This is a genomic window from Pandoraea morbifera, assembly GCF_902459575.1.
Taxonomy (GTDB): domain Bacteria; phylum Pseudomonadota; class Gammaproteobacteria; order Burkholderiales; family Burkholderiaceae; genus Pandoraea; species Pandoraea morbifera.
This window is the reverse complement of record NZ_CABPSD010000022.1, coordinates 1-53,659: the sequence shown is the minus strand read 5'-3', so window position 1 is coordinate 53,659 and position 53,659 is coordinate 1. Positions and strand designations below refer to the sequence as shown.

At 64.0% G+C, this 53,659-nt stretch carries 58 protein-coding genes, 3 tRNA genes and 2 pseudogenes; 29 read left to right on the top strand and 34 right to left on the bottom strand.

Going from position 1 to position 53,659, the window contains the following annotated elements; all coding sequences use genetic code 11:
- Position 1: 1 nt before the first annotated feature.
- Positions 2-77, top strand: a tRNA-Gly gene (locus PMO31116_RS22675).
- 113 nt (positions 78-190) lie between these two features.
- Positions 191-264, top strand: a tRNA-Cys gene (locus PMO31116_RS22670).
- A 371-nt stretch (positions 265-635) separates the two neighbouring features.
- On the opposite strand, the gene PMO31116_RS22665 is transcribed toward PMO31116_RS22670, so the two are convergent.
- Positions 636-1,070 carry a winged helix-turn-helix transcriptional regulator gene (locus PMO31116_RS22665; protein ID WP_150568677.1) on the bottom strand — a complete coding sequence of 145 codons (435 nt, stop codon included), beginning with the start codon at positions 1,068-1,070 and terminating at the stop codon, positions 636-638.
- Positions 1,071-1,179: 109 nt separating this feature from the next.
- Between PMO31116_RS22665 and PMO31116_RS22660 the strand changes: the two genes are divergently transcribed.
- Genes PMO31116_RS22660 through PMO31116_RS22650 form a run of 3 tightly spaced genes read left to right on the top strand, consistent with a single transcriptional unit; the run spans position 1,180 to position 3,396 of the window.
- Positions 1,180-1,797 carry an FMN-dependent NADH-azoreductase gene (locus tag PMO31116_RS22660; protein ID WP_150568669.1) on the top strand — a complete coding sequence of 206 codons (618 nt, stop codon included), beginning with the start codon at positions 1,180-1,182 and terminating at the stop codon, positions 1,795-1,797.
- 4 nt (positions 1,798-1,801) lie between these two features.
- Positions 1,802-2,455 carry an NAD(P)-dependent oxidoreductase gene (locus tag PMO31116_RS22655; protein ID WP_150568668.1) on the top strand — a complete coding sequence of 218 codons (654 nt, stop codon included), beginning with the start codon at positions 1,802-1,804 and terminating at the stop codon, positions 2,453-2,455.
- A 29-nt stretch (positions 2,456-2,484) separates the two neighbouring features.
- Positions 2,485-3,396 carry an oxidoreductase gene (locus PMO31116_RS22650; protein ID WP_150568667.1) on the top strand — a complete coding sequence of 304 codons (912 nt, stop codon included), beginning with the start codon at positions 2,485-2,487 and terminating at the stop codon, positions 3,394-3,396.
- Between the two features lie 170 nt (positions 3,397-3,566).
- Here PMO31116_RS22650 and PMO31116_RS22645 read toward each other — a convergent pair whose 3' ends face one another.
- The 6 genes and pseudogenes from PMO31116_RS22645 to PMO31116_RS22620 form a co-directional block, all read right to left on the bottom strand.
- Positions 3,567-4,493, bottom strand: coding sequence for a LysR family transcriptional regulator (locus tag PMO31116_RS22645; protein ID WP_174971719.1), 927 nt, complete (start codon positions 4,491-4,493; stop codon positions 3,567-3,569).
- 41 nt (positions 4,494-4,534) lie between these two features.
- Positions 4,535-4,714: pseudogene (locus tag PMO31116_RS24185) on the bottom strand (SDR family oxidoreductase); the annotation flags it as partial.
- A gap of 18 nt (positions 4,715-4,732) precedes the next feature.
- The gene (locus PMO31116_RS22635) at positions 4,733-5,260 is read right to left on the bottom strand and encodes an ester cyclase (RefSeq protein WP_150568675.1); all 528 of its coding nucleotides are present in this window, start codon (positions 5,258-5,260) and stop codon (positions 4,733-4,735) included.
- Positions 5,261-5,723: 463 nt separating this feature from the next.
- Positions 5,724-6,110: a VOC family protein gene (locus PMO31116_RS22630; RefSeq protein ID WP_150568666.1), complete on the bottom strand. Its 387-nt coding sequence runs from the start codon at positions 6,108-6,110 to the stop codon at positions 5,724-5,726.
- Between the two features lie 138 nt (positions 6,111-6,248).
- The gene (locus tag PMO31116_RS22625; RefSeq protein WP_150568665.1) at positions 6,249-7,142 is read right to left on the bottom strand and encodes a DMT family transporter; all 894 of its coding nucleotides are present in this window, start codon (positions 7,140-7,142) and stop codon (positions 6,249-6,251) included.
- Positions 7,143-7,397: 255 nt separating this feature from the next.
- Positions 7,398-8,216 (bottom strand): helix-turn-helix domain-containing protein, encoded by an 819-nt coding sequence (locus PMO31116_RS22620; RefSeq protein WP_217424773.1) that lies wholly within the window; start codon positions 8,214-8,216, stop codon positions 7,398-7,400.
- A gap of 133 nt (positions 8,217-8,349) precedes the next feature.
- Here PMO31116_RS22620 and PMO31116_RS22615 point away from each other — a divergent pair, with 133 nt between their 5' ends.
- Positions 8,350-8,799, top strand: coding sequence for a hypothetical protein (locus PMO31116_RS22615; protein ID WP_150568663.1), 450 nt, complete (start codon positions 8,350-8,352; stop codon positions 8,797-8,799).
- Between the two features lie 95 nt (positions 8,800-8,894).
- Here PMO31116_RS22615 and PMO31116_RS22610 read toward each other — a convergent pair whose 3' ends face one another.
- Together PMO31116_RS22610 and PMO31116_RS22605 are read right to left on the bottom strand one after the other, a co-directional pair.
- Positions 8,895-9,791 (bottom strand): oxidoreductase, encoded by an 897-nt coding sequence (locus PMO31116_RS22610; RefSeq protein ID WP_150568662.1) that lies wholly within the window; start codon positions 9,789-9,791, stop codon positions 8,895-8,897.
- Positions 9,788-11,017: an MFS transporter gene (locus tag PMO31116_RS22605; protein WP_150568661.1), complete on the bottom strand. Its 1,230-nt coding sequence runs from the start codon at positions 11,015-11,017 to the stop codon at positions 9,788-9,790. Before PMO31116_RS22605 ends, PMO31116_RS22610 begins: the two co-directional genes overlap by 4 nt.
- Positions 11,018-11,165: 148 nt before the next feature.
- Between PMO31116_RS22605 and gcvA the strand changes: the two genes are divergently transcribed.
- Complete coding sequence (gene gcvA, locus PMO31116_RS22600; RefSeq protein ID WP_150568660.1) at positions 11,166-12,131, top strand: transcriptional regulator GcvA; 966 nt, start codon at positions 11,166-11,168, stop codon at positions 12,129-12,131.
- Positions 12,132-12,179: 48 nt separating this feature from the next.
- Here the strand turns inward: gcvA and PMO31116_RS22595 are convergent, their stop codons facing one another.
- A complete protein-coding gene (locus tag PMO31116_RS22595) occupies positions 12,180-13,022 on the bottom strand; it encodes an MBL fold metallo-hydrolase (protein ID WP_150568659.1) in 843 nt (280 codons plus the stop codon).
- A gap of 11 nt (positions 13,023-13,033) precedes the next feature.
- Complete coding sequence (locus PMO31116_RS22590) at positions 13,034-13,585, bottom strand: sugar ABC transporter (protein ID WP_150568658.1); 552 nt, start codon at positions 13,583-13,585, stop codon at positions 13,034-13,036.
- Positions 13,586-13,729: 144 nt separating this feature from the next.
- Here PMO31116_RS22590 and PMO31116_RS22585 point away from each other — a divergent pair, with 144 nt between their 5' ends.
- Positions 13,730-14,623 (top strand): LysR substrate-binding domain-containing protein, encoded by an 894-nt coding sequence (locus PMO31116_RS22585; protein WP_150568657.1) that lies wholly within the window; start codon positions 13,730-13,732, stop codon positions 14,621-14,623.
- A 202-nt stretch (positions 14,624-14,825) separates the two neighbouring features.
- Here the strand turns inward: PMO31116_RS22585 and PMO31116_RS22580 are convergent, their stop codons facing one another.
- The 3 genes from PMO31116_RS22580 to PMO31116_RS22570 form a co-directional block, all read right to left on the bottom strand.
- Complete coding sequence (locus PMO31116_RS22580) at positions 14,826-15,572, bottom strand: FadR/GntR family transcriptional regulator (RefSeq protein WP_150568674.1); 747 nt, start codon at positions 15,570-15,572, stop codon at positions 14,826-14,828.
- A gap of 235 nt (positions 15,573-15,807) precedes the next feature.
- Positions 15,808-16,980, bottom strand: coding sequence for a porin (locus PMO31116_RS22575; RefSeq protein WP_425494822.1), 1,173 nt, complete (start codon positions 16,978-16,980; stop codon positions 15,808-15,810).
- Between the two features lie 64 nt (positions 16,981-17,044).
- Entirely contained in the window at positions 17,045-18,319 is a 1,275-nt protein-coding gene (locus tag PMO31116_RS22570) for a glucarate dehydratase family protein (RefSeq protein ID WP_150568656.1), read from the bottom strand.
- A 381-nt stretch (positions 18,320-18,700) separates the two neighbouring features.
- Between PMO31116_RS22570 and PMO31116_RS22565 the strand changes: the two genes are divergently transcribed.
- The 7 genes from PMO31116_RS22565 to PMO31116_RS22535 all read left to right on the top strand — a co-directional run bounded on the left by PMO31116_RS22565 (position 18,701) and on the right by PMO31116_RS22535 (position 25,083).
- Complete coding sequence (locus PMO31116_RS22565) at positions 18,701-19,804, top strand: ABC transporter substrate-binding protein (RefSeq protein ID WP_246185444.1); 1,104 nt, start codon at positions 18,701-18,703, stop codon at positions 19,802-19,804.
- A 21-nt stretch (positions 19,805-19,825) separates the two neighbouring features.
- Positions 19,826-20,908: an ABC transporter ATP-binding protein gene (locus tag PMO31116_RS22560; RefSeq protein ID WP_150568654.1), complete on the top strand. Its 1,083-nt coding sequence runs from the start codon at positions 19,826-19,828 to the stop codon at positions 20,906-20,908.
- On the top strand, positions 20,905-21,798 hold the full coding sequence (locus PMO31116_RS22555; RefSeq protein WP_150568653.1) for an ABC transporter permease: 894 nt from the start codon (positions 20,905-20,907) through the stop codon (positions 21,796-21,798). The genes PMO31116_RS22560 and PMO31116_RS22555 overlap by 4 nt, the downstream gene beginning before the upstream one ends.
- 53 nt (positions 21,799-21,851) lie before the next feature.
- Positions 21,852-22,751, top strand: coding sequence for an ABC transporter permease (locus PMO31116_RS22550; RefSeq protein WP_343038640.1), 900 nt, complete (start codon positions 21,852-21,854; stop codon positions 22,749-22,751).
- Between the two features lie 158 nt (positions 22,752-22,909).
- The gene (locus PMO31116_RS22545) at positions 22,910-23,302 is read left to right on the top strand and encodes a COG4315 family predicted lipoprotein (RefSeq protein WP_150568651.1); all 393 of its coding nucleotides are present in this window, start codon (positions 22,910-22,912) and stop codon (positions 23,300-23,302) included.
- 198 nt (positions 23,303-23,500) lie between these two features.
- Positions 23,501-24,091, top strand: a complete 591-nt coding sequence (locus PMO31116_RS22540; protein WP_246185442.1) for an RNA polymerase sigma factor — start codon at positions 23,501-23,503, stop codon at positions 24,089-24,091.
- Positions 24,091-25,083 (top strand): anti-sigma factor family protein, encoded by a 993-nt coding sequence (locus PMO31116_RS22535; RefSeq protein WP_150568650.1) that lies wholly within the window; start codon positions 24,091-24,093, stop codon positions 25,081-25,083. The genes PMO31116_RS22540 and PMO31116_RS22535 overlap by 1 nt, the downstream gene beginning before the upstream one ends.
- Positions 25,084-25,288: 205 nt before the next feature.
- Here PMO31116_RS22535 and PMO31116_RS22530 read toward each other — a convergent pair whose 3' ends face one another.
- The 3 genes from PMO31116_RS22530 to PMO31116_RS22520 all read right to left on the bottom strand — a co-directional run bounded on the left by PMO31116_RS22530 (position 25,289) and on the right by PMO31116_RS22520 (position 28,630).
- The gene (locus PMO31116_RS22530) at positions 25,289-26,863 is read right to left on the bottom strand and encodes an aldehyde dehydrogenase (NADP(+)) (protein ID WP_150568649.1); all 1,575 of its coding nucleotides are present in this window, start codon (positions 26,861-26,863) and stop codon (positions 25,289-25,291) included.
- Between the two features lie 11 nt (positions 26,864-26,874).
- A complete protein-coding gene (gene kdgD, locus PMO31116_RS22525) occupies positions 26,875-27,786 on the bottom strand; it encodes a 5-dehydro-4-deoxyglucarate dehydratase (RefSeq protein ID WP_150568648.1) in 912 nt (303 codons plus the stop codon).
- A gap of 367 nt (positions 27,787-28,153) precedes the next feature.
- Positions 28,154-28,630 carry a nitrate reductase associated protein gene (locus tag PMO31116_RS22520; protein ID WP_150568647.1) on the bottom strand — a complete coding sequence of 159 codons (477 nt, stop codon included), beginning with the start codon at positions 28,628-28,630 and terminating at the stop codon, positions 28,154-28,156.
- Positions 28,631-28,975: 345 nt separating this feature from the next.
- On the opposite strand from PMO31116_RS22520, the gene PMO31116_RS22515 reads away from it, so the two are divergent.
- From PMO31116_RS22515 to PMO31116_RS22505, 3 genes are all read left to right on the top strand, one after another.
- Positions 28,976-29,245, top strand: a complete 270-nt coding sequence (locus tag PMO31116_RS22515; protein ID WP_150568646.1) for a hypothetical protein — start codon at positions 28,976-28,978, stop codon at positions 29,243-29,245.
- A complete protein-coding gene (locus tag PMO31116_RS22510; RefSeq protein ID WP_150568645.1) occupies positions 29,242-30,222 on the top strand; it encodes a hypothetical protein in 981 nt (326 codons plus the stop codon). Before PMO31116_RS22515 ends, PMO31116_RS22510 begins: the two co-directional genes overlap by 4 nt.
- Positions 30,223-30,323: 101 nt before the next feature.
- On the top strand, positions 30,324-31,217 hold the full coding sequence (locus PMO31116_RS22505) for a DMT family transporter (RefSeq protein WP_150568644.1): 894 nt from the start codon (positions 30,324-30,326) through the stop codon (positions 31,215-31,217).
- Between the two features lie 118 nt (positions 31,218-31,335).
- On the opposite strand, the gene PMO31116_RS22500 is transcribed toward PMO31116_RS22505, so the two are convergent.
- The 6 genes from PMO31116_RS22500 to PMO31116_RS22475 form a co-directional block, all read right to left on the bottom strand.
- Entirely contained in the window at positions 31,336-32,163 is an 828-nt protein-coding gene (locus PMO31116_RS22500; RefSeq protein ID WP_150568643.1) for a DUF4088 family protein, read from the bottom strand.
- A gap of 396 nt (positions 32,164-32,559) precedes the next feature.
- Positions 32,560-33,546, bottom strand: a complete 987-nt coding sequence (gene egtD, locus PMO31116_RS22495) for an L-histidine N(alpha)-methyltransferase (protein WP_150568642.1) — start codon at positions 33,544-33,546, stop codon at positions 32,560-32,562.
- The gene (gene egtB / locus PMO31116_RS22490; protein WP_150568641.1) at positions 33,546-34,862 is read right to left on the bottom strand and encodes an ergothioneine biosynthesis protein EgtB; all 1,317 of its coding nucleotides are present in this window, start codon (positions 34,860-34,862) and stop codon (positions 33,546-33,548) included. The genes egtD and egtB overlap by 1 nt, the downstream gene beginning before the upstream one ends.
- Positions 34,863-34,974: 112 nt before the next feature.
- Positions 34,975-35,499: a chromate transporter gene (locus PMO31116_RS22485; protein ID WP_150568640.1), complete on the bottom strand. Its 525-nt coding sequence runs from the start codon at positions 35,497-35,499 to the stop codon at positions 34,975-34,977.
- The gene (locus PMO31116_RS22480) at positions 35,496-36,125 is read right to left on the bottom strand and encodes a chromate transporter (protein ID WP_150568639.1); all 630 of its coding nucleotides are present in this window, start codon (positions 36,123-36,125) and stop codon (positions 35,496-35,498) included. The genes PMO31116_RS22485 and PMO31116_RS22480 overlap by 4 nt, the downstream gene beginning before the upstream one ends.
- Positions 36,122-36,325, bottom strand: coding sequence for a hypothetical protein (locus PMO31116_RS22475; protein ID WP_023594466.1), 204 nt, complete (start codon positions 36,323-36,325; stop codon positions 36,122-36,124). Before PMO31116_RS22475 ends, PMO31116_RS22480 begins: the two co-directional genes overlap by 4 nt.
- A gap of 92 nt (positions 36,326-36,417) precedes the next feature.
- Between PMO31116_RS22475 and PMO31116_RS22470 the strand changes: the two genes are divergently transcribed.
- From PMO31116_RS22470 to PMO31116_RS22460, 3 genes are all read left to right on the top strand, one after another.
- Positions 36,418-36,502, top strand: a tRNA-Leu gene (locus PMO31116_RS22470).
- A gap of 246 nt (positions 36,503-36,748) precedes the next feature.
- Complete coding sequence (locus PMO31116_RS22465) at positions 36,749-37,159, top strand: hypothetical protein (protein WP_147291580.1); 411 nt, start codon at positions 36,749-36,751, stop codon at positions 37,157-37,159.
- Between the two features lie 681 nt (positions 37,160-37,840).
- The gene (locus PMO31116_RS22460) at positions 37,841-38,236 is read left to right on the top strand and encodes a helix-hairpin-helix domain-containing protein (RefSeq protein ID WP_217424772.1); all 396 of its coding nucleotides are present in this window, start codon (positions 37,841-37,843) and stop codon (positions 38,234-38,236) included.
- A gap of 162 nt (positions 38,237-38,398) precedes the next feature.
- Here PMO31116_RS22460 and PMO31116_RS22455 read toward each other — a convergent pair whose 3' ends face one another.
- The gene (locus PMO31116_RS22455; protein WP_150568638.1) at positions 38,399-38,851 is read right to left on the bottom strand and encodes an Rrf2 family transcriptional regulator; all 453 of its coding nucleotides are present in this window, start codon (positions 38,849-38,851) and stop codon (positions 38,399-38,401) included.
- 101 nt (positions 38,852-38,952) lie between these two features.
- Here PMO31116_RS22455 and PMO31116_RS22450 point away from each other — a divergent pair, with 101 nt between their 5' ends.
- The 3 genes from PMO31116_RS22450 to PMO31116_RS22440 all read left to right on the top strand — a co-directional run bounded on the left by PMO31116_RS22450 (position 38,953) and on the right by PMO31116_RS22440 (position 40,954).
- Positions 38,953-39,858 (top strand): NAD(P)/FAD-dependent oxidoreductase, encoded by a 906-nt coding sequence (locus tag PMO31116_RS22450; RefSeq protein WP_150568671.1) that lies wholly within the window; start codon positions 38,953-38,955, stop codon positions 39,856-39,858.
- 166 nt (positions 39,859-40,024) lie between these two features.
- Positions 40,025-40,417: a nuclear transport factor 2 family protein gene (locus tag PMO31116_RS22445; RefSeq protein WP_150568637.1), complete on the top strand. Its 393-nt coding sequence runs from the start codon at positions 40,025-40,027 to the stop codon at positions 40,415-40,417.
- A 114-nt stretch (positions 40,418-40,531) separates the two neighbouring features.
- Positions 40,532-40,954, top strand: coding sequence for a hypothetical protein (locus PMO31116_RS22440; protein WP_246185441.1), 423 nt, complete (start codon positions 40,532-40,534; stop codon positions 40,952-40,954).
- A gap of 151 nt (positions 40,955-41,105) precedes the next feature.
- Here PMO31116_RS22440 and PMO31116_RS22435 read toward each other — a convergent pair whose 3' ends face one another.
- From PMO31116_RS22435 to PMO31116_RS22425, 3 genes are all read right to left on the bottom strand, one after another.
- The gene (locus PMO31116_RS22435; RefSeq protein WP_150568636.1) at positions 41,106-41,519 is read right to left on the bottom strand and encodes a putative quinol monooxygenase; all 414 of its coding nucleotides are present in this window, start codon (positions 41,517-41,519) and stop codon (positions 41,106-41,108) included.
- A gap of 62 nt (positions 41,520-41,581) precedes the next feature.
- Positions 41,582-41,977 carry a nuclear transport factor 2 family protein gene (locus tag PMO31116_RS22430; protein WP_150568635.1) on the bottom strand — a complete coding sequence of 132 codons (396 nt, stop codon included), beginning with the start codon at positions 41,975-41,977 and terminating at the stop codon, positions 41,582-41,584.
- A gap of 150 nt (positions 41,978-42,127) precedes the next feature.
- The gene (locus PMO31116_RS22425) at positions 42,128-43,045 is read right to left on the bottom strand and encodes a LysR family transcriptional regulator (protein ID WP_023872168.1); all 918 of its coding nucleotides are present in this window, start codon (positions 43,043-43,045) and stop codon (positions 42,128-42,130) included.
- Positions 43,046-43,204: 159 nt separating this feature from the next.
- On the opposite strand from PMO31116_RS22425, the gene PMO31116_RS22420 reads away from it, so the two are divergent.
- Together PMO31116_RS22420 and PMO31116_RS22415 are read left to right on the top strand one after the other, a co-directional pair.
- A complete protein-coding gene (locus PMO31116_RS22420; protein WP_150568634.1) occupies positions 43,205-43,969 on the top strand; it encodes an SDR family NAD(P)-dependent oxidoreductase in 765 nt (254 codons plus the stop codon).
- Positions 43,970-44,047: 78 nt separating this feature from the next.
- Complete coding sequence (locus PMO31116_RS22415; protein WP_150568633.1) at positions 44,048-44,764, top strand: pirin family protein; 717 nt, start codon at positions 44,048-44,050, stop codon at positions 44,762-44,764.
- A 123-nt stretch (positions 44,765-44,887) separates the two neighbouring features.
- Here the strand turns inward: PMO31116_RS22415 and PMO31116_RS22410 are convergent, their stop codons facing one another.
- The gene (locus PMO31116_RS22410; protein ID WP_150568632.1) at positions 44,888-45,823 is read right to left on the bottom strand and encodes a LysR family transcriptional regulator; all 936 of its coding nucleotides are present in this window, start codon (positions 45,821-45,823) and stop codon (positions 44,888-44,890) included.
- A 112-nt stretch (positions 45,824-45,935) separates the two neighbouring features.
- Here PMO31116_RS22410 and PMO31116_RS22405 point away from each other — a divergent pair, with 112 nt between their 5' ends.
- Genes PMO31116_RS22405 through PMO31116_RS22395 form a run of 3 tightly spaced genes read left to right on the top strand, consistent with a single transcriptional unit; the run spans position 45,936 to position 48,669 of the window.
- Complete coding sequence (locus tag PMO31116_RS22405; protein WP_150568631.1) at positions 45,936-46,697, top strand: glucose 1-dehydrogenase; 762 nt, start codon at positions 45,936-45,938, stop codon at positions 46,695-46,697.
- A 35-nt stretch (positions 46,698-46,732) separates the two neighbouring features.
- Entirely contained in the window at positions 46,733-47,629 is an 897-nt protein-coding gene (locus PMO31116_RS22400) for an SDR family oxidoreductase (RefSeq protein ID WP_150568630.1), read from the top strand.
- A 35-nt stretch (positions 47,630-47,664) separates the two neighbouring features.
- Positions 47,665-48,669, top strand: coding sequence for an aldo/keto reductase (locus PMO31116_RS22395; protein WP_150568629.1), 1,005 nt, complete (start codon positions 47,665-47,667; stop codon positions 48,667-48,669).
- 409 nt (positions 48,670-49,078) lie between these two features.
- On the opposite strand, the gene PMO31116_RS22390 is transcribed toward PMO31116_RS22395, so the two are convergent.
- The 6 genes and pseudogenes from PMO31116_RS22390 to PMO31116_RS22365 form a co-directional block, all read right to left on the bottom strand.
- Entirely contained in the window at positions 49,079-49,501 is a 423-nt protein-coding gene (locus tag PMO31116_RS22390; RefSeq protein ID WP_150568628.1) for a cupin domain-containing protein, read from the bottom strand.
- Between the two features lie 99 nt (positions 49,502-49,600).
- Positions 49,601-50,435: pseudogene (locus PMO31116_RS22385) on the bottom strand (AraC family transcriptional regulator).
- Between the two features lie 132 nt (positions 50,436-50,567).
- Positions 50,568-51,041 (bottom strand): c-type cytochrome, encoded by a 474-nt coding sequence (locus PMO31116_RS22380; protein ID WP_150568627.1) that lies wholly within the window; start codon positions 51,039-51,041, stop codon positions 50,568-50,570.
- 256 nt (positions 51,042-51,297) lie between these two features.
- Positions 51,298-52,041, bottom strand: coding sequence for a transporter substrate-binding domain-containing protein (locus PMO31116_RS22375; RefSeq protein WP_425494823.1), 744 nt, complete (start codon positions 52,039-52,041; stop codon positions 51,298-51,300).
- A gap of 122 nt (positions 52,042-52,163) precedes the next feature.
- Positions 52,164-52,892 (bottom strand): amino acid ABC transporter ATP-binding protein, encoded by a 729-nt coding sequence (locus PMO31116_RS22370; RefSeq protein ID WP_023594477.1) that lies wholly within the window; start codon positions 52,890-52,892, stop codon positions 52,164-52,166.
- Entirely contained in the window at positions 52,876-53,529 is a 654-nt protein-coding gene (locus PMO31116_RS22365; protein ID WP_150568625.1) for an amino acid ABC transporter permease, read from the bottom strand. The genes PMO31116_RS22370 and PMO31116_RS22365 overlap by 17 nt, the downstream gene beginning before the upstream one ends.
- Between the last annotated feature and the right edge of the window lie 130 nt (positions 53,530-53,659).

The following is a 53,659-nucleotide window of genomic DNA, read 5'->3' as shown; positions in this document are numbered from 1 at the left end:
TGCGGGAGTAGCTCAGTTGGTAGAGCGCAACCTTGCCAAGGTTGAGGTCGCGAGTTCGAGACTCGTCTCCCGCTCCAAATCCAGAGGGAAGCCTGGCTTCCCTTTTTATTTGCCGAAGAGCCCACGGCGATCGATCCGACGGGCGCCCTCGATGGCGACAGCGAGTGGTTACAATGCGGCATATCCCGATGGCGGGATGGCAGAGTGGTCATGCAGCGGCCTGCAAAGCCGTGTACGCCGGTTCGATTCCGACTCCCGCCTCCAAAATTCAAAAGCCCTGACTTGTCAGGGCTTTTTCTTTTTGTGTCGTTGCTACGGTGCTTCGGCGCTAATCGGCGAACTCATCTGTGCATTGATGGCGTGCAATGTCGAGTATGCGAACGACTGCGATTGGCCATGAAGCGTCATTGGTTTGCGTGAACGGCGAGACGTTTAGGAACCCAGGGTGGTTCGGCGTACGGATAGCCAGTCGTGCCATGTGACTTTTTCGATCGGCCCGGGCCGACTGTTGGTTGCCCAGATCGGAAGATTCAGCGCCTGCGTACCCGCTAGAAGTCTGCGTCCGACCAGATCACAACGCGAGCTGGCAGTCGGATTTCCCGCCGTGCCGGCACAAGCCGCCGGCCGGGACTCGTCTATCGACGCTGGTAGACAACGCCCTGAACCGAGACCTGATCGGGCTCCGGCGCTTCGTCAAAACGTTTATGCGCCTCGGCGATGGCGACTTGATTTTCGCTCGCCCAGTCGACCAACGCCATGACAGGTTTCAACAACGTTCTTCCCATGTCGGTGAGCTCGTAATCGACGCGAGGAGGAATTGTCGGATACATCGTTCGCGTGACCAGTCCGTCGCGTTCCAGTCCTCGCAAGGTCAGTGTCAGCATGCGCTGCGAAATGCCCTCGATGCCGCGCTTCAATTCGTTGAAGCGCCGCGGGCCGTTGGCCAGCATCGCAACGATGTAGAGGCTCCACTTGTCGCCGATGCGATCCAGGATTTCGCGCGTTGCCAGGTAGCCGCCAGCGTCGGGTGCGGGCATATCGGCAGGCAGCTCGGGGTGACTAAGTGACATGCGTGTGCCTTCTTGTGGGGAATCGACAGGAACCATACCATCCTTTGTATGAATTGGTAAGTAAGCATGAATTTCTTACTTAGTTCTTTTTTTATACCTTGGAGCTGCCGTGAGCCACACCCTGCTTGTCACTTCCAGCCCGCGCGGGGCTGACAGCCTTTCCGCCCGCTTTGCCACCGAAATCGCCGATGGCATCCAGGCTCGCTCGGGCGGCCCGCTGACGGTTCGCGACCTCGCCGCGAATCCGCCGCCGCACATCACGCAGGCCTACATCCAGGGCCGAGTCACGTTGCCCGAAGCTCGCACGCCGGAACAGCGCGAGGCGGTGGAGCCCGCGCAAGCGTTCGTGGACGAGTTGAAGGTTGCCGATGTGATCGTGCTCGGTTCGGGCATGATCAACTTCGGTTTGCCTTCGCAGCTCAAGGCGTGGTTCGATCACGTCACTTGGCCGGGAGTCACTTTCAGCTACGGCGACGCCGGGCCGAAAGGGCTGCTGGACGGCAAGAAGGTCTATCTCGTTACCGCTTCCGGCGGCGTGTTCTCGGAAGGCGCCTGGGCGCCGTTCGACTTTCAGACTAACTACTTGCTGCATCTGCTTGGTTTCATCGGCCTGACCGACGTTGAAGTGGTACGTGTCGAAGGCACGGCTTTCGGCCCCGATGCGGCGAAGGCGGCGACCGCCGACGCCGAAACGGCCGTCAAAGCCTTGATCGCGAAGGCTGCCTGACGTCATGGCCAGGGAGAAAAACATCGCGCTGTTCGGCGCGACGGGGCCAACCGGAAAGCACATCATCGAGGAAGCCTTGAAGCAGGGCTACCGCCTGTCAGTCTATACGCGCGACTCAAAGAAACTCGCCTCGTTCGCGGGAAGGGTCGAGATTGTTGTCGGTGACCTGCAAGACCCGAGCGCGATTGCGAAGTGCGTCCAAGGTGCCGATGCCGTCATCAGCGCCCTTGGCCCCAACAGTCTCAAGGTGCAAGGCGATAAGCCGATCATGCACGGCTTGACCCACATCATCGCCGCGATGAAGCACGCAGGCGTGCGCCGCCTTATCCAGATTTCCACGGCGGCCTACCGTGATCCCAGAGACGGCACCGACTTCAAAACCCATGCGTTCGCGCTGTTGTTCAGGGTTATCGCGCGTAAGGGGTATGAGGACATCAAGGCGACTGGCGAATTGGTCGCCAATTCGGACCTGGACTGGACACTGGTGCGCATTCCCAACCTCAAGGATCGCCACGCCGATGGCAGCGTGGATGTGGGCTGGTATGGAAAGACCAAACTCAGCACGTCGCTCTCCAGAGGCAATCTCGCGAAGTTCCTGGTTGCACAAGTGACCGACAAGCAGTTCGTGCGCGCCGCGCCAGGCATCGCTGACCACTGACGCCATAACGTCTCGACAAGGTTCACCCCATGAGCGGATTCACCCATGCCGATGTACCCGATCAATCGGGAAAGACCTTTATCGTCACCGGCGCCAACACCGGCATAGGCTTTGAAATAGCGAGTACGTTGGCGGCGCGAAGAGCCAGGGTGCTGCTCGCATGCCGCGACGAGCGTAAAGCGGAAGCAGCGATCCGACGGATTTGCCTGAAGACATCTGAAGCGAATCTTGCATTCCTGCCGCTTGACCTCGCTGATCTGACGCGCGTGCGCAACGCGGCAAAACTGGCCGAAAAGGAACCGCGCATCGACGCGCTCGTCAACAATGCGGGCGTGCAAGGGCCGAAGCTTGAGCACACGCTGCAAGGCTTCGAGCGGACATTCGGCGTCAATCATCTTGGTTGCTTTGCATTCACCGCGCTCATGTTGCCCAAGCTCATGGAGACCTCCGGGGCGCGCATCGTGGTCACGAGCAGCGGCCTGCACAAGGACGCGACGATCGAGTGGGACGATCTCAATGCGGAGAAGCGTTACAGGTGGATGCCGCGCTATGCAGCCAGCAAGCTCGCGAATCTGCTCTTCATGTTTGAGTTGGATCGGCGGCTGCGGGCGGCGGGCATACCTGTTACGGCAGTGGCCTGCCATCCGGGCCTTGCCGGAACCAACCTGGCGCGTGATAGCTGGTGGGGAAACATCGCGATGTCGTTGATCGGCCTGCTCTTCAATACGCCCGTTCAGGGCGCGTGGGGTGCATTGCAAGCGGCGACCGGAGAGATAAAGCCCGGCGGCTATTATGGGCCGACGAAAACCTCCGAATTGCGAGGCCCCTCCGGTGAATGTAGTCCGTCTCGTGACGCTCGGAACCCAGAACTCGCGAGACGACTGTGGGACGTATCGGTTCAACTGACGGGAATCGACGCCGAACTGCCTTCAAATTCATAGCGTCAGGATTCGATCACGAGTACATGGGGATGCTTGCGGAGCTACTAACCGCGTTGGCCGATGCCCGCCCCAAAAGATCGGCCGCCGGATGACCGAAGGACTCCGGGAAGCGGCGAAGGGACCGCGATCGCGCGACCGATTTTCCTACCCCAATCGCCGCGTTCGCGAGATCAATTGCAGAAATAAGGCTCGAATTCCTTGGCGTCATCTGCGAACCGAACCGCCAGAAAGTCCAGCAAGGCCCGCACTCGCGGCGCCATGAACTGCCGTCGTTGGAAGAGGGCGTGAACCGGCGCATCCGGACCGCGCCACTCCGGGAGCACCAGCGCTAGTCGTCCTGCCTTGAGATCGGGGCCGATATCCCAGATCGATTTCATCGCAATGCCGTGACCCTCCAGGGTCCATTCGCGGGCCACTGCACCGTCATTGGTTTCGCGCGATTGCGCGACAGGCGCGGAGAAGGTCATGATTTCCGCATCGCGTCGGAAGTGCCATTCGTTAGCGACCCCGGCGGCGGAGGACAACAGCACGAAGCGATGCTGCGCTAGCGAAGCAATATCTTCGGGAATGCCGTGTGCGTCGAGATAAGTCGGCGATGCGCACAACACACGGTGATTCGGCGCCATTCGCTTGGCGATCATCGTGCTGTCCGCCGGCACGCCGAAGCGGATTGCGAGGTCGATGTCGTCCTGCAACAAATGGGAAAGCGAATCGGACAGCACGAGGGCAATGCTCACGTCCGGATGCTGCACGTTGAACGCATCGAGCCACCTTCTGATCACGTTGCGTCCGAAGTCGGACGTTGCTGACACGCGCAGCTTGCCGCTGACGATTTCGCGGCCTGCATGCAGCGCAGCGTGGGCGTCGTCGAGTGTCTGCAACGCATGTTGGCTATGCGCCAGGTAGGTGCGGCCTTCATCCGTCAGGCGCAGGCTGCGCGTGGTGCGCTCGAACAGTTGCACGCCGAGCGCGGCTTCCAGTCTGACCAGCCGCGCGCTTGCCGCAGCTGGCGACAGATCGAGTTTGCGTCCAGCCGCCGAGAGACTGCCCAGCGCTGCGGCTTCCACGAACAGCCGGATGTCACCGAGGTTATCCACGTGTTGCCGCTCCTTGTCGATGAAACGCGCGCGCATGTCAATCACGCAATCGCGCCGCCGCCGTCGACCAGAACTGTCGAGCCGGTTGCGTAGCCTATGGACGCAAGATACAGCACCGCGCGTGTCATGTCCTCAAGGCGCCCGACACGGTGTGCTGGCAAACGCCGCGCCGCGATTTCGTCACGCGTGTCGCGCGCATTGTCATCGAGTCTCTCCTCGAGGCCCGGGAGAGGGGCGGCTCAATTGGCAACGATGCCGAGTTGCTGAAGGAATGTCAGGTTGTCCTCGAGATGCCAGTTGTCGGTGATCTTGCCGTCGCGAATGCGATAGATATCCGTCGCGATGAAATCGACTGGCTGGCCCTTGCCCTGTACGCCGTTGAACGTGCCGGTGAAATGACCCGTGAAGCGCAGATGCGCAATGACACGATCGCCTGCCACGATCATCTGCTCGACCGACGCATGCACGTCGGGAACGGCTGCATGAAATCCTTTCGAAGCCGCCAGGGGGCCGGCGATGCCCTGCGGGCGGCCATGCGGTAGCGTGCGATCGGTGAAGGTATCGGCGAGCGCGGCGCGGGCCTGTGCTTCGTCACCCGTGGTCCAGAACGTGTCGTAGGTGCGCGCGGCGCGAATCTGCGCTTCCGCCTGCTTCTTGGGAAGGCTGCGATCGACGATCAATGTCTGTGGCTGCACGAGTCCGTCTTCAGCCGGAATCGTCGCTGCGCTGGCCGGCTTCGCCGCTCCTGCGACGGCCAGCAATGCCATGCCGAGGAAGGCGGAAGCGGTGGAAATGGTGGAAATGGCGCTAATGCGCGACGCAAAGCGCTTAGTGTGGGACATGACGTTCTCCGGATGGATGATTAAGGTAAGAGCGACCCAGCGTGGCGACGCAATTGCCGCGACGCCTGAAGCGGCCACGCATACATCGAGACGCAGAGCGAGAAACGGGTTGCCAAGCGCGGCGAGCGTCACGATTGCGGCGACCCAGGGCAGTATGTCGATGCGTGCAGTGCTGCGGATGACAGGCATTCTGCTTTTGTCAGGCGCTGTAGAAAAAGGGGCCGACCGTTAAATGACTTTCAAAGAAAACGGAAAAGTCGGGAAGCGCGGGGTCGCGCGGTGCGAACGGACGGCGAGCAGGCGCGAGACACGGCGCGTGCGGCTCGGTGGGGCTCATGGAAAGGAACGCACTCAATGGCGCAATTCGCCGCCTGAAGCGCAGACCGTTTTAATCGCGCGACATCGGTGTGATGAATTCGACAGTCACTGCAGGCCCAAGCTGAACGAAGGCCTGTCGTTCGCCGGATAGCGGCACGTCGGCGATTTGATAGGGAAGACGACTCGCCGTTAGCCGAGCGATGAGCGCGTGCCAAGCCGCCGGGTCGCACAAGCGAAACGCCAGATGGTCGATGCGGGAAGTGGACATTCGGGTAACGCGGTTCGCAGGCGAGGACCGCCGGACCAAGTGAACGATCGGACGGCCGTCGAGATACAGCCAATAGCCTTCAACGCCAAACGGAGGACGCGGCCCCATCCTGAGGCCGGCGATATCGACAAAGAATGCGCGGATGGATTCGAGGTCGTCGGCGACGAGAGTGACGTGGTCGAGGTACACGAGAGCAGGGGCCCGGCGGCGGAAAGTTTAGCTTCCAGCATTCTGGCGGCCTTTGATGTTGCGGATATAGGGTGCGTGCGTTGAATCATCTTCAAACAGGGCCGAATAATCTCGCCGCCGCGTTGCGGGCATCGTTCCTCATTGCGGAACCGTCATTGCCGCTACCCCGGCGATGACGCATGCCAGCCCCAGCCAGGCCGATGCCGATAGCGATTCTCCGAGGAACACGATGCTCGTCGCCACGCCGATGGGAACTCGCAGATACGCTTGCGCCGTCGTGCCAACCGAACCGAGCGTTCGCACGAGGCGAAAGTAAATGACAAATGCCATTGCCGTCGAGAAGAGCGCGAGCGCCGCAAGGGCCATGATCGATGGCATCGACGGATTCAGCGTCCACGGGCGGTCGACGACCAGACTCACCGGCGTCAGCACGACCGCCCCAACGATGAGAGAGCCTGCTGCGGGGGCCACCGGCGAAAGTCCGTTGAACGACCGACCATAGATCGCCGCTCCCGCGTAGCAGACCGTCGCCACCACGATGGCCAATTGCGGAACGAGCTGGTGCCCGAGCCCTTCGAAAGCGGTAACGCCAACGATCAGGCAGATACCGACCAGCCCGACGATGACGCCGAACAACTTGCGAAGGGTGATGGGTTCATGGCGCGTCACGCCCCAGGTTCCGAGAAACACGAAGACAGGGGAGGCAGCGTTGAGGATGGTCGCCAACCCAGCGTCAACGGAACGTTCCGCCCACGCGATGAGCATGAACGGCACGACACTGTTCAACAGGGCCTGCACGAAAAAGCGACGCCAGACGGCGAGATCGCACGGCATCGGGATATGTCGGACACGCATCCAGAGCAGCAATGCCGACCCGGCGATCAACGTTCTCGCTGCGATGAGCGTCAGCGGGGGAATCGTGTCGACGCCGATTTTGATCAGGGTGTACGACGCGCCCCACAGCGTCGAAAGTGTCAGGAGCAGGATCGAATCAAGCACGGCGGTGGGGCCGCCCATGGCTGCGGTTCGCATATTGTGGACTTGGCTTTCGAGGGGTAAGGATCGACACGACGCGGTTCATCGGGAACCGCCAAGGGGAATCATCCAATGACCTCGAGGACGGAAGCTTCAGGATCGCGTGAACTGTCGATCGCCGCGCGAACCGCCCGACGCCGCCAGCATTCAAAAGCCCTGACGGATCCCGGCTCGTGTGCTATCGCGTCGTTGCGGCGGCATCGTTGGGATCATTCGCAGCGCCCGTCGAGGCCCATTGCGGCGGAAGTGGCGTCACGACACCATGGCGCGCATGATTCGGCCGGTCGCCTCGTCGGCCGGGTAGAACGCTTCGAGCGCGAGTTCGGAGAGCGTCACATCCACGGGCGTGCCGAATACCGTCGTCGTACTGAAGAACGACAGCAGCCCATCCTTCGTGTGCAACTGCATCGGCACAAAAATGCCCGTCGTTGGCGGCACCGTCGGTGCCGGCCCATGCTGCGCCACGGGAAACGCCTTCAACTCTTCATACAGCTCGCCCAGCGTGGCGTCGCCGCTCGCATGAATTTGCTGACGCAGGCGATGCAGCAGATGCGCCCGCCACTCCGGCAGATTGGCGATGCGCGGCGCGAGTCCGTCGGGGTGCAGCGACAGGCGCAGCACATTCACGGCACCGCCCAGCAACGAAGGGTCGACGCCGGCGAGCAGCGGCATCACCGCGCGGTTCGCCGCCAGCAGCGTCCAATGCCGGTCGACGGCCAGTGCCGGATACGGCTCGTGACCGTCGAGTACCCGCTGGACGGCTTGGCGGGCGACGACCATGTCCGGGGCATCGAACGCCCGGGCCTCGAAGCTGGGCGCGAAGCCCGCCGCCACGAGCAGTGCGTTGCGCTCACGCAGCGGAACGTCGAGTGCCTGCGCGAGATGCAGCAGCATGTCGCGGCTGGGTTGTGCGCGGCCCGTTTCCACGAAGCTCAAATGGCGCGTGGAAATCTCGGCTTCCAGCGCCAGATCGAGTTGGCTCATGCGTCGGCGCTGACGCCAGTCGCGCAACAGAGTTCCGATAGCAGATGTCGTCATGGGGCGGGGAGCGATGGATCGTTGGGCAGCCATTACCTCGCAGGTAATCGACGGCGTGTCGTGCGGTCGGGAAGATTATAGCCAGCGAGACAAGATATCTCGCCATCCTCAGCAACGCCGCCACGGGCGCTATGTCCGGATCGGTCTCACTTCGATGGAGGTCACCATGATGTCATCCCGTCAGTCTTCGCTCGAGGCGTCGCGCCCCGACGCCCCGCATGCTTCGTCCCAGACTTCGATGCTCGCCCGCGTGATGCTGGCCGACGCGCTGATCAGCGCCGCGGTCGGACTGTTGCAGGTCCTCGCCGCTGCCCCACTGGCGGCGCTGCTCGACCTGCCCGCCGTCGGACTGCGTGTCACGGGTCTCGTCCTGCTTGCCTACGGAGCCGCGCTCGTCTGGCTGGTACGGCGCACGGCGATACCTGCTGCGGCGGCGTGGGCCGCTATCGCCGTCAACGCGATCTGGGCGCTCGAGTGCATCGTCTTGCTTTGGTCGGGCTGGATCGCACCCAACGGGCTTGGCGTGGCCTTTATCGGGGTGCACATCGCCACCGTCCTGGTGTTCGCCGAGCTGACGTTCATCGGGCTGCGCCGCCGTCGGTTGGCGCGGGCCTGATGGGCGCGCCCCCCGCGACGTCGCGAACGCAACGTCGTTCGCCGCGTGCGGGGGCAGTGCGTGCGTACATCGGCAAGGAGACGGCCTGCCCTTGCCTAACCGGGCCCATCGCTGGCCGCCGCGAGAAGCGGAACGACCAGATCGCTGATCGGCGTTGGAATTCCATGAGCGCGTCCGTATCGTTGCACGACGCCATTGCGGCAATCCCACTCGAGCGGGCGATTTCCCTGCCGGTCGGCAAGAATCGATGTCCCGAGATCGGGCGGCGCCCGATGGAACCCGTCGACGATCGCATGCGGCACATCATCGTCCAGCTTCGCACCCTCGGCGCGTGCGACTTCGAGACATTCCCGCAGGTAAGCGAGCGACAATGCGGTGATGTCGCTTCTCGAGAACATGCCCGCGCGACGCCCCGTCAGCACCATGAGGCCCGCCACCGCGTTCTGCATGAGCTTTCGCCACGCGAGCGTCACGAAATCCTCCGCCACTTCCACCGAGCATCGCGTGCCGCCCAGTGCCGAGACCACCCTGTGGCTTTCCGGCACGTCGGGTAGCGTGATTCGGGGGCTGGCGCGCAGCCACACCGACGCATCGGATTCGCGCTGCGCGGGGAACCAGACGACCGATGGCAGAACAGCCGCGCCGGACGCATACGGCGCAAAGGCGGGCTTCTGCTCGACGCCGTTCTGCAACACGCAGATGATCGACCTCGCATTGCACAGTGCGGCGATCCATGGCGCCGTGCTCGCCACCTGCGTCGCCTTCACCGCGACGAACACAAGATCGACTTTGTCCTTGATCGCCCGAGGATCGGTCACGACCGGTCCGGGCACGACGATCTCGCCGTCATCATGGCGCAGCACCAGCCGCTCGAGCGCCGAGCGGCCACAGATGACAGGCGTGCGTCCCGCTTCGTGCAGGGATGCCGCCACGGTCGTTCCGATGGCGCCTGGACCGACGAGGGCGACGGAGGGAGGGTTTCGCGGGGTCATAGGGTTCGTTCGGTTCGATCGTTGGCAAGACGCGGGCGCAGCGCCAGGGCCAGCGGAATGATCGCCAGAGCGGTGAGCGCGGTCGCGTAAGTGGCGGCCTGGACGCCGACGCCGTCGCCCAGGAAGCCGTAAAGGACGGGGGATATCGCACCAGACGCGATCGTGCCGGTGTAGAAAATCGCGAATGCGCGCTCGGCGGCGTCGGGGGCGGTCAACTCCGGAACGGTACCGTACAACACCGACGACGTGCCATTGAGCATCATGCCGAGTATCGGCAGCAGCACCATGGCAAGCGGCAGCGGCAGGTAAGTCAGCGCGACAATGCCCACGGCGGTGCCGCCCTCGGTGAGCAACACTGTACGCACCACTCCCAAACGCGCCCCCAGCCAGCCACAAATGAACTTGCCCGCCGCGCCGCCTATGAAGACCAGCGCGAGCGACGTTCCAAGGAGTTTAGGCGAGATGCCCTTCGCCTCGAGCAGGAAGGGCAGGAAGGTAAGCAGACCCATGCGAACCGCCGTGTCCAGCACGCCGATGGAAAACAGGGTGGAGAATCCGCGCTTTCCGCTACCACTGCTACCTCTGTTTGGGGCGGGCGGCGCTTCCGTTTCCACGCCTGTCGCGGCGCTGCGGGGTACGGCGGGAAACATGACCAACAGGACGGCGGCAACGATGACGCCCATGGCGGCGACGATCCATAGCGCGTGTCGCCACGACATCATCGTCACAAGCACCGAAATGGCCGCCGGGAGGATCGACTTTCCGAGGTCGCCGGAGAAGTTGTAAAGACTGAGCGGACCTCTCGCATCGCGTCCGAAGGTGCGCGAGACGGCGCCCGATGCGATGGGGTGCTGCGTGCTGGATCCGCTGCCCGAGATCGCCAGCGCCACGCACAAACCGATGAGGCCGCCGGACATGCCTGCGATGGCGTAGCCGAGCGCTGCCAGGAGCGTACCGATAGCAAGCGTGACGCGACTGCCCAGTCGCTGTGCCAGCCACCCGGCGGGCAACTGCAGTGCCGCCATCGCGCCTGCGTAAATGCCTCGCAGGATCGCCAGGGCCGCAAAGTCGAGCCCGAATTCCGACTGCCACACCGGGAGCAGCGCATAGATCATGTCGGTGTAGCCATCGTGCATGGCATGCGCAACGCACGACAGCCACAGCACGCGTGGTCGTGATGATGTGGCCTCCCGAACAAGCGGAGGGGAAAAAACCGGCAGGCGCATCGTCATTCTCTCCGTGCGAGCGGGGCCAGAAGGGCATCAAGAGCCGCTCGTGCCCGCACTTTCTGGCTCGACAGCAAAATTCTATGGCCAGGATGCCCGATCGTTCAATTGAGCTAAAATCGCGTCAACGGAGAGAAAAAGTCACGTCATGAGTGCGAACCCAGGCGCTTCGAAGTCCCGCACCGAGTTACCCCCGCTCAACGCGCTGCGCGCCTTCGATGCGGTTGCGAGGCATGGCAGTTTCGCGGGCGCGGCAGCGGAACTGCATGTGACGCACTGGGCCATTGGAAAGCAGATCCGATTGCTGGAGGACTGGTTCGGCCTGCCGCTGTTCGACCGCCGCCCGCGAGGTGTCGTGTTGACCGACGAGGGCGCCGCGTTGCTGAGCGACGTGAGTAGTGCGTTCGAGTCCCTCGGTACCGCGGTGGTGCGGTTGCGTCACAACACGGCCAGGCAGCGGATATCCGGGGTCGTGCGGGTGAACGTACCGATGAGTTTTGCGTTCTGCTGGTTGCTGCCGCGATTGGCCGATTTCCACTCGCGATACCCGGACATCGACGTCAGGGTGTCGACCACATCGCGCAAGCTGCGCTACGTCGCCGACGCGTTCGATATCGGGGTTCGTTCCGGTCCTGAGCATGGCGCGGGGGTCGTGTCGCGGCCGTTGATGCCCGACCTGCGTATCCCGGCCTGCAGTCCTGCGCTGCTGCGCCGGCATCCGATTCAGCACGTGGCCGACCTGCGTCAACATACGCTGCTCCACTCCGCGACAACGCGCGCCGCCTGGTCGCACTGGTTGAAGGCGGCGGGTGCTCCCGATCTGCGAGCCGCGCGTCATGTCGAATTCGATCACGTGAATCTTCAGCTTGGCGCGGCCATCGAGGGACTGGGCGTGGCGCTGGCATCGCAGCCGCTGATCGCGCGCGATCTCGCCGAAGGGCGCCTCGTGTGTCCCATCGCATCGCCGGCATGGCGTGCCGACGACTACATGCTGGTGACGAACCCCGACCGCGTCGATGACGCCGCCGTGTCGGCGTTCGAGCAATGGATGAAAGAGATGGCGAAACCGGAGGCCGGTCCGGCTCGTCAAATCCAGGAAGCCACAAAGCCATGACGCCTCAGGACCTGCGACGGTCTCGCGAACGTCGCCCCGAGGGCACGGCTATGCTTCGTACTGCAAATCGAATCCCCCATTGACCCGACCAATCCGCGCGAATCCGAGTTCGCCCAGATGCATCCCGGCGATGCGCAGGCGTTCGGCGCTCACCCGGTCCAGCAGACGTGAGCGGGTGGTGGCGGCCAGCGACGCGTCCTGATCGAAGGCGATGGAAACCTCGGGGCGCTGAATCTGAATGTGCGGGAAGTGCACCACGTCGCCCCAGACCAGCAGGCCCTCATCGCCCGATTCGACCACGTAGCCCGTGTGCCCGTCGGTATGTCCCGGCAATGGCATCGCACGGATTCCGGGCGCCACCTCGCCGTCGTCGAAGAGGCAAAGCCTGTCGCGATACACGTCGAACGCCGTGCGTGCGATCAGAAAATTCCCGCGTGCGCGCGCGTTGGCCCGGCTAAGATTCGCGTCGTCCTGCCAGAACGCGAGTTCCTTGCGATGCACCACGAGCGACGCGTTCCCGAAGGCCGCGTGCCCTTCGCTGTCCACCAGTCCGCCGACATGGTCCGGATGGGCGTGCGTGAGCAGCACAGTATCGATGCTGTCGGGCTCGACACCGGCGCGCGTAAGATTCGCCGCCAGGCGCCCGCCCCATTGCCGGATGCCGCCGGCTCCCGTATCGATGAGCAGCGTACGGCCTGCGCCGCGCACGACGTAGCCATTGATGTGGATCGCGCCGGGTTCCGTCTGTCCCGCGGCGCGCTGCATTCTGGACGCATCTTGCGCGTCGATGTTCGACAGGAGATCGAGACTCGCGGTGAGATAGCCGTCGCTGATGGCCGTGATCGTGAAGTCCCCGACGTGTTGTGTGGGGAAGATGGCGCTATTCGACATATCGGATCCGTTCATCGTTGGCGACGCGCAAGCGCGTCGGCGTGTGTGAGCTGCTTCGTCATCGGTGCATAAAGACAGACGCCATTCGCGATCCGACCGGCGCGCTGCAGTGATTGCGCCATTGTCCGTGGCAGTACGGCGAGCCAACGTAGCGCCGGAGATTTCTCGAGTGCCACGGCGCGCATGGCCAATGGTTCCAATCCCACGGCATGCAGGTGCTCGGGGCCGCGCGCGTCGAGCGCGAGGCATTCGTCGACTTGCACGGCCGGCGCCGGCCCGATACCGCCGTACAGATTGCGGTGCCAATCGGTGATGTGCGGCTGCCACTTCGCGAAATTGCCGCCGCCTTTGCGTCGATACTCCTCGCCGTGCAGCACGTCGATTCCGTGCACGGTGTGAAGCGCGAGATAAGTCGGGCATCCGTCACTGATCGCCTTGAAGCGCTGCGAAGTGTGGAATCCCGACACGGCAATGAGCGCCGGCAGTTTCTCGAGACTGTAGAAGTCGTTCCATTCGGCTTCGCAAGCGGGGTCGGCGAAGCTGCATTCCACGGTGTAGATCATCGAACGGTTGGCGCGGATAACGCGTGTTCATTGCGGTAACGTAATGCTAAGCTCCAGATTTCCGTCAATAAATCGAATAAAGTTCAGGCTTCAGTGACATTTGCTCAAGCTGAAGGCGACCCACCCTGCACCAACGAGACATCCATGAGCCGCAAGATTCCGAGCAATTCCGCGCTTCAGGCCTTCGAGGCAGCGGCCCGGCATGGCAGTTTCGCGCGCGCGGCGGAGGAGCTCTCGCGGACGGAGGGGGCGGTCAGCCGCCAGATCGGGCGGCTGGAAGCGTTCCTGGGCGTCATGCTGTTCGAGCGTATCGGCAACCGTGTTCGGCTCGCGCCCAATGGCGCCCGCTACGCCGGGCAGGTGCGCGAGATTCTCGATCGGCTCGAGCGCGACAGTCTTTACCTGATGGGGCAGCCCAGCGAAGGCGCCAGCCTCGACGTGGCGGCAAGCCCGACGTTCGCGATCCGCTGGCTGATTCCCCGGTTGAAGCACTTTCAGGACAAGCATCCGAACATCACGGTGCATATCGCCGAGCGCATCGAACCATTTCTTCTGGCGGGAAGCGGCTTCGACGCGGCGATCCATTTCGAGCACCCGGCATGGGCGGGCATGCACGTCCATGCGTTGATGGAAGAAGTGTTGGTGCCGGTGTGCAGTCCGGCGCTACTCGCCGGCGCCGGCAAGCGTCCCGCGCTCAACGCGCTGCCCCGCCTGCACCGGCGTCAGAATCCGGATGCGTGGCAACGCTACGCGCAGGAGTTCGGCATCGCCCTGTCCAACCCGGCGGTGGGCGCGCGGTTCGATCTTCACTCCATGCTGATCGAAGCCGCCATTGCGGGTCTGGGCGTGGCGCTGGTGCCACGTCTGTATATTGCCGCGGAAGTGGCGCAGGGCCGCCTGATCACGCCATGGCCGGACAGCCGCGCGGTCACCAAGCGATTTTGTCTGGTGCTGCCCGACCCCATCGAATTGAGCGCGTCACCGATGCAGGCGTTCGCCAGATGGTTGCTCGACGAGGCCAGTCGTCTGACGCCCTGATCGCGACCCTCGGCGCGTGTCGCAGCGGACATCGAAGATGACGGCCTGATCGGCCCGAATCGCGTGGCGGTGCCGTCGCTGGGCGAAATGAAGACGTCGATGGCCGGCATCGACATGGCCGGAGCGGCTGAGATGGATGCAGGGTACCACCGCGCGATTCGCGGCGATCTGTCCTGACTCGCCGCGTTCGCGCCATGCGGGCTCAGCCCGGTGAGCCCGCGGATTCCTGGGCGCGACGCAGACGCTCGCGGCTGTTGGTGAGGTGCGTGCGCATTGCCGCGCGCGCCGCTTCCGGGTCGCGTCGCGCAATGGCGTTGTAGATGTCTTCGTGCTCACGGTTCACGCGATTCAGGTACGACACCTGGTCGTCGTCGGCCAGCGCGGCGGAATTCACCCGCGTGCGCGGAATGATCGTGTTGCCGAGCTGCTCCAGAATGTCGTGGAAGTAGCGGTTGCCGGTGGCGTTGGCGACTTGCAGGTGGAATGCCACGTCGGCCGTCACGGCATTGCCCGTGCGCTGGCGCACGTGCATCTCGAAGTCGTCGAGCGCCTGGCGCATCAGCTTGAGTTGCGTGTCCGTGCGACGATTGGCGGCCAGCCCGGCGGCCTCCGTCTCGAGCGAGATGCGCAGCTCCAGGATCGCCATCACGTCGAGCATGGTGAGAATGCTGTTGGTATCGACCTGAAGCGCGTTCTCGCGCGGCGCCTCGAGCACGAAGGTGCCGATGCCGTGACGCGTCTCGACCAGTTGCGCCGCCTGCAGTCGCGAGATGGCCTCGCGTACCACGGTGCGGCTCACGCCCAGACTTTCCATGATGGCCGACTCGGTCGGCAGCTTGTCGCCCGGGCGGAACGTGCCGCTGCGAATCTGCTCGGACAAGGCGCTCACGACCTCTTCGGTGAGGCTGCGGGACTTGCGGCGAGGACGAGCGGGCAACGAGCTGGACATGGACATGGCGTCGGTTCGAATGTGGAGAGCGTGAAAAAACGCTCCCAGTTTACCTCATCGACCGTCGCATACATACGACAACCGATAAGAATCGACCGCCAACGCCACGGCCCAGTCCACATCAGGCGTCGGCGGTCGAAAATGCTGCATCGTGCGACTTCTCGCGACCCTTCGGATCGATCCGGGAGGCACGCGCACGGCGCCGCCCGAATCGTATTGCGAACACCCTGGCGCGTCAGAAATCGACGCGTACCCCCAGCATGCCGACGAACTGCGAACTCGTTGCCGACGGCGTGCTGTTCTGCGAATCGCCGACCACCGGCCCGGCGTTGATGATGCTCGTGGCGTTTGCCGCGAGCGACTTGCCGTTCGCGTGTTGCCACGCCTCGAGCGCATACAGCGACGTGCGCTTCGAGAGCGAATAGACCTGTGCGAGCGAGATCTGGTGATAGGTGGCCGAATCGGTGATGCCGTTTGCCTTGGACGCGGCCGTGTAGCTGTACGCCGCCGCCAGGCGCCACTGCGGCGACGCCGTCCACGACGCATGCACGCCCGCGGTGTTGAAGATCGCCGTGTCGTGGAAGAGCGACGCCGCCCCCGGCTTGTACTGCACGTTGCTGTAGCTGGCGCCCAGCGTCACGCTGCCGATCGTGTAGATGCCGGCCACCGCGATGTGTTGCAACGAGTCGGCGGTGACGTAGCCCTGGTTGACGGCCGACGTGCCCGGCACGCCCGTCGACGCGCTGTTCCACGTGGTGCCGCCACCGATGTTGTTCAGACGCAGATACCCGGCTGCCAGCGACAGCGGGCCGCCGTCGTAACGCAGCGCGCCGGAGAATGTGTTGCCCTTGCTCATGGCGCCGGCCTGGCCGCCGAAGCCGTATTGCACGCTCGCGGTCACCCCCCAGAGCAACGGCGAGGTGTACGTGACGGAGTTATTGATGCGAATCGTCGTGTCCAGACCGTCGATATCGCCCGGGTGGGCACCGGTCGCGCCCGTCACGTAAGACGTCGGGCCAATGGTGCCGACCATCAGGTAGTACGGCGAATACTGACGGCCGATCGTCACCGTGCCGACCCGGTCGTTCTTCAGGCCGACAAACGCCTGGCGGTTGAACATCACGCCCGACGAACTCATTGTGCCGTTATTGACGTCGAACCCGTTTTCCAGCTGGAACAGCGCCTTGGTGCCCCCACCGAGGTCTTCCGTGCCACGCAACCCCCAGCGGCTGCCGGCGAGGTTGCCGTTGCGCAGATACGTGTTGGAACTGCCGTTCTGGTTGCTGCTGTACGTCAATGCGTCGTCGACGATCCCGTAGAGCGTCACGTTCGACTGCGCGAATGCCGGCATGGCGCCGACAGCGAGACCGGCCCATACCAGCCCGGCAAACCGTTTCGAATGTCTCACGACTTCTCCTCTTCTGATGTGTTTTCGTTGACTTCCTGTGAACCGCTGATGCGTGCTACCGGTACTAAAAACGGGGTGCCTTGCCGCTCCAGTCGGGGCGGTACTTGCGCATCTGGACCGCGTCGTTGCGCGTGCGCAAGCCGCAGCGCAGGTACTGCTCGTGCAGCCTGGCCAACTGATCCGGGTCGATCTCCAGGCCAAGCCCGGGCGCCTGCGTGAGGGCGACCGCGCCGTTGCGAATGGCGATCTTTCCGCCACGCACGACCTCCTCGTCCGGCGCCTGCCACGGGTAGTGGGTGTCGCAGGCGTAGGACAGGCGCGGCACGCTCGCCGCCAGATGGGTCATGGCCATCAAGCTGATGCCTAGATGCGAGTTGGAGTGCATCGACAGGCCGAGGTCGAACGTCTCGCACATCCGCGCCAGCGTCTGCGTGTCGCGCAGACCGCCCCAGTAGTGGTGGTCGGAGAGAATGATCTGCGCGCCGTTCAGGCGGACGTTCTCGCGGAACTGGCGCAGATCGGTCACGACCATGTTCGTGGCGAGCGGCATGCCGGTCTCGCGATGCAGCTGCGCCATGCCTTCGAGCGTCGGCGTCGGGTCTTCGTAATACTCGAGGTCGCCCGCGAGTTCACGCCCCATCGCGATCGCGGTAGCGAGCGACCAGTTGCCGTTCGGATCGATGCGCAACGGTTTGTCGGGGAAGGCGCGCTTGAGCGCCTTGAGGCATTTCACTTCCTCGGCGGGTTCGAGTACGCCGGCCTTGAGCTTGATGCTGCCGAAGCCGTAGGTGTCGATCATCGTCCGTGCCTGCGCGACGAGTTGTTCGGCGTTCAGCGTCTCGCCCCATGGATCGGCCGCGTAGGGCGCGTCGATGTGCTGCGCGTACTTGAAGAAGAGATAAGCGCTGTATTGCACCTCGTCGCGCACGGCGCCGCCGAGCAGTTCGACCAGCGGAACACCGAGGTGACGTGCCTGCAAATCGAGAAAGGGGACTTCGAAGGCGGAGTAGAGCTTCTCGGCGTCCTTGCGCGGATCGGTGCCCGGTGCGAGTTCGTACTCCACGCGCTCGCCGCGCACACCCTGGCGGACCACTGCCGCCACCCGCTCACGCAAGCCGTTGGTGTTGAACGGATCCATGCCGATCAGGCTCTCGCGAGCGTTCTCGAGCAGCGCCAGCATCGGTGCGTCGCCATAGGTTTCGCCCAATCCGACATGCCCGTTGTCAGTCTCGATCTCAATGATGGAGCGAAGCGCGTACGGCTCGTGAATGCCCGCCGCGTTGAGCAGCGGCGGATCGCGAAAGGCGATCGGGGTGATCGTGATGCGTTGGATTTTCACTGCGGCGTGTCCTCAGACCCCACCAGGCGCGAGGCCGCGGTGAGGCGTCGTTGGGGGTTGCGATGTAGCTTTTACGTCATCGTATGACTGGGCGTAATTTAGGTGAGCCCCCGACCATTTCTCTATCAGTAATATCCCTGATCAATGGCGTGGCATCGTATTGAAATCGCGGGTAATCGCCTGAATTATCAGGGTTGTACGGCCTTGTTAGGGAAATCTCTGAGGCGTTTCGGCATGTCTTCCGATTGCAAATTCGCAACCTCAGTCATATGATGACTTACGAGAAATTCAACGCAAAGAGGAGACAGCATGGCCTTCAGTCGCAGGGGATTTTGGCAACGCACGCTTGGCGCACTGGCATGTGCCGCAGCATTGGGGAGCATGGCGGGAATCGCGAGCGCCGCGCCGGTCGCGCTGAACATCGTGGACGTGGCGGGCAATCTCGCGCTCACGCAAAAGGGCTTCGAGGCGTTCCGGGACAAATACCCCGATCTCGTATCCAGGATCACGTTCACGAATGCGCCTGCACCGCAGTTGCCGGGCAAGATCAAGGCCATGCAGGCGGCCGGTCGTGCTGACATCGACATCGTGCTCACGGGCACCGATGCGCTGGCCGCCGGGATACAGCAGAACCTCTGGCAGCGCCTGCTGCCCGACTACAGCGCGAAGCTGCCCGGCGTGCTCGACAAGTACCCGCCTAATGTGCGCGCGATGCAGGATCTCTCGAAGGGGTATGGATTGACGGTGACATTCATGCCCGCCGGTCCGCTCGTGGAGTACAACCCGGCGAAGGTGACGCAGCCGCCGAAGACGCCAGCGGAACTGCTTGCCTGGTGCAAGGCGAACCCGGGCAAGCTGATATACGCGCGCCCGGCCAATTCGGGTCCGGGGCGCACGTTCCTGATGGGGCTGCCGTATCTGCTCGGCGACAAGGATCCGCACGATCCGATCAAGGGCTGGGACAAGACCTGGGCGTTCCTGAAGGAGCTTGATTCGTGCATTCCGTACTACCCGGGCGGCACCTCGGCGGTGATGAAGGAGTTGGGCGAGGGCAGCCGCGACATGACGCTGACCGTCACGGGCTGGGACATCAATCCGCGCGCGCTGGGCATCGTGCCGGCGAGCTTCCGGGTGCAGGCATTCGACAAGCTCACGTGGGTCAACGACGCGCACTACATGGTGGTTCCGAAGGGCGTTTCGAAAGAGAAGATGGAGGTAATTCTCAAGCTCATCAACTTCATGCTCGAACCGGCCCAGCAGGCGCTGACGTATGACGATGGCTATTTCTATCCGGGACCTGCCGTGAAGGACGTGCCGCTCTCAGCCGCCCCGGCGAAGAGCCAGGAAGTGATCGCGAAGTATGGCCGTCCGGAGTACGCGAAGCTCATTGCCGACTTCCCGCACGCCGTGCCGCTCGACGCGACGGCGATGGTGGCGGCATTCCAGAAGTGGGATGCCGAGATCGGCGCGCTGAAATCGAAGTGATCGGAGCGATCGGAGTCGTCAATGAAGCACAATTTTCAACATCTGCGTCTCGATAGCGTCGCGCGCAGTTTCACCAATGCCGAGGGGCAGTCCGTGGCGGCCCTGAACGGCCTGGACCTGACCATCGAGCGCGGCGAGTTCATCGCGTTGCTCGGGCCGTCGGGCTGCGGCAAGTCCACCGCGCTCAACTGCATTGCCGGATTGACGCCGCTCACGGGCGGCGCGATCTGGCTCGACGACGAGCGTATCGACGTGTTGCCCAGCGAGAAGCGCGGCTTCGGCATGGTCTTTCAGAACTACGCGCTGTTTCCGCACATGAGCGTGCTCGATAACGTCGGCTTCGGCCTGCGCATGCGAGGCGTGCCGCGCGCCGAGATCGAAGCGCGCTCGCGCGAAGCCTTGCAGCTCGTGCAGCTCGTCGGCCATGAGCGCAAGTTGCCCGGCCAGCTCTCGGGCGGACAACAGCAGCGCGTGGCCATCGCCCGCGCCATCGTGATCGAGCCACCGGTGGTGCTGATGGACGAGCCGCTCTCGAACCTCGACGCCAAGCTGCGCATCGAGATGCGCGCCGAGATTCGCCGCATTCACGGCAAGCTGGATCGGGCCACGATCTACGTCACGCACGATCAGGACGAAGCGCTGTCGATGGCCGACCGTATCGTCGTGATGAAGGAAGGCGTGGTCCAGCAGATCGGCGCGCCGCGCGATGTGTACGCGCGCCCGCGCAATCTGCATGTGGCGCGCTTCATGGGCTATCGCAACGTGCTCGACGTGTCGATCACCTCGGCGCAGGGCGATCACGCCCGCGTGTCGTGCGGCGATGCGTCGTTCGAGGGCGTGCTCATGGAACCGCCGGGCACCGGCGGCAAGGTCAGCGTGGCGATCCGTCCCGACGACTTCGAGCGCGCACCGGCGGCCAACGACAACGCCTTCGAGGCGGTGGTCGAGACGGTCGAGTACGGCGGTCGCGATTCGCTGTTGCGCGTGGCGTCGCCGTTCGGCCAGCTCTACGCGCGCCTGCCCGGCGACTACGCGGTCGGTGAGCGCGTACCGCTGTGTGTGCCGGCCGAGCGCACGCTCGTCTACGCAGGGGAACGCGCATGAGTACCGTGGCACCCTCTGCCGGCGTCTCGATGACGCCGGCCCCACGCTTCGACGGCCGTGGCTGGCTGGTCGCGCCCGCGCTCGTATGCCTGGTGGCGATGTTCGTGTACCCGTTCGCCTACGGCCTGTTCCTGTCGTTCCAGCCGATGGACGGTGGCGGGGTGTTCGCGAACTATCTGAAGTTCTTCAGCGAGTCCACGCTGTGGCCGACGGTGCTCATCACGCTCAAGCTCGCGGTGCCCGCAACGTTGATCAACGTGGGCGCGTCCGTGCCGGCGGCCTTCGCGCTTCGCAAGAGCACGCGAGCGTCGAAGTTCGTGACGATGTTGCTGGTGGTGCCGGTCACGCTCGGCACTGTGCTCATCGCCGACGGCATGCTGACTTATTACGGGCCCAATGGCTGGTTCCCTCAGGCGTTGCACGCCCTGGGCCTGTACCACGACGAGGTTCGTCTCACGCACAACTACTGGGGTGTGCTGATTTCGCTGGTGATTTCGGGATTTCCGTTTGCATTCCTGCTGATCCTGTCGTACGTGACGGGCATCGACCCCACGCTCGCGCGCGCGGCCGGCACGCTCGGCGCCGGACCCTGGCAGCAGTTCCGCCTGATCTATCTGCCGTTGCTCGTGCCGGGGCTGACGATGGCGGCATGCCTGTCGTTCGTGCAGGCGTTTTCGGTGTTCCCGTCGGCCGTGCTGCTCGGGGTGCCCGCCGGCGCCACGCGCGTGGTGTCGATCGCAGCCTACGAGGCGGCGTTCGAAAGTTATGACTATTCGCTCGCGTCGTGCGTGGCAATCGTGATGGGCTTCGTGCAGTTGCTGATCGTGGCAGGCATGCTCGGCGCGCGCCGGGCGTTCTACAGCGGTCCGACCACGGGAGGCAAGGGATGAACGCGACGAAAAAGCCTTTGGCCGGTACGCTGGCCGCGCAGAATGGAGACTTCATGACGACCCCTTCTTCCGTGAGCCCGGCAGCCGCGGCGCCCGCGTCGCGGCGCAAGATGCGCCGCGAGGGGCCGGGATCGCGTCTGTGGCGCATGTTCGTGTGGGGCGCAATGATCTTCTTCCTGGTCAACGTGGGGCTGATGATCGCGACCGTGACGATGAACTCGGTCGCCACACGCTGGTTCGGCACGCCGCTGCCCGAGGGTTTCACGCTGCATTGGTACGCGCAGGCGTGGCGCGACTTCCAGTTGGCGGATGTGCTGTGGGTGACCGTCGAGGTTGTGGGTGCCGTGGTGCTGTTGTCGATCGCACTGGGCGTGCCTGCGGCGTACGCGCTCGCGCGTGCGCAGTTCCCCGGCAAGAAGCTCGCGATGCTGGTCTTCCTGTTGCCGCTGATGGTCCCGCCGGTCACATACGGCATTCCGATGGCGACGGTGCTCTACAAGGTCGGGCTGGGCGGCACGCTGACCGGTGTGATCCTGGCGAACCTCGTGCCATCGCTGCCATTCGTGATTCTCGTGATGACGCCGTTCATCGAGCAGATCGACCCGAATCTCGAAGCTGCCGCGCGCATCTTCGGCGCCAACACCTTCAAGTATTTCCGTCACGTGCTGTTGCCGTTGCTGGTGCCCGGCATTCTCGCGGCCGGACTGCTGGTGCTCGTGCGCACGATCGGCATGTTCGAACTCACGTTCTTCACCGCGGGGCCGGACACGCAGACGCTCGTGGTCGCGCTGTACTACGCGGTGTTCTCGACCGGGGTGCGTGCGCCACAGTCCATCGACGCCATGGCGATGATCTATATGGCCATCACGCTGCTTTGGGTGCTGATCGCGTTGCAGTTCGTGAGCCCGACGCAGCTCGTTAGCCGCGTCAAGGAGGCGCCCAAGGGCGAGTGAGCGCGGCATGTCCGGGCAGTGATGCCCGGACAATGGCATCGTCGTCGCCCGGTATGTTGCGTTGCAGCAAGAAAATATCGACTGGCGCAGGGAATAACACGCGTGGGGCAGGCGTTTTGAGAGTGTCGTCACCGACATTCATTCAAGGAGCCAATGCCATGAACCAACGTCAATCGATGTCCGCCGTCCTGTCCGCGCTTGTGGCCGCCGCCGGCCTTCTCGGGGCCGTCGCGGCCCACGCCGAGGCCCCGCTCAAGGCAATGAGCGGCATGCTGGTCGACGGCAAGAACCGCACCGTCTACACCTTCGACAAGGATGTCGCCGGCAGTGGCAAGAGCGCCTGCAACGGCCCGTGCGCCGAAGCCTGGCCGCCGGTGATGGCACCCGCCGGCGCGAAGGCCGAGGGCGACTACACGATCGTCACACGCGACGACGGCACGAAGCAGTGGGCCTACAAGGGCAAGCCCGTCTACCTGTTCAGCAAGGACACCGCGCCCGGCGAGATGAAGGGCGACGGCTTCAAGGACGTGTGGCACGTCGTCAAGCCCTGAGGCGTGAGCGAGCGGGCGCATGGCGCCCGTGCGGCGTGGAGCGGGAACGTGAGGGCGGTGTGGGCGGCCATCGATGCCGTGCGGCGCAGTGCAGCGCCGCGCCGGCTCGATATAATTTCGCGGCAGGCGTTGGCGATGCGCGCTGACGATGCTTCGCGTCGGCTTGCCGCCACGCCCCCTCCGCCAGGACATTCGCCGATGACCGCCCAGGATTTGCCGAGTCTGCTCCCGGATTTGCTGCCACGCCTCTGGGCGTTCGCCCTGCGCATTTCGGGCGACCGCCACGATGCGGAGGATCTCGTGCAGCGCGCCTGCGTCCATGCGCTCGAGCGCACGCATCAATGGCAGCCGGGCACCTCGGCCCTGAGCTGGATGTATCGCATCGTGCACACCACATGGATCAACGAGATCCGCGCTCGCCGTGTGCGCTCGCGCGGCAGTCTCGCCTGGGAGGACGCCGACGTCGAGACCGTCCCCGATCTGCACGCTTCCACGCCCGAGGACCTCGCGAGCTATCGCCAGGTGTTCGGCGCCGTCGACAGGCTGCCGGAGGCGCAGCGGCTCGTGATGTTGCTCGTTGCCGTGGAAGGCCTGACCTACCACGAGGCGGCGCTGGTGCTCGACGTGCCCGTCGGCACCGTGATGAGCCGGCTCTCTCGCGCACGCCGCACCATCGGCGAGCAGTTCCGCCAACCCGGGGAACCTGGCCGCCGTGCCCCGGATGCCGGCGCTTCCGGCAGTTCCCGCAGTTCCGGCCCGACATTCGGTGCACGAGAGGAGGACGCGTGATGAACGAAGACGATATCCGCCTGCTCGCGTACGTCGACGAAGCGCTGTCCGCCGAAGCGCGTGCCGACGTGGAGGCGGCCATCGCGGCGTCGCCGGTGCTCGCTGACGTGGTGGCGTCGCTGCGCGCGTCGCGCCTGCCATATCGGGAGACGTTCGCGGCGCAAGTGATGCCGCCGGTGCCGGAGCGGCTGAGCGCCGGGCTCGACGCGTTGTTGCGTGAGCATGCGCAGCGCCAGACGTCCGCGGCCCGGACGGAGGCGGCGAGCGAGCCGCCCGCGAGCGGAAAGCACGATGACACGCGCCAAACGCCTGCGGCCAACGAGCCTCGAGGGGGCCGGCGTGTACGCGCGTGGTGGTTGGGTGCTGCGTTTGCGGCCGGCGTGGCGGCCACCGTGGTCGCGTTGCCGATCGTCTCCGGCATGCTGTCGCGACCTGGCGAAAATGCCGGTGCCGGCCCGATGACCACGGCGTCCGTTGACGCACCGCCGAAATCGCCGCAGGGCGTGACATGGGTGCGCGCGGCGGCCGACTACCAGCAGCTATACGTGCGCGACACCGTTGCCGACTTGCCGGTGGAGGCGCGCGATGTCGAGCAGACAATGCGAGAGATTCGTCGGCGCGACAGCCTCGACATCCGCGTGCCTGACCTGACGGCGCAGGGGCTCTCGTTCAGGCGCGTGCAGCGCCTTCGCTGGCAGGATCGGGCGCTGGTGCAGATGGTCTATCTGCCGCACGTCGGCGATCCGATCGCCCTGTGCGTGGTGCGTGACGGGCGTGCGGATCAGGGCGTGGCCGAGCAGACGATCGACGGCATGGGCGTGGTGACCTGGCGCAAGGGCAAGCTCGGTTACGCGCTCATCGGCGCGCCGGGTAGTTCGGTCGATCTGAAGACGGTGGCCAAGGCGCTTGCCGAGGGGGCCGTGGTGCCGTTGTATGGTCTGGTGATGCCACCCGATGGAACCATCGGGACCCGCCCGCAGGCGTCCTCGTAAGCGGTATCCATGACCGCTGCCGACGCGCGAATCCATTGGCTGACGCCAAGGGGGCGCTCAGCGCGCGAGCGCGATGCGAGTTGTCGGTGCACGGGACTCGCCCACGGCGTCAAACCGCGCCACTTGATGCAAAACGCCCTCGAATCGAGGGCGTTTTGCGCTGCGGCCGGTGCTGCGCCGCCGGCTCCCTGTCGGGGCCGGATGGTCAGGACTGCGAGCGTAAGCCGTCGCGAAGTCGCCACAAGCCGAGCGGATTACCTTCCTTGAGGGCATCCGGCAGCAGGGCGTCCGGCAGGTCCTGATAGCACACCGGACGAAGAAAACGGTCGATGGCCGATGCGCCGACCGAGGTGAACATCGCATTCGACGTCGCGGGGAATGGTCCGCCGTGCACCATTGCATGACAGACTTCCACGCCCGTGGGGAAGCCGTTGGCGAGAATGCGTCCGGCGCGACGCTCCAACACCGGCAACAGGCGGCGCGCGGTGGCGGTGTCGCCGGCATCGAGTTGCAGCGTGGCGGTAAGTTGGCCTTCCAGACGCTCCGTGATGGCGATCATGTCGTCGACGGTGTCGCAGGCGATGATCACCGAGGCCGGCCCGAAGACTTCGTCGTGCAGCGCGGGCGTCGCGAGAAACGCCGCCGCCGTGGTGCGGAACAGGGCGGCCTGTCCCTGGCACGCGCCGCCCGTCTGGCCCCTTGCGACCAACGTCACGTCCGATTCGCCGGACAGCCGTGCGACGCCGGTGTCGTACGCACGGTGAATGCCCGGCGTGAGCATGGTGCCGGCGGCCTTCTCGCCGAGGGCCTCGGTCGCGACGGCGCAAAATCGCTCGAGCGAGGCGCCCGACATCGCCAGCACCAATCCGGGATTGGTGCAGAACTGCCCGACGCCCATCGTGAGCGAGTCGACGAAGCCCCGGGCGATGGCGTCCGTGCGCGCGGCCAGGGCTTCCGGAAGCAAGTAAACGGGATTGATGCTGCTCATCTCGGCATAAACGGGAATCGGCACCGCACGCGCTTGCGCGATGCGTTGCAGTGCGAGCCCGCCCGTGCGCGATCCGGTGAACCCCACGGCCGCGATCGCCGGGTGCGCGACCAACGCCTCGCCCACGGCCCTTTCGCCGACGAGCAGCGAGAACACGCCCTCCGGAAGATCGAGCTGCTGCACAGCCGAGCGTACGGCGCGCGCCACGAGTTCCGACGTGCCGAGGTGGGCCGAGTGCGCCTTGACCACGACGGGGCAGCCTGCCGCGAAGGCCGATGCCGTATCGCCGCCGGCCACGGAAAACGCGAGCGGGAAGTTGCTTGCACCGAAAACCGCGACGGGGCCGAGGCCGATCTTCGCCAGCCGCAGGTCGCTGCGCGGCATCGGCTCGCGAGCCGGTTGGGCGGGATCGACGGTGGCATCGAGGAAGTGGCCGTCGCGCACCACGCGCGCAAACAGTCGCAACTGACCGACGGTGCGGCCACGCTCGCCTTGCAGGCGTGCAACAGGCAGACCCGTCTCGGCATGAGCGCGTTCGATGAGGGTGTCGCCCAGATCGAGAATCGCCTGCGCCACGGCCTCGAGAAATTGTGCGCGTCGCTCGAGCGGCAGGGTGCGGAACGGGTCGAACGCTTCGCGGGCCAGGTCGCACGCGCGCTCGACGTCCTGCACGGTTCCCGCGCCGAACGGCGGGGCGAGTCGTTCGCCGCGCGACGGGTCGAACGCTTCGAGCGTGCCTGCACTGCCGCGCACGTCGGCGCGACCGATCAACATCTCTCCAGTGATCTGCATGCCTGTGCTCCTTAGCCTTCGACTTGCTTGATGAGCGCGTCGAGGGCTTCGACTTCCTGCGGCAACAGGTCGGTCAGCGGGGCACGCACCGGACCGGCGTCGTGACCGACGAGCTTCGCTCCCGCCTTGACGATACTCACCGCGTAGCCCGGGCAGCGATTGCGGATTTCCAGGTAGGGCAGGAAGAATGTGTCGAGCAGGCGGCCCATGGTGGCCTGATCGTTCTCGCACACGGCGCGGTAGAACGCCATGGCCGTTTTCGGAATGAAGTTGAACACGGCCGAGGAATACACCGGCACGCCCAGCGCGCGGTAGGCCGCGGCATAGACTTCCGCCGTGGGCAGGCCGCCGAGATACGAGAAGCGCTCGCCCATGCGGCGGCGGATCTGCACCATGCGTTCGATGTCGCCCACACCGTCCTTGAAGCCAATCAGGTTGGGGCAGGCGTCGGCCAGGCGTTCCAGTTCGTCGGCGCCCAGTTTCGAATTCGCACGGTTGTAGACGATCACGCCGATGTTCACCGACCGGCAGACCTGTTCGACGTGAGCGGCGATGCCGCCGAGGCTCGCCTCGGTGAGGTAGTGCGGCATGAGCAGCACCCCCTTGGCGCCGAGACGCTCGGCTTCCTGTGCATAGGCGATCGCCATGCGCGTCGGTCCGCCCGCACCGGCCAGGATCGGCACCTTGCCCGCGCAGGTGTCGACCGCCGTCTTGATCACGGCACTGTAGTCCTGCGGGGTGAGCGAGAAGAATTCGCCCGTGCCGCCCGCCGCGAAGAGCGCCGTAGCGCCGAACGGCGACAGCCACTCCAGCCGCGCGGCGTAGCCGCGGGCATCGAAATCGCCATGGGCGTCGAAGTCGGTCACGGGGAAAGACAACAAGCCGTCGGAGACGATCTGCTTGAGTTCTTGAGGTGCGGTCATTTCAAGAGTTCCTGTCGGCAACAAGGCCGGATTCGATGAAGAAAGATGGCGCTCAACCAGCGCTGGGCGCTTAGTTATATGTCATCGTATAACATGTGATGACGCCGGACAAGAGGGGGTGTTGCCGAACGGCAGTGGGATAAACCCGCAAACAACCACAGGGTTTATAGCATGCGCGTTTGCCCTGATGCTGCGGAAACCCTTGTGGCGCACGCGATCACGCCATCACGGATGTATGATGACACATAAGTGATGCTCGGTTGAGCCAACATCAACGACAACCGGCATCGGTCGAAACCAGGCGGCACGACGGTGCGCACCGGACGGAGACGGCGCGGTGCGCACCGGCCTGGCGTGCCGTAGGGGGTCAGAGTTCGGCCTGGGTTTGCGCCAGTCCGAATTCGAGCATGGCCGGCACGAAGCAGTGATTGAGGGTGTCGCGGCGCGACAGTTTTGTGAGCACGTAGCGACGAAATGGCGTGAGCGTGGCCCAATCGCCGACGTCAGGTGGCAGCAAGTCAGCCATCTCGCATTGCCTCAGCAGTCCCGGCGGCAAGGCGTTCGTGTCCTGCCAGGCAGTAGACGCCGCATCCTCGCTGCGCTCGACCGCCTGTCCGAGATGGTCGCGGGCGATTTCCGCCAGTCGCGCCGCGAAGTCATCGTCGCCAGGCGCGCACGACGCCAGCGTATTGCGCGCTTCCTGCGGCAGGCGCTGCCAGTCGGCCAACGACAGATGCAGGCCGTTGCGATCCAGATTGAAGCGGATCGCCATCGTGATGTACTTCAGGTTCTCGCAAGCCTCGATCTCGAAAACGAAGATCGGCAAACGCTGATAAAGATGCATGGCTGTCACTCCCCGTGCGGCGGCATATGGCATGCGAACGATTGTACTCGCGCGACATGGCGCGTCGAACGCGACGCGTGTGGACGGCACAGTGCCGTCTTCCGAAAATCGACTCACATGCTTGGGAAAATTCTCAAATTCTATTTTGCGCGGGAACCTGGGCGCGGCTCGATTTGCGTGGCACGAACTGGCGGAAAGCCTTGATGGGCGGCGGATGCGGCGCGCGCATGTAGCGAGTCACGGCATGGCATGTGAAAGATCCTAGAGTCTGGGCTCTTTCCGAAAGCTGCCGGCGCTTCCTAAGGTGGGCATTCTGTGTTTTTCCGCGTTTCGACAGGAGCCGCCATGCCGTCCAAATCGTCGCCGATGCCTTTTCCCTTTCTGCCGGTTGTGCTCACCCCTTCATCGCCCGCGAAGGCGGCGCAGCGCGATCCCACGTCCGACGGTCCCGCGCGGGCTTCGGGCGCCGGCGGGCGGGCGGCGGCGCGTCATGGCGCCGAGCGCATGACGCCGCCACCCGCGTTGGACGAGGTCGGCATGCGGGCGTTTCGGGTGGAGGTCGAGCGTCGTACGGCATCCGAAGGATTGACCCTGCTCGGGGCGATCGTCCGATGAGTGCCGTTCCAGACACCGGTGCGTCGTTGGCAGGGCGCGACGCGCGCGCGGCGGGCCGCGACGCAGTGTGGATGATCGCTTCACCCCATGCGCATTGGGCAATTGCCACCGGCGACGCTCAGGCGTTGAGTGTCGTATCGGACGAAGTGCGCTGTACCCTGCATGGTGCGCCCGCCGATACCAAGACGTGGCTCGATCGCCTTCGGCACGGCGTGCTCCTCACGCACGCGCCGGCGCCGGGCACCTGGCTGGCGACGCTCGTCGACGAAGCGCTGGTGCAGGTGCTGCCCGCAACGCGCGACGGCACCGTGCCGGCCTTCGGCGAGATCTGCGACGCCTGGGTGCGTGGCATCTTCGCCGCGCCGTTCTGGACTCGCTTTCTCGCGGGCGAGTCGAGTGATATTCAGGTGCTGGCATTGCTCGCGCAGCTCTATCATCGCGCCGCGGGCGCGGACGTCCACAATCGCATTGCGGTCGAGCGTTGCACCGACATGACGTTGCGCCCGCTGTTGCTGCGGCAGTATCGCGAGCAGCGGGGGCAGGCCACGATGCTTGCGGCGGGCCTGCTGCGATGCGGGCCCTCGGCACGAACATTTCTCGACAGCGGGGCGTTCGACACCACGCACGCCCTGATCGATTTCATCATCGGGGCGGCGGGGGACATGGCGTCCTATGTCGGGTGCTGTGCGCTCTGCCAGGCGCCGGCGACCGTGCGCGCGATCAGCGAAATCGAGGCTCAGTTCGATGCGCTCGCACAACGGTACCCCTCGGCGGCCGACGGATTCGCGGCGGTCTGCGCGCACGCGAAGCATGACGCGAGCGTTAGCGCAAGCGTGCCGTTGCTCGCGCAATGGGTGGCCGAGGCGGGCGAGCCGGATGCGGCGTCGCGTCTTCGCATGCTGCGCGGGGCACGCGGCGTAGCCGCGGCCTATCGGGGGATGTTCGACGCGCTGCATCGTCTCGACGAAGATATCTGAGTCCGGCGCGCCGTCCATGCCCCCGGATGGGGCATGCGGCTCGTATAATGGCGTCCCAACGGCGGGGGCGGTTGCGGCTCCGCGCCGCCCGCCCCCTGACCATGACGACCCAACTCGCCTACCTCGCCGCGCTCGGCGCCGCCCTCTGCTGGGCCTGCAGCGGCATGATCGCCATCACGCCTGTTCGCCGGGCCGGCTCGTTCCCCTTCAATTACGCCCGCATGCTGCTGGTCTTCGCGATGCTGCTCGTTGCGCTCGCGGTGCTGCGCGGCTGGCCGTCGCTCACGCTGGAACAATGGCTGCGGCTCGCGGCGTCGGGCCTGATCGGCATTCTCGTGGGCGACACGATTCTGTACACCTCGCTTGGCCGGCTCGGGCCGCGCCGCAATTCGATCATCTTCGCGACGAACGCACCGATGACCGCCGTGCTCGGCTATGTGTGGCTCGGCGAGTCGCTCGGATGGCGCGCGGTGGCCGGGGTGGTGCTGGTGACGGCGGGCGTGGCGCTGGCCATTGCGTTCGGTGGCCGCCGGGACGATGCGCACCACTGGGAGTCGGTGCGCGGCGATGTTCGGGTAGGGGTGGCGATCGGGCTGACGGCGGCGCTGTGCCACGCCATCGGCACGTTGATCGCCAAGCCGGTGATGGCGGCGGGCGTGGACCCGGTTGGGGCGTCGGCCATTCGAGTGGGGGTGTCGGCGCTGGGTCTCACGATCGTCGCGGCACGGCGTGGGCGCGCCGTCTTCGCCAATTTCACGCCCGGTACGCTGGCGCTTACGGCGGCGTCGGGCTTCGTCGGCGTGGCCGTCGGCATGACGCTGCTGCTCTACGGCATGGGCCATGGCAACACGGGCGTCATTGCAACGCTCTCGGCGACCACCCCGGTCATGGTGCTGCCCCTGCTGTGGATTCGCACGCGTCAGCGTCCGGCGGCGGGCGCTTGGTGGGGGGCGCTGATTGCAAGTGCCGGGGTGGCGCTGATCTTCAATCGATGAGGGACACGCGCCAGCACGAGGCGTAGCCGCCTCGACCGGGCGGTCACGATTCGGAACGCCGGCGCGGCGTTGACATCGGGCGCGAGGATCGCGATGAGCGCGCGAGGTGCACCTCGCGCTAGCGCGTCATCGGAGACTGCAATGCGTCGCGGGGCTGATGCGGCGCTTCTTCGGTGAGTTGCGGCGGCGACACGGGCGGCGCAATGCTCGGTCGAGCGACGCCAGGTGTGAGCAGGCGGCGCAGCCATGCGGCCAGACGCTCGAAGATCCCCGGATCGTCGTTGAAAAGTTCCGGACGCAGCACCCGGAGATATTCCAGGATCTGTTCGGCTTCCTGAGTACCGACCGACCCGTAAATCACCGCCAGATCCAATAGCGCACGCAATTCGCCGAGCTTCTCGCGGGCTTGCAGCGGGCGCACCGACTCGACGGCGCGCTTGGCTTCGAAAACGCGTTCGCGAAGCACCGAAGCGGTGCGCCACGCGGGCGTTTGCAGGGTGGCTTCGAGCGCACGCAGGTCCTGCGCCGAACTGACGATCTGACCGGCGAGCGATTCCACGATACGCTCTTCGCCTTTCGCCTCGCGCACGATGCCTTCGGCCCAGCGGCTCGCCTGGCGCGACATGTCCTCGCGCGTCCACTCGGGGCGAGAGACGAAATAGAACCCGTGCTGGCGCGCCTGATTCAGGATGATCGAGACGACGTCGGGGAATTGCTTGTCGAAGGTGCGTTTTGCCCAGGCGTAGTGGCCGCCGGCGAGCAATTGCGCCACCGCGGCTTCGGTGAGCGGCACCGTGCTGTCGAGCAGGCGGGCGCGCAGGAAGTCGTCGAACGGCGGCGGGGTGAAGTGGCGATCGACGGCGGCGCTGATGCGCACGAAGGCGTCGAAATCCTTCTTCAGATCGGCAAGGGCGGTATCGGAGAGGGTCAGGGCGATGCGGCTCATCGTGACGGACTCCCGGTCACGGCCGCTGTGCGCCGACGTGCGGGCGCGTGTGCGCCGGCCGGTGCGGCGTCTGTTCGAGTGCGGCAAGCCACGGGCGCTGTCGCCGAAGCTCGTGCCACGTGCATCCCCATTGCGCGTGAAGTCATTTGCAGCGATACGTAAGCGTTGCGCTGCGGTCGTGGCCGAGCGCTGTGAAGATGGCCGGATGGGCGCACGAACCGGCGTCCCGGTGTGCGGGGTCCCATGGCAAATATGGCGTCGATTCTGGCGTACGCGCCGCCAGTGCGTCACCGCGAGCCGACCGGGCGCCACGGAAAACTCAGGATCTCCGGTGCGCACGGCAGGCGTCTGGATGGGTCAACGGCAGATCGGTGGGAAAACTTTAGCGACGGCCGGTCATTTTTCTTCGGTGACCGGGCGCAGCAGGTAGACGGCGAATCGCGACCGGGCGTCGAGCCAGACGCGTTCGACATCCCAGCCGGCGGAGGCGGCCAATGCCCGGAACTCCGTTTGTCCGTACTTGTAGGAGTTCTCCGTGTGGATGGACTCGCCGGCGGCGAAATCGAAGCGGCGGCCGAGCACCGTCGCCTGGAAGGGGCGCTGCGCCACCAGATGCATTTCGATGCGGCTGGCGCTGGCATTGAAGCGGGCTTCGTGACGGAAGGCGTCGAGCGGCAGGTCGCCGTCCAGCTCCCGGTTGATGCGCGTGAGCACATTCAGGTCGAAGCGTGCCGTCACGCCACGCGCGTCATCGTAGGCCGGCAGCAGCACCGCGGGGTCCTTGCAGGCGTCGACGCCCACGACCATGCGGCGGCGCGGGCCGAGCATCTTGCCCACGTGGGCGAGGAATGCCGCAGCCTGGCCGGGCGCGAAGTTGCCGATCGTCGAGCCGGGAAAGAAGCCGAGTCGAGGACCCTGCGTGTTCTGCAACTGCGGCGGCAGGCGGAATGGCCGGGTGAAGTCGGCGCGCACCGGCAACATGGGAATGCCGGGGCAGCGGCGGGCGAGCGTGGCAACGGCGTCGTCGAGGAAGTCGTCGGCGATGTCCACGGGCACATAGGCGCGCGGCGTGACGAGGGCATCGAGCAGCAGTGGCGTCTTGCGGCTCGAGCCGCTGCCGAATTCGACGACCACGGCGTCGGGGCCGATCACGTCGGCGATGGCTGCCGCGCATTCGCCGAGCAGCGCGGTTTCGGTGCGTGTCTGGTAGTACTCGTCGAGGCCGGTGATTTCCTCGAAGAGTTCGCTGCCACGCCGGTCGTACAGCCAGACGCTGGGCAGGGTCTTGGGCGTGTGGCCGAGACCGTCGAGCACGTCGGTGGCAAAGGCGTTTTCCGGTAACGACGGGCAAACGAACGCGGTGGCTTGGGTAGCTTGCGACATCAGCGGTCCTCCGCGAGCCTCAGGCCGCAGAATTGCCAGCGCTGATGCGGGTAGAAGAAGTTGCGATACGTGGAACGCGTGTGGCCGGGCGGTGTGGCGGCCGAGCCGCCGCGCAGCACGAACTGTCCGCACATGAATTTGCCGTTGTATTCGCCGACTGCCCCCGCAGCCGTTCGGAAACCCGGATAGGCGACGTATGGACTGGCGGTCCATTGCCAGACCGGGCCGAAGCATTGCGTCATTGCGGGCGACGTGGCTGATGCCGCGTTCGCCGCGACTTCCCACTCTTGTTCTGTCGGCAGACGCTTGTCCGCCCAGCGGGCGAAGGCGTCGGCTTCGAAGTAGCTCACGTGCTGGACTGGCGCGTCATCGTCGACGGGCTGCATGCCCGCGAGTGTCATCGATTGCCACTGGCCGTCGCGCAACTCCCAGTAAAGCGGATGGCTCCAGCCGTCGCGCTGCACCGTAGCCCATCCGTCGGACAGCCACAGGCCGGCCATGCGGTAACCGCCGTCCTCGATGAACGCTCGCCATTCGCCATTGGTCACCACGCGCGAGGCGATGGCGAAGGGGCGCAGCAGCACGTCGTGCGCGGGGGTTTCGCAGTCGAAGGCGAAGTGCTCGTGCGTCGCGCCTTCATGGCCGACGCGGTATCGTCCGCCGTCGTGCTCGATCCATTGCAGCGGACCCGCGGCCTCGATGCGGCGCGGCGAGGCGAAGTGAGCGGGGCGCAGCGGATTCTGCGCGAACAGATGCAGCAAGTCGGTGTGCATCAGTTCCTGGTGCTGCTCCTCGTGATGCAGGCCGAGTGTCACGAGGGCGGCGACATCCGGATGCAGGTCGGCGTGCAACAGCAACGCGCGCATGGCGGCGTCGACATGGCGGCGGTAGGCGAGCACGTCGTCGAGCGTGGGGCGCGTGAGCAGCCCGCGCTGCGGACGCGGATGTCGCGGGCCGGCCGCTTCGTAATACGAGTTGAAGAGATAGGCAAAGCGCGGATCGTAGGGGCGGTAGCGCTGCCCGCAGAGGTGCGCGGGCTCACCGAGCAGGAAGGTTTCGAAGAACCAGGTGGTGTGGGCGAGATGCCACTTGACGGGGCTCGCATCGGGCATCGACTGCACGGTGGCATCGGCATCCGACAGGCCTTGCGCGAAGGCGACCGACGCGGCTCGCACCGTATCGAATCGTTCCGGCAGCGACGCGGCGGACGTCAATACCCGGATCGACGGGCCGTCGCGCGCGGTGCGGGATCGGGGAGCTTCGGGGGAGGCGCCGGAGGGCGCCTCGGCTTGCGACGTACGACAGGGCAGGGTCATGGGACACACCGTACTGTGAAACGTGCTGCCTATTGTAGACCGGTTGTTCCGGCGCCGTGTGACGGTTCGTAACTGGGGTTGACGGCGCGGGGCCGTCGGTTGCGAGGGGCCGTTAGGTCAACCAGCCGGTCAGGCCGAGCAGGCTGCCGCCGGCAATGAGCCACAACGGGTTCCAGCGAGTGCGAAGCGTGATGACGATGGCCACGAGCGTGACCAGAGCGCGTGCCGCATTGATGTCGATTTCTCGCGCGAGCAAGGCGCTGCTGGCGGCGAGCAGGCCGACGGTGATGGGCGCGAGGCCCGCGCGAACGGCGCGCACCCACGGCGACGTTTCGTGGCGATCGACCCAGCCGCCGACGAGATAGGCCAGTAGCGAGCTGGGGGCGCATTTGGCGAGTGTGGCGGTGAATGCGCCGGGGAGGCCGGCCGCTTGCAGGCCGATCAGCGTGACGGCCATGCCATTGGGGCCGGGGGCGGCCTGGGCGAGCGAAAAGAACGTGACGAACTGCGCGTCGGTGATCCAGTGGCGGGTTTCGACGGCGTAGCGATGGATGTCGGCGAGCGTGACGTTGGTGCCGCCAACGGCGAGCAGCGACCAGAGCGAGCCATGCAGGAACAGGTCGAGGAGCGTATTCACGAGGCGGCGTCGCGTTTTCGGCGAAGGTGATGAGCCGTGACTATCGCGCAGGGGCCGAGCACGCCGAGCACGAGCAACAGCGGCAGGCCAAGCACGAAACTGCCGACGAACGTGGCGGCGGCGAACGTGGCGGTGGTCCAGTGTCGTTCCAGCCCGGCGAGCAGTCGCAATGCGGTGGCGATCACGAGGCCGGTGGCGGCCGGCATCAGGCCGGAGAGCAGGTGCTGGACAGTGGGCGTTTGTCCCCAACGCGCGTAAGCGAAGCCGACCAGGATGATGACGAGGGTCGGGCAGGTGTAGAGGCCGGCGACGGCGGCTGCCGCGCCGCGGGGACCACGGAAGCGGCGTCCGAGTACGGTGGCGATGTTGGCGACGTTCGGGCCCGGGAGCAATTGGGCGAGCGGCAGCAGTTCCGCGAATTCACGGTCGGTGAGCCAGCGGCGCTGATCGACGATCATCCGGCGGGCCCAGGGCAGCACTCCCCCGAAACCCGTGGCGCCGACGGTGCCGAAGGCGAGGGCCAGTTCCCAGCAGGTGGGCGGGGTTGGCGTACGGGCGACGTCGGAAGTGGCGCTGGGGGAGTTGGAAGCGCGGGGCGCGGTGGTGGCAGTGGGATCGGTGCTCACGATTGTCCGTTACCGGCGGGGCCATGGAGCTCGTGTTCGAGCCGGACGACTTCCTGGGCGACGAGTGCGATGGCGTTGCGGATTTCCATGAGCGCGGTGTAGAGGGCTTGCGCGTTCTGAGGGGATTGCAGTGCAACGTCGCGGGCGGCGGCTTCGATGGCGTCGAGCGAGAGGGCGATGCGGTCGAGATTTTCCAGCATGGGTCGATCTCCGATGGCGCGCGCAGAGCGTGCATGCCCTCATGATACCCAACTGACGTATCGCGGTGGGGGATGTTAGAATGCGTGCCCTTGCCGGGGTGATGAAATTGGTAAACATAGCGGACTTAAAATCCGCCGCCTTCGGGCTTGCCGGTTCAAGTCCGGTCCCCGGTACCACTAAGGCTTCGCGCCACATCAAGACAGACACAGTAATCCCTATCGTTTCAGGGGCTGGTGTTGGATGTTCCGTTTCAGTCGCTGTGCAGTAGCGTAGTCAGAAGAAGCTTAAGAACGCTATTTTTGCTTGTCAGTGCACCAGATTTGCACCGAAATTTGCACCAAAAAGTTCACGAATTCTCAACTGTCTGACGCCAGATGGAAGTCCTAAGGCTCCTCGTCCCGAACGGGGCGGCGAGGCTCCTTTTGAAGGTGTTCGATGGCGAGCCGTTCGACTTTCAAAGTCCTTTGCCTTGTGCGCAGGCGCTCGCTCAGTTGCAAATGCTCACCGAATGGCGTCCTGACAAAAATTCCTTGATAGGCTCTGTGAGTAACGACACTGTCGAGTTGCACATCTCACATGTCTTCATGCGAGGAAATGGCACGCGGTCCCGAGGGCGCTTACTGACGAGTGGCGAGGGGTCGATACTTGTTGGATCGTTTATGTCTTCAGGTTATGGCCGCTTCATTACCGCAGTAGTCTTGGTATTGGTGGGCGTTATGCGCTTCGGTGGGCTGTTCGGTGGCCTCTGTCAAGCGGTTACACAAGCATCCAGTCTGCTCAATGCACTGACCGTCACCGGATTCCTGCTGGTATGGGGGCAGGCGTATGTCTAGTGGGGTGGCTCGTGGTATGGAATGGCGCACCGGCACGCAAGGATGTTCTGGTGATCTCGACAGGCATCCGGAATGCGTTGCGCGAGGGCGGGACGTAGTTCAAGTGTGCCGCTAGCACGCACGACTGGCAGAAGTCGGCCAAGATCGGTCGTTCGACCTTGAGATCAAAGTCGTCGAGAATCAATGTCCGTTGCCGATGCTATTCGGTTCAAACGTGATTCAATTTGCGAAAAATCATAAAACGTCTTATGCGAACATCTCACTACTTTTCGCTTCTACTTCTTGTGCTCGCAAGTGCGACATGGGCCGACAATTTTTCCGGTGGCGACGAAGTTTTCATCGTCATGGATTACGGAAGTCTTGACTTGACTCGACTACATCAGCTAGAGGAAGAACTGGACGTCATAGCAAAGCAAACAAATTCCGGGAAGCTTGATGGAGATGAAGTTGCGATAGACGGAAGCAAAGCGACGATTTATATGAAGAGCGTGGATGCCAATCGCCTAATTGAGGCAATACGACCGGCCCTAAAAGGGCATGATTTTTCACGCGATGCACATATAAGCTTTAGCCGCTAGGAACTTACGACTGCCGCCAACTGGACGTTCAGCCAAACGTCTTTTTCGGGACGGAAACGGACTCTCGTGACCGGCGGCAATCGGTCAATTTCGGTCAGTCGACGTGACCCGACCAGATCGTCGACAATTCGACATTATCAAGAGCGGCGTTGGATGGATGGAGGCAAATATGGGACCCAAAAGGCAAGAGCTGATCGAGGTGTTGGCCAAACTCGCCGATCTACTTGAAATCAACGGGGGACAGCACTGGCGCGCTTGGTTGCTTCGTGCCAAAGCTCGTTTAGAAAATTCGGATTACTCCGGTATTGAATATTTGCTTCAGGCGTACGGAGGTATGGGCTCGTTCAATGACTTTGTTGCGCCACAGCGCGCTATAGAGGGGCAGCTCACCGGGAAATCCGGGTACTTCGAACTGAACGATGAGATAGATGCTTTAAGAACTAAGGCGTGGGAGATTGCAACAGACATAAAGCGCAGCCACAAAGTCCAGCGCATCTGATCATTGAATTCATCTCGACTAACCGCATCAGGCAGATCTCGGCCAGTTGCAGTCACTAGCCCGTCCCGCAAAAATTGCCATTTAAACGGCGGGTTCGCATCCCAATCCTGCCAATTGCCCAGGTCTGCATCGCGGAACCGGACGAGCCGCATACAGCGACCGCTATTTATTCCCTGCGTGAGACGATTTCGACCGCAACGCCGAAGTTTCAACCTCTCCTGCAAGCATCGCAATGGTGACCGTCCCGAACTTTTTCAGCAGGACAGCCTCGGCTTCGAGAAGCGTCGCCGAAAGATGGGCATTCACAGCTTGTTCGACAAGACATTCCGGATGATCCTCCGAAACAAGATGCGAGAAAAGCGAAGGTTCGCCGACCGCACGGTAGACGTCCAGTAGCGTGATGTTTTCGAGGGGTTCCGCCAGCACCCAACCGCCTCCGTGCCCTTTCTCCGAAGTGACGTATCCAATATCGCGCAGGCCGCTGAACAAGCGCCTCACGACGACGGCGTTCGTGCACAGCATTTCACCGAGCGCTTCGGAGGTGAGCGGACCATCCGCATGCTTCATGTGAATCAACGCGTGCAAGACGCGAGACATGCGGCTATCGGTCTTCATCGTGGGCACTCATCTCAAGAAACTTTTCAAGTTGCGTAAAAGTTTAACATGGCGCTATCATGCAACTTGCAATGTTGCGTGATGATCTGGAGAGGGAACGTATGGACGAGCACTACGATGTCATCGTGATCGGCGGCAGCTTCGCCGGTCTTTCCGCCGCAATGCAGCTGGCGCGCGCGCGACGGCGTGTGCTTGTGCTCGATAGCAGAACGCCACGCAATCGATTCGCATCACACGCTCATGGTTTTCTCGGGCAGGATGGCAAGGCGCCCGGCGAGATCATCCATGAGGCGACGGCGCAACTCTCGGCGTATCCGACGGCGCACGTCGCGACAGGCGAAGCACGCACGGCGGAGCGTGTTGACGATGGCTTCATCGTCACGCAAAGCAGTGGGAGCATCGCAAGCGCGGATCGATTGATCCTTGCGACGGGTGTTCGAGACGAACTGCCCTCTCTCCCCGGCCTGGATGAACGATGGGGTATCAGCGCGCTGCATTGTCCGTATTGTCACGGTTACGAAGTCGCGGACAAACGGCTCGGCGTCCTGGCGACGCATTCATTATCGATTCATCAGGCGATGCTCGTTCCCGATTGGGGGCCGACAACCTGGTTTACGCAAGGCATAGTCGAGCCGTCGCCCGAAGAGACTGCGTTGCTCGAAGCCCGAAATGTGCGAATCGAACGGGCGCCAGTCGTGGAAGTGCTTGGCGACGTACCCAACATGACAGGCTTGCGTCTCGCCGATGGCCGTGCCATCGACATCGATGCACTGTTTGTGGGGCCGCGCACCCAGATGGCAAGTCCGCTCGCAAAGCAGCTCGGATGCGAGTTCGACGAAGGTCCGATAGGTCCCGTTATCCGCGTGGACGACTGGAAGCAGACCACCGTTCCGGGAGTGTTTGCCGCTGGCGATGCGGCAAGCGCATGGTCCAACGCGACGTTCGCCTCGGCCGCCGGCGTTGCAGCGGGCGTCGCGGCACATCGCTCGCTCATTTTTGGCTTGTAATCGATCGTGGAAGTGGCCGCATTCAACCGGCCGTGTGTCAAGTGACTCGGCTGGGTCGAAAACGGACTCGCGTGACCGGCCGCAATCGGTCAAGAGCGGTCGCTCGACGTAGATTCCCGATGCGGTGATAATTGGTCCCCAATCTCGACACCTTGCCATCCACGCAATGGAACGCGCTCGAATCACGGACCCATCGCTTCTCTCCGTGCAAACCGAATTGTCATCGAGAGAACCGATTTTCCACCGGCCAGAGCGTGGAACCGACCGTGCGGCTTTCGAATCGATGACCGACGCCAGTTTTTGGGAGGTGGGAGCGTCGGGACGACTCTATAGTCGGCAGTACGTGCTCGACACGCTGGAGGAGCGATACGCCAGCCCGGTCGAAGACAATTGGGAGACGAAGGACTTTTTCTGTCAGGAAATTGCTCCCGACACTTACCTGCTGACATATACGCTGCTGCAGGGCGCTAAGACTACACGGCGCGCGACACTTTGGAGGCGTTCATCCGAAGGCTGGAAGATCCTCTACCACCAAGGGACGATCGTTGAATCTCTGTAATGGATCGGGAGGGTTTTTCGATTGGGATGAATCGACGTGTGTCTTTGGTGGTTCCAGAGCGAGCGAGACGACGTTGTTCGTCTGAGTGCGGTCAGAAGCGGACGATTGACGTCTGTGCTGGGTTCTTCGGCGATCTGCAACGACCGGCCACGACTTGATGTCGTTAAACAAATCTTCTTCGACATGGCACACGAATACCTCGTCATTTTTCAATACCACGAACCTGAACCACGACAGCTATTCGAGCGCGGAGTGATCGAAGATTATGAATCGATGACCGGAGTTTTCATCGCGGCGGAGTCAGCAGAAGATGCTTTGATTTGGTGCGAGGCAATCGCCCAAGAGGTCCTTTCGTGCTGCAATAACGACAGGTCGATAGAGTGGAAGCAGTTGGGGTATTCGTGTCGGATTGAATCCGATCCCGACACATCGCCATGGAGTCATTGTTTGGGCTTCTTTCAGCATGTGCGGGTCGGCGAAATGCCCAATGTCGACGCCATGGGTACCAACGCCTACGTTCTCTGGCAGAAGAGATAGTACAACTCTCCCACCACACGCTGTCCCAATGACTGATTTTGAGAAATGCGAGGGGCCGCATTGGGTCGGAAGCAGTCATCCGTGACGAGCATTTCCCAAGGTGATCACTTCCGCAACGGTGCACCAAACGTGCGCCGATTTTTCAAACGTCTCAAGCCACCTTTGCACGCGGATCGTCGATGAATTGCTGCGCGATTTCGTATCGGACGCCCTGGCGATCCTGTATTCGCACGTGCTTCACCACCAACGCCAACGCAGTGAGGAAGGTGTCGGCGCGCTCGTGCCGCTCGTATGCCGCCTGATCGACCCAGCCCTCGACCAGATGAAAGAGGTTGGGGTCCGTAAGATCAGCCGCAAATGCGTAGTAGACGCATCCCGGCATCCGCCTCGCGGCCGTCATTTCCGGAATGACGGCGTCGATGAAGGTCTGCCGATCCGAAGGATGCACGCGGTAGTAAGCGGTGACGACAATGCCTGTCGAGACGTTCTTGTCATGATCCGCCGGCGATCGCCCGTGGTCGGGAAACTGCGCGCTGTAATCGCCGGGAATGGTAGATGGGTGCATGTTGGGCTCCGATGAAGTCGACCGGGTTGGGCTTCGCTGGGCGGGCGCGAGCAAGACGACGCTCAGGCGGGCGAGAACGCCGTTGCCGCAGCGACGGTGTCGAGCGCTTCGCGAAGCAGTGCAACCTTTCCGTCTCGCGCGACAAGTCGTCCCGCGTACATCTGGCGGTAGATTTTTCCCGTCGACGGAACCAGAGCTTCGACTTCGTACTCGGCGAACACCTGCTCAGGTGTCTCGATCAGAAAGCGTGCGTTGTGAAATCGGAAGTCGGGCACCTTCGCAAGCAACGACGCGATGAAACGCTCGATCGCTTCAGTACCCCGGGCATGCGCATCGATGCCGAGCGATTTCAAATATGGCAACTCCAGTACGCCGTCATCGGCGAACAGCGCAGCGGCCTTACGTGGATCACGAATGGCCTGGAGGTAGTCGGTAAGCAGTTGGGTAGCGTTTTTCATGATGAATCCGATCAAGTATCAAAGCGTGTTCAAGGACGACTGTGAAGTCCATGGCGTCCAGAATAGATACCTGACATGATTCTCGAAATAGAAAAGATTGAAATTTATTGTTGCGTTATTGAAATGATCGCTCTCGGGCGCATCCGGCAATCACTTCGGCCATCGCCAGGTCGGTTCGCTCAGGTGTTCGGCAAAGTAGTCCGACAAAGCGCTCACCTTGGCCGGGCGCGCGCGCGCCGACGGTGTGACGAAATACAGCCCGCCTTTCGTCAACGACCAGTCGGTCAGAATCGCTTCGAGCCGGCCATCGCTCAGATACTCCGCCGCGATGAATTCCGGCAACTCGGCAATCGCCAGACCTTCGAGCAGCATCGGTAACAAGGCATCGGAATTCGTCACGCGCAGCGGGCCGTTCGGCAGCACAGGTTCCTCGTCGCCGGCGTCGTTGACGAAGCGCCATACATCGCTGCGCGCGCGATAGGCATAAGACATGCAAGGCCGGTCCACCAGCTCGCGCGGATGCATGGGTCGTCCCTCGCGGGCGAGATAGCCGGGCGAGGCGACCACATATTGCGTGACCGCGCACAGACGCCGCGCCACCAGCGACGAATCGGGTAAAGCGGCGATGCGCAGTGCCGCATCGAACCCGTCGGCCACCAGATCGACGGTCGAGTCGGCCAGATGCAGATCGACCTGCACGTCCGGATAGCGGCGGAAGAACTCTGGCATCAGCGGCGCGACCCAGCGCAGCCCGAACGACATCGGCACCGCAAGTCGCACGAGCCCGCGCGGCTGCACCGACAACTCGCGTGCCGCACCCTCGGCAGCCTCGGCCTGCCGATAGATCTCTCCCGCCTTCTCGCATAGCGTCCGGCCAAACTCGGTCAACGCGAGCTGGCGCGATGTGCGATTGAGCAACCGCGCACCCAAACGCTCTTCCAGCCGTGCAACGCCGCGCGACACCGTGGCGACCGACACCCCCATCTCGCGTGCCGCAGCCGCGAACGAGCCTTCCTCCGCCACCTTGGCGAACATCGCGAGCCCTTCGAAATCAGGAAGCTTCGACATAATCACTCTTCATTTCAAATTTGCAACGTTAGTTTTCAATTGATTCTATTTCGAAAACATGGGTCCGTCGATATTCTTCACACATCGCAGCAAACAACTCGCCGCGAACGCCGAATCCCGGCGCAACCACCGACATCACCGAAACGAAGGAGTTACACCATGGCACGCAAGCTCGAAAACAAAATCGCACTTGTCACCGGCGCCACCAGCGGTATCGGTCTCGCCACCGCTCAGCGCTTTGCCGCCGAAGGCGCGCACGTTTATCTGACTGGTCGCCGTCAGGCCGAACTCGACGCGGCCGTCGCATCGATTCGCGACGCCGGCGGCGCGGCCACCGGCCTGCGCATCGATTCGACGAAACTCGACGAACTCGATGCGCTCTACGCGCAAATCGGCAAAGCCCACGGGCGTCTCGACGTGCTGTTCGCGAATGCCGGCGGCGGCTCGATGCTCGCCTTCGGCGACATTACCGAAGCGCATTACGACGAAACGTTCGATCGCAACGTGAAGGCCGTGCTGTTCACGGTGCAGAAGGCGCTGCCGCTGCTGGCGGACGGTGCGTCGGTGATCCTGACCGGCTCCACGGCCGGCAGCTCCGGCACGGCGGCGTTCAGCGTGTACTCGGCGTCGAAGGCGGCAGTGCGCGCATTTGCCCGCAACTGGATTCTCGACCTGAAGCCGCGTCACATCCGCGTGAACACGATCAGCCCGGGGGCGACCCGCACGCCCGGCCTGCTGGATCTTGCCGGCGACGACGCCGCACAACGCCAGGGGCTGGCCGATTACCTCGCCGCGCAGATCCCGCTGGGGCGCCTGGGCGAGCCCACGGAAATTGCCAGCGCGGCCCTGTTCCTCGCCTCCGACGACGCCAGCTTCGTCAACGGCGCGGAGCTGTTCGTCGACGGCGGTCAACAACAGATCTGAACGGGATGAGCGCCGGGCCCGGTTGCCGACTGCGCACGACGCGTGGTGGCGCAACCGGGCGGCGCCGGAGGACGCATCATGATCGAACATCGCCCGTTTGCGACGTTGTCCACGCTCTCGCGTGACTGGCTCAAGGCCCGATTGCACTTCCGCGTGGGCTATCCCGGTCACCCGACACATTGCGCCCCGGCGCCGTTGTTGGTGTGGAACGACGACGAAGTGGCGCCGCGCTCAGGCTTCGGGCTGCATTCGCATCGCGACATGGAAATCGTCACGTGGGTGCGCTCGGGTGCCATCACGCACGAAGACGATGCGGGCAATCGTGCGCGTCTGGTTGCCGGCAGCGTGCAGGCCATGCATGCAGGCACGGGCATTCACCACGCCGAGCGCAATGAGGAGGCGGTACCGGCGCGGATGTTTCAAATCTGGCTGCGGCCCCGTGCGCCCGGCGGCACGCCGAGCTGGACGATGCGGAGCTGCTTCCCGGGGCGGCGCGACGGACGCTTCGTGACGCTAGCGAGCGGCGATCCTGCCGATGTGCGGGCCGGGGCGTTGCCGATCGACGCCGACGCGCGCGTGAGGATTGCCACCCTGCGCGAAGGGGCATCGATTCGCGTTGCCCTGGCGTCGCCTCATGCGGCGTACTTCGTGCCCGATCACGGCGGAATCGACCTCGCTGGGGTACGGCTCGATGCACGCGACGGTGCGCTGGCGACGGACGAAGACGACGTGTCTCTCACAGCATTGAGCGACACCGACGTTCTGATGGTCGAGCTGTTGGGCGGCAGCGAGTGACGCGCGATCATCCCCGCAAGTGATTGCCTTCCCCGGAGCGTTTCCCGCCATTCGGCCACTCCGGCAGGAGGCTTGACCGATACGACGTCGTGCCGACGAACGCGAGGCACGTCGGCGTTTGCGCTATTTCGCGCCCCGAGTCGCGCCCCGAGGCTTGAGCACCGACGCCATGTACTGCGTCGCGAAGTCGACAAACGCCCTCACTCGCATCGGCATCGCGCGTTGTGCGGGATAGACGATGTGCGCTTCGAGCGGCGTCGCGTGCCATTTGGGCAGCACCCGCGCGATGCTTCCCGACTGCAAGTCTTCTTCCACGAGCCACTCGGGCAGCACCGCGACGCCGAGCCCCATTCGCACCGCTTCGCGAATGCTGGCACTGCCCTCCGTGACAAACAATGGCTCCATTTCGAGGGTACGACTCACAGACCCCGAGTGCAGCGCGACCTGCCTTGGCCCCCCGAACTGACTCCCTGACAACCCGATCCACGGAAGCCTGACCAACGCATCGGGATGGCCCACCTTTGCATGGTCCTTGAGGAGCGACGGTGACGCGACGACGAATCGCCGGATCTCGCCCAGCGAGCGCGCCACGACCCGATCGTCGGTCAACGTGCCGGCAAGAATGCCCGCATCGCATCCCTCTTCGATCATGTGCAAGGGCCGGTTCGTGTACCCCAGTTCGATGCGCACCGCCGGGTTGGCCTGAAGGAAGCTGCTGATCAGGCGGCTGACCACCGACTGACCGAAATCGATGGTGGAGAAGACGCGAATCCGTCCGCTCAATGTGGTCTCACTCGTGCGCAACCGGGCCTCGAATTCCTCGGCCATCGAGAGTAACGCGCGAGCGTCGGCAAGGATTTGCTGACCCGTGTCGGTCAGACTCATGCGGTGCGTGTCGCGGCGCAGAAGCTCGGCGCCGGACGCGGTCTCGAGCGCCCGCAACTGGCGGCTCAGCGTGGGCTGGCTCACCCGAAGCCGACGGGCGGCCGAAGAAATGCTGCCACTGTCGACGATGGCGACAAAGGCGCGAAGAAGGTCGAGATTGTCGAAGATGCTCATACGAAAAAAGCATAACCGATATTTGGATTATGCGGCTACCGTTTAACCAGGTGTCCCGCGAGAATTCACTCATCGCAGTCAACCCACGATGTTTTCTCAAAGGAGATTTGCCATGAACACCCAAGCCCACAACACGGAATTTGCCAAGGTCGCGATCGTCACGGGCGCCTCCCGCGGTATTGGCGCCGCCATTGCGCGGCGCCTCGCGGCGGACGGCATTGCGGTCGTCGTGAATTACGCCGGACGCGAAGCCGATGCCTTGCGCGTGGTGGAATCGATTCAGGCGGCGGGCGGTCGTGCGGCGGCCGTGCGCGCCGATGTGACGGTTCCTGCGCAGGTGGCGGCGATGTTCGATACGGCCGTCACGCTGTTCGGCGGCGTCGACATTCTTGTGAACAACGCCGGGATCATGCAGCCCGGGCTGGTCGCGCTCGTCGACACCGACGACGCCCTGTTCGATCGTCTGGTCGGCATCAACCTGAAGGGCACCTTCAACACGTTGCGCGCCGCGGCCAGGAAGATGCGTCCGGGCGGTCGCATCGTCAATTTCTCGAGCAGCATGAACGGCCTCTCGCAGCCCGGTTACTCGGTCTATGCGGCAACGAAGGCCGCTGTCGAGACGATGACCAACATCTTCGCCAAGGAGCTGCGCGGCCGGAACATTGCCGTCAACGCCGTGGCGCCGGGCCCGACGGCCACGGAACTCTTCCTCAAGGACAAGACGCCGGAGCAGATCGACCGCATCGCCAAGGCGCCGCCGATGGAGCGCCTCGGCGAGCCGGAAGACATCTCCGAGGTGGTCGCCTTCCTCGTGAGCAAGGCGGCGAGCTGGATCGACGGCCAAACCATTCGTGTCAACGGCGGCATCATCTGAACCCGGTCACGGCAATCACGAACAAGGAGATCCAAATGAAGCAAGTGATCGTAGTGACCGGTGCTTCGAGCGGCTTCGGCCGCCTGACGGCGGAAGCGCTCGCGCAGGCGGGCCACACGGTGTATGCAAGCATGCGTGCGACCGAGGGCCGGAATGCGGCAGTCGTGGCGTCGATGGCGGAATTCGCCGGCACCCACGGCTTGGACCTTCGTACCGTCGAGCTCGATGTGGCATCGCAAGTCTCGGTCGACCAGGGCATCGGGCAAATCGTCGAGCAAGCGGGGCGCATCGACGTCGTTGTCCATAACGCCGGCCATATGGCCTTCGGGCCGGCCGAAGCCTTCCTGCCGGAGCAGTTCGCGCAGCTGTACGACACGAACGTCGTGGGCGCCCAACGCGTCAATCGGGCGGTGCTCCCACACATGCGAGCGCAAAAGCGCGGGCTCCTGCTGTGGGTGTCGAGCAGCAGCTCCGCCGGGGGAACGCCGCCCTACCTCGCGCCGTATTTCGCCGCGAAAGCGGCGATGGACTCGCTCGCCGTTCAATATGCGCGCGAACTCGGGGTGTGGGGCGTCGAGACATCGATCGTCGTGCCGGGCGCATTCACCTCGGGCACGAATCACTTCGCGCACGCCGGTCGCCCCGACGATCAGGGCGTGCTGGACGAGTACGAAAGCGGTCCTTGCGCAGGATGGGGCGAGCGAATTCAGAACGCGTTCGCCGCCATCGTGCCGCCCGAGGCCGACGCAAGCGACGTCGCTAGCGCTATCGCCAAGGTGGTCGACACGCCGTTCGGGCAGCGTCCGTTCCGGGTGCACATCGATCCGGCGCAGGACGGTGCGGATGTGGGTTTTGCCGTACTCGATCGTCTCAGGGCCGAAATGCTGCATCGCGTCGGCATGTCCGAATTGCTTCGCCCCCGGGTTTACTGACCCGAGGTCCCAACGAAACGTCACGGAGAATTCTCATGAAGATTCGACATCTCGGCCAGAATGGTCCTGTCACGTCGGCTATCGGGCTGGGTTGCATGGGCATGTCCGATTTGTACGGGCCGGCCGACCGTCGCGAAAGCATCGCGACCATCCACGCCGCGCTCGAAGCCGGCATCACGCTCCTCGACACGGGCGATTTCTACGGCATGGGGCACAACGAAATGCTTATCCGCGATGCCTTGTCGACGTTGCCGCCGTCACGCCGGGATACGGCCGTCATCAGTGTGAAGTTCGGTGCGTTGCGCGATCCCGCGGGCGGCTGGCATGGGTATGATGCCCGCCCGCAGGCCGTGCGGAATTTCGTCGCCTATTCGCTGCAACGGCTCGGTGTCGATCATATCGACATCTACCGTCCGGCACGACTGGACCCGGCGGTGCCGATCGAAGAGACCGTGGGGGCGATTGCCGATCTGGTCAAGGCGGGATATGTGCGCCACGTCGGCTTGTCCGAGCTGAGCGCCGATTCGATCCGACGTGCGGCAAGCGTGCATCCGATCAGCGACCTGCAAATCGAATACTCGCTGATTTCCCGCGGCATCGAAGATGCCATCCTGCCTGTATGCCGCGAACTCGGCGTTGGCATCACGGCTTACGGCGTGCTCTCTCGCGGCCTGATCAGCGGTCATTGGCAAGCGGGCGCGAAGCCGAATGACTTCCGTGCCGCCAGCCCGCGCTTTCAGGGCGAGAATGTTGCGCACAACCTGGCGCTGGTCGACGCGCTTCGCTCGATGGCCGATCGCAAGGGGGTAACGGTTGCCCAGCTCGCCATTGGTTGGGTCGCGGCACAGGGCGCGGACATCGTGCCACTCGTTGGTGCGCGCACGCGAGAGCGTCTCCATGAGGCGCTGGGCGCCGTCGGGCTCACGCTCGACGCGGCTGATCTTGCCGCCATCGAGCGGGCGATTCCCAAGGGCGCGGCGGCCGGGGGGCGGTACGCCCCCGCGCTTCTGGCCGAACTCGATAGCGAACAACAACGCTGACGGCGCGTCGCCGGTGTCGCGATATCGCTCGCAAGAAGCACGATGGCGCATGACGAAGCCAACTGAGTTAAACGGCAAATGCCCCGACATCCCGGGGCATCTGTCTTCGGTCCGGTGCGTTGCGTCACCGGCTTACCGGAACATGGGCGAAGCGGCCGAGAGCACTCCGAGCACGTACAGGGCGCCTTCGGCGAGAACGGGCAGCAGCGGCATGGCGATTCTCCTTGAGTTCGGCTTTGCGCGTGATTGCGTGAGCCGTTGAATGCAGTATCGCGCCGATGCGAATGCGTCGAAACTGCGATTAATACGGCTCGGAAGACCAACGGGATGGGGCTTGCTTGTAGCGACATGGTCGCCTGAAGGCCCGATATCCCGAAGCCACGATACGCTGCCGTCTTCGGATCGGGCGTCAGATCCACTGATCGTTTGCCACCGTCCGTTCGCCGACAGCCCCGTCTCCGGTGTTGACGACGCCGCGCGGTTCGATCAGCAGCAGCTTGACTTCGCCGGCGGCACAGGGCTTGTGCTCGACGCCGCTGGGTACGACGGCCATCTGACCGGCGCGCAGCGTGATGGTGCCGTCGCCTGTCATGCCTCCGCGAAGTTCGATACGCAATTCGCCATCGAGCACGATGAAGGTTTCGTCGGTATCGTTGTGCACGTGCCAGACGAAGTCGCCATGGAGTTTGACGACCTTGAACTGATAGTCGTTCATCTCGGCCACGACGCGTGGTTGCCAATAGCCGTCTATCAGGCCGATCTTTGCGGTCAGATCGATCGCTTCGCATTGACCGCGCTGCGACGGTGCGGCGTGTTGGGGGGATTCGGGCATGTTTCTCTCCGTAGCTTGAGTGCACGTCGAGCATACGGCGCAGGCCCGCACCGGTATTGAACGATTGTGGGTCGTGTGGCAGGCGTGTATGGGGCGTGTTCAGCGACGGGACGCGTGCGCGACGACCTGAAGCCAGCGACCGGGCGTGATGCCGAAGGTTTTGAGAAAGTGGCGCGTCATGTGACTCTGGTCGGCGAAACCGGCGTCGGCGGCCGCGTCCGCGAGCGAACTGCCGCAAGCCAACAGGCGACGCACCGCATCGAGACGCCGCATCGTCAGATATCGATACGGGCTGGTGCCGTAGAACAGGCGAAAGTCGTGCGACAGGCTCCAACGGTCGCGTTCACTCGCCGCGGCCACCTCGTCTAGCGTTACCACGCGCGTGAAATTCGCCTGCAGATAGTCGCGCGCGCCGCGCGGCGCGATAGTCGCCCGTGTTTCCCTTTCCATGCTGGTGGGGCATGCCTGCCGCGGCGGCCAGGGCATGCGCGAGTTCGGCAAGCGCGTCGCTTTGCTCGAGCGGCTCGAGCGTGTCGCCGACATGCTGGAGCAGGGTCTGCGTGGCCGAGGCGATTCGCGCGTCGGTGGTGATGCCGCCCGGAATGAATGGCAGGGCACGGCCGCCGAGCACGTCCTGGAAAAGTGCCGGTGGCACATAGATCATGCGGTAACGAAAGCCTTCGCGGGTGCCGGCCTGCCCGTCGTGCGCTTCATCGGGATGCAGCACGATCGTGTTGCCGGGCAGACTGTCGCGCCGGCCGCGCCGGTAGTTGAAGCGCTGAACGCCCGCGAGCGTGCGACCGATCGCGTAGGTATCGTGGCGGTGCATGGCATACGCGTTGCCCTGAAACCAGGCTTCGATGCGCTCGATACCTTCCGAGGGTTCCGCGCGTCTGACCCAGTCAGTGCGCGCAGCGGGGGCTGTTCGTGGCATGGTGTGCGTTGCGGGTGACCGCGGTGGGCGCTTCGCGCGAGCGCGAAGCCGAGCCTGCAGCATGCCACACAATCGAAAAGTCCTGCATCGTCAGGGCGTTTCGCCGTCGCAGGGCCTCGCTCCCGCGAAATATCACTTGAACGTGCGCAGATAGGCAATCAGGTCGGCAACCTTGCGTTCGTTGCCGATGCCCCAGAAGCGCATCTTGGTGCCAGGCACGGTCTTGCCCGGGTTGGCGATGAACGCGGCGAGTGTCTTGTCATCCCACACGATCCCGGACTGCTTCATCTCCTTCGAGTAGTCGAAGTCCGCCAGACTGCCGGCGCGCCGGTTGACTACGCCGTTGAGTTGCGGTCCGAACCCCGACGCCGCCATCGGTCCGATCGAATGGCACGACGCACACCGCGCACCGAACAGCGCCTTGCCCGCCTCGACGTCGCCCGCCGCTCGTGCAGCCACCGGGATGACCGTGAGAGTCGTGAGCGCCGTGATGGCCGTGATGGCCGTGATGGCCGTGAGCGCGCCAGCCACCACGCCGCGAGCACGGCGAACACGCGTCGGACGGAGGCGCAGGCGCAAGGGCGGGAGGGAGGATCGGGCTGTCATCGTGAGGTACGGAAAAGGCGGCAGGAAAGACAATCCGCTAACTTACCTCTTTCCCGGATGCGCGACCAGCGAATCTGAATTCGCACGGTGCGACATCCTGTCGCGACCGCCGATCGTCGCAGAGGCCGCATCGATACCCCCCGTCACGAAAAAACGCCAGCGCGCCCCGGGAGGCGTCGCTGGCGGTGCGTGTTGAGTGTCACCGAGGTCCGCTTCCGACGCGGCGCTCGGAAACGCGTGGCCTCGGATCATTCGATCAGGCGGCTCCCTTGATCACGCTCTCCGGCAGGTCGCGGCCGTGATACTTCTTGTAGATCGCGTTGAGCTTGCCGTTCTTCAGGTTGGTCTTCACCCAGTTGTTGATCCACGCCTTGAGTGCCGGCTGGTTTTTGTTGAGCGCGATGCCCAGATCGAACTCCTTCTGCGCGAACTTGAGTTCGAGGTGCTTCTCCGGCGCACGCTTTTGCATCTCGCCAAGGTTCGACGGCGTGCTCGAGAAGATGTCGACCTGACCGGTGACCATCGACGTGATCAGCGTCGCATCGTCCTCGTAGCGCACGATTTGCGCGCCCTTGGCGTTCTGCGTCGTGAGGGTGTCGTTGACGGTCGCGCGCGTGAGACCGACGCGCTTGCCGTTCAGATCGTCATAGCCCTTGATGACGATATTCTTGGGGCCGCCCACGATGATCGAAATGACGGCGTAGGGAATCGAGAAGTCGATCACCTGGGCGCGCTCGGGCGTGATCGAGAGATCGGCCACCACGATGTCGGCCCGGTTCGCCTGTAACGTGGGCACGCGCGCCGCGTTGGTGACCGACACGATATCGAGCTTCACGCCCAGATCCTGCGCCAGCAACTTGGCCGTGTCGACGTCCGAGCCGGCCGGTTGCAGATTCGCGTCGGCGAACGAATACAGGGGTGTGCCCATGGCGATCGCCACCCGGATCTTCCCGGCTTTCCGGATGTCGTCGAGCTGATCGGCGAGCGCGGCGTGCGCCATGGCACCGAGCAGGACGGCGGCGCACGCCTGCGTGGCAAACGTCTTGAACGACTTGAGCTTCATGCAAGGGTCTCCTTCGTTGGATGTGTTGTGATGCATTGCGGGCGTCGGCGCGCCCAGGATTACAAGCCGTTGGCAAGAAACGCTCGCAGTTCGGGCGTTTGCGGGTCGTCGATCATTTCTCCTGGACCGACTTCCCACACCTTGCCCTGATGCATGTAGATGATCTGGTCCGCCACCCGCTTCGCGAATGCCATTTCGTGCGTGACGAGCAACATCGTCATGCCGTCGGCAGCGAGGTCCTCCATCACGCGCAGCACTTCGCCGGTGAGTTGCGGATCGAGCGCGGACGTCACTTCGTCGAACAGCATGACCTTCGGCGACATGGCGAGCGAACGCGCGATCGCCACGCGTTGCTGCTGGCCGCCCGAAAGTTGCTCGGGATAGCTCTCGGCTTTGTCGGAGAGGCCAACCTGCGCAAGGACACGCCGCGCGACGTCCTCGGCCTCGCTGCGTGTCATGCGCTTGACGTGACGCAGCGCGAGCATGATGTTCTCGCGCACGCTCAGGTGCGGAAACAGGTTGTAGCTCTGGAATACGATGCCGACCTCGCGCCGCAACTGGTGCAGATCGACTTTCGGATCTTCCACGCGGATGCCGCACACCTCGATCGAGCCGTCGTCGATGGTCTCGAGCCGGTCGATGCAGCGCAAGGCCGTGCTCTTGCCCGAGCCGCTCGCACCGATGATCGCCACCATCTGGCCGCGCTCCACTTCGAACGACACCCCCTTGAGGACCGGGTTGTCGCCGAAGCGCTTGTGAATCTGATTGACCTTAACGATTGCCGACATTGAGCCTGTCCTCCAGGGCGGCGCTCCAGCGCGAGAGCGGGTAGCACAGCGCGAAATAAAACACTCCCACGAGCGAGAACACGAGGAAGGGCTGGAAAATCGAGTTGTTGATGATCTGCCCGGCGCGCGTCAGCTCGACGAAGCCGATCACGGAAGCGAGCGACGTCATCTTGATGATCTGCACCAGAAAGCCAATGGTCGGGGGGAGCGACAGACGCACGGCCTGCGGAATGATGATCAGGCGCAGCGTCTGCCAGCGTGAGAACGACAGGCACTCGGCCGCCTCCCATTGCGCGCGCGGCATCGCTTCTACGCAGCCACGCCAGATGTCGCCAAGATACGCACTCGTGTAGACCATCAGCGCCAGCGCGGCGGCCACGATCGCGGGCAGTTCGAAGCCGTACACCGACAACCCGAAATAGACGATGAACAGCAGGATGAGCAGCGGAATGCCCTGAATCGCCTCAATGAACACCTGCGAGGGAAGGCGCAGCCAGCGACGCGGCGAGATGCGCGCGAGCATTACCAGAAAGCCCCCCGCGCTGCCGAGCACGAAGGCAATGAGCGAGAGCACCAGCGTCCAGCCGATCGACTGCACGAGGTAGAGGAAGTACGTCCAGGAAAAGTTGCCGATCATGAGGCGCTCCGTTGTGCGGCACTGCCGGTCGACGTACCTGCCACGCCACCACTCCCGGCCGTTCCCGCCGTTCCCGCCCCGCCCGGCGCGTTGCCGCTGCCCGCGCGCACCGCCGCGGCCCGGCGGCGCG

Coding starts and splice junctions, on each gene's coding strand:
- PMO31116_RS22665 (WP_150568677.1), bottom strand. CDS start 1,070: ATGTCACTTAGTCACCCCGAGCTGCCTGCCGATATGCCCGCACCCGAC.
- PMO31116_RS22655 (WP_150568668.1), top strand. CDS start 1,802: ATGGCCAGGGAGAAAAACATCGCGCTGTTCGGCGCGACGGGGCCAACC.
- PMO31116_RS22650 (WP_150568667.1), top strand. CDS start 2,485: ATGAGCGGATTCACCCATGCCGATGTACCCGATCAATCGGGAAAGACC.
- PMO31116_RS22635 (WP_150568675.1), bottom strand. CDS start 5,260: ATGGCATTGCTGGCCGTCGCAGGAGCGGCGAAGCCGGCCAGCGCAGCG.
- PMO31116_RS22625 (WP_150568665.1), bottom strand. CDS start 7,142: ATGCGAACCGCAGCCATGGGCGGCCCCACCGCCGTGCTTGATTCGATC.
- PMO31116_RS22620 (WP_217424773.1), bottom strand. CDS start 8,216: ATGGCTGCCCAACGATCCATCGCTCCCCGCCCCATGACGACATCTGCT.
- PMO31116_RS22615 (WP_150568663.1), top strand. CDS start 8,350: ATGATGTCATCCCGTCAGTCTTCGCTCGAGGCGTCGCGCCCCGACGCC.
- PMO31116_RS22610 (WP_150568662.1), bottom strand. CDS start 9,791: ATGACCCCGCGAAACCCTCCCTCCGTCGCCCTCGTCGGTCCAGGCGCC.
- PMO31116_RS22605 (WP_150568661.1), bottom strand. CDS start 11,017: ATGCGCCTGCCGGTTTTTTCCCCTCCGCTTGTTCGGGAGGCCACATCA.
- gcvA (WP_150568660.1), top strand. CDS start 11,166: ATGAGTGCGAACCCAGGCGCTTCGAAGTCCCGCACCGAGTTACCCCCG.
- PMO31116_RS22595 (WP_150568659.1), bottom strand. CDS start 13,022: ATGTCGAATAGCGCCATCTTCCCCACACAACACGTCGGGGACTTCACG.
- PMO31116_RS22590 (WP_150568658.1), bottom strand. CDS start 13,585: ATGATCTACACCGTGGAATGCAGCTTCGCCGACCCCGCTTGCGAAGCC.
- PMO31116_RS22585 (WP_150568657.1), top strand. CDS start 13,730: ATGAGCCGCAAGATTCCGAGCAATTCCGCGCTTCAGGCCTTCGAGGCA.
- PMO31116_RS22580 (WP_150568674.1), bottom strand. CDS start 15,572: ATGTCCAGCTCGTTGCCCGCTCGTCCTCGCCGCAAGTCCCGCAGCCTC.
- PMO31116_RS22565 (WP_246185444.1), top strand. CDS start 18,701: ATGGCGGGAATCGCGAGCGCCGCGCCGGTCGCGCTGAACATCGTGGAC.
- PMO31116_RS22560 (WP_150568654.1), top strand. CDS start 19,826: ATGAAGCACAATTTTCAACATCTGCGTCTCGATAGCGTCGCGCGCAGT.
- PMO31116_RS22555 (WP_150568653.1), top strand. CDS start 20,905: ATGAGTACCGTGGCACCCTCTGCCGGCGTCTCGATGACGCCGGCCCCA.
- PMO31116_RS22550 (WP_343038640.1), top strand. CDS start 21,852: ATGACGACCCCTTCTTCCGTGAGCCCGGCAGCCGCGGCGCCCGCGTCG.
- PMO31116_RS22545 (WP_150568651.1), top strand. CDS start 22,910: ATGAACCAACGTCAATCGATGTCCGCCGTCCTGTCCGCGCTTGTGGCC.
- PMO31116_RS22540 (WP_246185442.1), top strand. CDS start 23,501: ATGACCGCCCAGGATTTGCCGAGTCTGCTCCCGGATTTGCTGCCACGC.
- PMO31116_RS22535 (WP_150568650.1), top strand. CDS start 24,091: ATGAACGAAGACGATATCCGCCTGCTCGCGTACGTCGACGAAGCGCTG.
- PMO31116_RS22530 (WP_150568649.1), bottom strand. CDS start 26,863: ATGCAGATCACTGGAGAGATGTTGATCGGTCGCGCCGACGTGCGCGGC.
- kdgD (WP_150568648.1), bottom strand. CDS start 27,786: ATGACCGCACCTCAAGAACTCAAGCAGATCGTCTCCGACGGCTTGTTG.
- PMO31116_RS22520 (WP_150568647.1), bottom strand. CDS start 28,630: ATGCATCTTTATCAGCGTTTGCCGATCTTCGTTTTCGAGATCGAGGCT.
- PMO31116_RS22515 (WP_150568646.1), top strand. CDS start 28,976: ATGCCGTCCAAATCGTCGCCGATGCCTTTTCCCTTTCTGCCGGTTGTG.
- PMO31116_RS22510 (WP_150568645.1), top strand. CDS start 29,242: ATGAGTGCCGTTCCAGACACCGGTGCGTCGTTGGCAGGGCGCGACGCG.
- PMO31116_RS22505 (WP_150568644.1), top strand. CDS start 30,324: ATGACGACCCAACTCGCCTACCTCGCCGCGCTCGGCGCCGCCCTCTGC.
- PMO31116_RS22500 (WP_150568643.1), bottom strand. CDS start 32,163: ATGAGCCGCATCGCCCTGACCCTCTCCGATACCGCCCTTGCCGATCTG.
- egtD (WP_150568642.1), bottom strand. CDS start 33,546: ATGTCGCAAGCTACCCAAGCCACCGCGTTCGTTTGCCCGTCGTTACCG.
- egtB (WP_150568641.1), bottom strand. CDS start 34,862: ATGACCCTGCCCTGTCGTACGTCGCAAGCCGAGGCGCCCTCCGGCGCC.
- PMO31116_RS22475 (WP_023594466.1), bottom strand. CDS start 36,325: ATGCTGGAAAATCTCGACCGCATCGCCCTCTCGCTCGACGCCATCGAA.
- PMO31116_RS22455 (WP_150568638.1), bottom strand. CDS start 38,851: ATGAAGACCGATAGCCGCATGTCTCGCGTCTTGCACGCGTTGATTCAC.
- PMO31116_RS22450 (WP_150568671.1), top strand. CDS start 38,953: ATGGACGAGCACTACGATGTCATCGTGATCGGCGGCAGCTTCGCCGGT.
- PMO31116_RS22445 (WP_150568637.1), top strand. CDS start 40,025: ATGGAACGCGCTCGAATCACGGACCCATCGCTTCTCTCCGTGCAAACC.
- PMO31116_RS22435 (WP_150568636.1), bottom strand. CDS start 41,519: ATGCACCCATCTACCATTCCCGGCGATTACAGCGCGCAGTTTCCCGAC.
- PMO31116_RS22430 (WP_150568635.1), bottom strand. CDS start 41,977: ATGAAAAACGCTACCCAACTGCTTACCGACTACCTCCAGGCCATTCGT.
- PMO31116_RS22425 (WP_023872168.1), bottom strand. CDS start 43,045: ATGTCGAAGCTTCCTGATTTCGAAGGGCTCGCGATGTTCGCCAAGGTG.
- PMO31116_RS22420 (WP_150568634.1), top strand. CDS start 43,205: ATGGCACGCAAGCTCGAAAACAAAATCGCACTTGTCACCGGCGCCACC.
- PMO31116_RS22415 (WP_150568633.1), top strand. CDS start 44,048: ATGATCGAACATCGCCCGTTTGCGACGTTGTCCACGCTCTCGCGTGAC.
- PMO31116_RS22410 (WP_150568632.1), bottom strand. CDS start 45,823: ATGAGCATCTTCGACAATCTCGACCTTCTTCGCGCCTTTGTCGCCATC.
- PMO31116_RS22405 (WP_150568631.1), top strand. CDS start 45,936: ATGAACACCCAAGCCCACAACACGGAATTTGCCAAGGTCGCGATCGTC.
- PMO31116_RS22400 (WP_150568630.1), top strand. CDS start 46,733: ATGAAGCAAGTGATCGTAGTGACCGGTGCTTCGAGCGGCTTCGGCCGC.
- PMO31116_RS22395 (WP_150568629.1), top strand. CDS start 47,665: ATGAAGATTCGACATCTCGGCCAGAATGGTCCTGTCACGTCGGCTATC.
- PMO31116_RS22390 (WP_150568628.1), bottom strand. CDS start 49,501: ATGCCCGAATCCCCCCAACACGCCGCACCGTCGCAGCGCGGTCAATGC.
- PMO31116_RS22380 (WP_150568627.1), bottom strand. CDS start 51,041: ATGACAGCCCGATCCTCCCTCCCGCCCTTGCGCCTGCGCCTCCGTCCG.
- PMO31116_RS22375 (WP_425494823.1), bottom strand. CDS start 52,041: ATGGCGCACGCCGCGCTCGCCGATCAGCTCGACGACATCCGGAAAGCC.
- PMO31116_RS22370 (WP_023594477.1), bottom strand. CDS start 52,892: ATGTCGGCAATCGTTAAGGTCAATCAGATTCACAAGCGCTTCGGCGAC.
- PMO31116_RS22365 (WP_150568625.1), bottom strand. CDS start 53,529: ATGATCGGCAACTTTTCCTGGACGTACTTCCTCTACCTCGTGCAGTCG.